Source organism: Pseudomonas sp. GW821-FHT03E01 (genome assembly GCF_059420765.1).
This window is the reverse complement of the sequence record NZ_JBWKUI010000024.1, coordinates 1-57282: the sequence shown is the minus strand read 5'-3', so window position 1 is coordinate 57282 and position 57282 is coordinate 1. Positions and strand designations below refer to the sequence as shown.

General features: G+C 59.4%; 54 protein-coding genes and 1 tRNA gene (1 of these 55 only partly in view). 32 read left to right on the top strand and 23 right to left on the bottom strand.

What is annotated here, in order from left to right; translation table 11 throughout:
- The 6 genes from msrQ to AC07VO_RS28600 form a co-directional block, all read right to left on the bottom strand.
- Positions 1-279 carry the 5' end (the start) of a protein-methionine-sulfoxide reductase heme-binding subunit MsrQ gene (msrQ, locus tag AC07VO_RS28625; RefSeq protein ID WP_086945885.1) on the bottom strand. It extends 342 nt beyond the left edge of the window, so 279 of the gene's 621 nt are visible here — the first part of the coding sequence; the start codon lies at positions 277-279; its stop codon lies off the left edge, out of view.
- Positions 279-1292: a protein-methionine-sulfoxide reductase catalytic subunit MsrP gene (gene msrP / locus AC07VO_RS28620; RefSeq protein ID WP_018930219.1), complete on the bottom strand. Its 1014-nt coding sequence runs from the start codon at positions 1290-1292 to the stop codon at positions 279-281. The genes msrQ and msrP overlap by 1 nt, the downstream gene beginning before the upstream one ends.
- Positions 1293-1355: 63 nt before the next feature.
- The gene (gene pssA / locus AC07VO_RS28615) at positions 1356-2213 is read right to left on the bottom strand and encodes a CDP-diacylglycerol--serine O-phosphatidyltransferase (protein ID WP_008006914.1); all 858 of its coding nucleotides are present in this window, start codon (positions 2211-2213) and stop codon (positions 1356-1358) included.
- A 145-nt stretch (positions 2214-2358) separates the two neighbouring features.
- Complete coding sequence (gene ilvC / locus AC07VO_RS28610; RefSeq protein WP_003228216.1) at positions 2359-3375, bottom strand: ketol-acid reductoisomerase; 1017 nt, start codon at positions 3373-3375, stop codon at positions 2359-2361.
- 46 nt (positions 3376-3421) lie between these two features.
- The gene (gene ilvN / locus AC07VO_RS28605) at positions 3422-3913 is read right to left on the bottom strand and encodes an acetolactate synthase small subunit (protein ID WP_003205610.1); all 492 of its coding nucleotides are present in this window, start codon (positions 3911-3913) and stop codon (positions 3422-3424) included.
- 2 nt (positions 3914-3915) lie between these two features.
- Positions 3916-5640: an acetolactate synthase 3 large subunit gene (locus tag AC07VO_RS28600; RefSeq protein WP_026286735.1), complete on the bottom strand. Its 1725-nt coding sequence runs from the start codon at positions 5638-5640 to the stop codon at positions 3916-3918.
- Between the two features lie 399 nt (positions 5641-6039).
- On the opposite strand from AC07VO_RS28600, the gene AC07VO_RS28595 reads away from it, so the two are divergent.
- The gene (locus tag AC07VO_RS28595) at positions 6040-6462 is read left to right on the top strand and encodes a DUF4124 domain-containing protein (protein WP_064620345.1); all 423 of its coding nucleotides are present in this window, start codon (positions 6040-6042) and stop codon (positions 6460-6462) included.
- Between the two features lie 18 nt (positions 6463-6480).
- Here AC07VO_RS28595 and AC07VO_RS28590 read toward each other — a convergent pair whose 3' ends face one another.
- The 3 genes from AC07VO_RS28590 to mrcB are packed head-to-tail and all read right to left on the bottom strand — an operon-like array spanning position 6481 to position 9885.
- Positions 6481-6816 carry a YqcC family protein gene (locus AC07VO_RS28590; protein ID WP_018930215.1) on the bottom strand — a complete coding sequence of 112 codons (336 nt, stop codon included), beginning with the start codon at positions 6814-6816 and terminating at the stop codon, positions 6481-6483.
- Positions 6816-7550 (bottom strand): tetratricopeptide repeat protein, encoded by a 735-nt coding sequence (locus tag AC07VO_RS28585; RefSeq protein WP_018930214.1) that lies wholly within the window; start codon positions 7548-7550, stop codon positions 6816-6818. Before AC07VO_RS28585 ends, AC07VO_RS28590 begins: the two co-directional genes overlap by 1 nt.
- A 16-nt stretch (positions 7551-7566) precedes the next feature.
- Positions 7567-9885, bottom strand: a complete 2319-nt coding sequence (gene mrcB, locus AC07VO_RS28580; RefSeq protein WP_064620347.1) for a penicillin-binding protein 1B — start codon at positions 9883-9885, stop codon at positions 7567-7569.
- A gap of 119 nt (positions 9886-10004) precedes the next feature.
- Between mrcB and AC07VO_RS28575 the strand changes: the two genes are divergently transcribed.
- The 3 genes from AC07VO_RS28575 to AC07VO_RS28565 all read left to right on the top strand — a co-directional run bounded on the left by AC07VO_RS28575 (position 10005) and on the right by AC07VO_RS28565 (position 12511).
- Entirely contained in the window at positions 10005-11561 is a 1557-nt protein-coding gene (locus AC07VO_RS28575; protein ID WP_064620349.1) for a bifunctional aminoglycoside phosphotransferase/ATP-binding protein, read from the top strand.
- Positions 11562-11652: 91 nt separating this feature from the next.
- Positions 11653-11997 (top strand): pentapeptide repeat-containing protein, encoded by a 345-nt coding sequence (locus AC07VO_RS28570; protein WP_018930211.1) that lies wholly within the window; start codon positions 11653-11655, stop codon positions 11995-11997.
- 241 nt (positions 11998-12238) lie between these two features.
- A complete protein-coding gene (locus AC07VO_RS28565) occupies positions 12239-12511 on the top strand; it encodes a TfoX/Sxy family protein (protein ID WP_009050884.1) in 273 nt (90 codons plus the stop codon).
- A gap of 268 nt (positions 12512-12779) precedes the next feature.
- Here the strand turns inward: AC07VO_RS28565 and AC07VO_RS28560 are convergent, their stop codons facing one another.
- From AC07VO_RS28560 to AC07VO_RS28550, 3 genes are read right to left on the bottom strand one after another with little or no spacing between them, the layout of a single operon-like run.
- A complete protein-coding gene (locus tag AC07VO_RS28560) occupies positions 12780-13646 on the bottom strand; it encodes a ChaN family lipoprotein (RefSeq protein WP_086945886.1) in 867 nt (288 codons plus the stop codon).
- Between the two features lie 12 nt (positions 13647-13658).
- Positions 13659-14426: a heme ABC transporter ATP-binding protein gene (locus AC07VO_RS28555; RefSeq protein ID WP_086945887.1), complete on the bottom strand. Its 768-nt coding sequence runs from the start codon at positions 14424-14426 to the stop codon at positions 13659-13661.
- The gene (locus AC07VO_RS28550) at positions 14426-15409 is read right to left on the bottom strand and encodes a FecCD family ABC transporter permease (RefSeq protein ID WP_167331204.1); all 984 of its coding nucleotides are present in this window, start codon (positions 15407-15409) and stop codon (positions 14426-14428) included. The genes AC07VO_RS28555 and AC07VO_RS28550 overlap by 1 nt, the downstream gene beginning before the upstream one ends.
- A 248-nt stretch (positions 15410-15657) precedes the next feature.
- Between AC07VO_RS28550 and AC07VO_RS28545 the strand changes: the two genes are divergently transcribed.
- Positions 15658-15975 carry a Rieske (2Fe-2S) protein gene (locus AC07VO_RS28545; protein ID WP_064620359.1) on the top strand — a complete coding sequence of 106 codons (318 nt, stop codon included), beginning with the start codon at positions 15658-15660 and terminating at the stop codon, positions 15973-15975.
- Here the strand turns inward: AC07VO_RS28545 and sfsA are convergent.
- The gene (sfsA, locus tag AC07VO_RS28540; protein ID WP_086945888.1) at positions 15972-16685 is read right to left on the bottom strand and encodes a DNA/RNA nuclease SfsA; all 714 of its coding nucleotides are present in this window, start codon (positions 16683-16685) and stop codon (positions 15972-15974) included. The two genes, AC07VO_RS28545 and sfsA, sit on opposite strands and share 4 nt — an antisense overlap.
- Entirely contained in the window at positions 16685-17857 is a 1173-nt protein-coding gene (locus AC07VO_RS28535; RefSeq protein WP_086945889.1) for a pyridoxal phosphate-dependent aminotransferase, read from the bottom strand. The genes sfsA and AC07VO_RS28535 overlap by 1 nt, the downstream gene beginning before the upstream one ends.
- Before the next feature lie 333 nt (positions 17858-18190).
- Between AC07VO_RS28535 and dksA the strand changes: the two genes are divergently transcribed.
- The 15 genes from dksA to AC07VO_RS28460 all read left to right on the top strand — a co-directional run bounded on the left by dksA (position 18191) and on the right by AC07VO_RS28460 (position 38275).
- A complete protein-coding gene (gene dksA, locus AC07VO_RS28530; protein ID WP_007902025.1) occupies positions 18191-18631 on the top strand; it encodes an RNA polymerase-binding protein DksA in 441 nt (146 codons plus the stop codon).
- Between the two features lie 219 nt (positions 18632-18850).
- Entirely contained in the window at positions 18851-19747 is an 897-nt protein-coding gene (gene gluQRS / locus AC07VO_RS28525; RefSeq protein WP_018930204.1) for a tRNA glutamyl-Q(34) synthetase GluQRS, read from the top strand.
- 77 nt (positions 19748-19824) lie between these two features.
- Positions 19825-20001 carry a hypothetical protein gene (locus tag AC07VO_RS28520; protein ID WP_003176118.1) on the top strand — a complete coding sequence of 59 codons (177 nt, stop codon included), beginning with the start codon at positions 19825-19827 and terminating at the stop codon, positions 19999-20001.
- Positions 19985-22939, top strand: a complete 2955-nt coding sequence (locus AC07VO_RS28515) for a sensor histidine kinase (RefSeq protein ID WP_026286733.1) — start codon at positions 19985-19987, stop codon at positions 22937-22939. The genes AC07VO_RS28520 and AC07VO_RS28515 overlap by 17 nt, the downstream gene beginning before the upstream one ends.
- 22 nt (positions 22940-22961) lie before the next feature.
- Positions 22962-24401 (top strand): sigma-54-dependent transcriptional regulator, encoded by a 1440-nt coding sequence (locus tag AC07VO_RS28510; RefSeq protein WP_018930202.1) that lies wholly within the window; start codon positions 22962-22964, stop codon positions 24399-24401.
- 866 nt (positions 24402-25267) lie between these two features.
- Positions 25268-26668, top strand: a complete 1401-nt coding sequence (locus AC07VO_RS28505; protein ID WP_018930200.1) for a polynucleotide adenylyltransferase PcnB — start codon at positions 25268-25270, stop codon at positions 26666-26668.
- Positions 26669-26671: 3 nt separating this feature from the next.
- Positions 26672-27157 carry a 2-amino-4-hydroxy-6-hydroxymethyldihydropteridine diphosphokinase gene (gene folK / locus AC07VO_RS28500; RefSeq protein WP_019650997.1) on the top strand — a complete coding sequence of 162 codons (486 nt, stop codon included), beginning with the start codon at positions 26672-26674 and terminating at the stop codon, positions 27155-27157.
- A gap of 272 nt (positions 27158-27429) precedes the next feature.
- Positions 27430-28230, top strand: coding sequence for a 3-methyl-2-oxobutanoate hydroxymethyltransferase (panB, locus tag AC07VO_RS28495; RefSeq protein WP_018930198.1), 801 nt, complete (start codon positions 27430-27432; stop codon positions 28228-28230).
- Complete coding sequence (gene panC / locus AC07VO_RS28490) at positions 28227-29087, top strand: pantoate--beta-alanine ligase (protein WP_007938070.1); 861 nt, start codon at positions 28227-28229, stop codon at positions 29085-29087. The genes panB and panC overlap by 4 nt, the downstream gene beginning before the upstream one ends.
- A gap of 171 nt (positions 29088-29258) precedes the next feature.
- On the top strand, positions 29259-29639 hold the full coding sequence (gene panD / locus AC07VO_RS28485; protein WP_008153310.1) for an aspartate 1-decarboxylase: 381 nt from the start codon (positions 29259-29261) through the stop codon (positions 29637-29639).
- Positions 29640-29866: 227 nt separating this feature from the next.
- Positions 29867-31531 (top strand): glucose-6-phosphate isomerase, encoded by a 1665-nt coding sequence (gene pgi, locus AC07VO_RS28480; RefSeq protein WP_064620373.1) that lies wholly within the window; start codon positions 29867-29869, stop codon positions 31529-31531.
- 230 nt (positions 31532-31761) lie between these two features.
- On the top strand, positions 31762-33699 hold the full coding sequence (acs, locus tag AC07VO_RS28475) for an acetate--CoA ligase (RefSeq protein WP_086945890.1): 1938 nt from the start codon (positions 31762-31764) through the stop codon (positions 33697-33699).
- A gap of 196 nt (positions 33700-33895) precedes the next feature.
- Complete coding sequence (locus AC07VO_RS28470) at positions 33896-34912, top strand: class I SAM-dependent rRNA methyltransferase (protein WP_064620380.1); 1017 nt, start codon at positions 33896-33898, stop codon at positions 34910-34912.
- 61 nt (positions 34913-34973) lie between these two features.
- Positions 34974-37979 carry a DUF748 domain-containing protein gene (locus AC07VO_RS28465; RefSeq protein WP_173861186.1) on the top strand — a complete coding sequence of 1002 codons (3006 nt, stop codon included), beginning with the start codon at positions 34974-34976 and terminating at the stop codon, positions 37977-37979.
- Complete coding sequence (locus AC07VO_RS28460; RefSeq protein WP_064620386.1) at positions 37979-38275, top strand: DUF2845 domain-containing protein; 297 nt, start codon at positions 37979-37981, stop codon at positions 38273-38275. Before AC07VO_RS28465 ends, AC07VO_RS28460 begins: the two co-directional genes overlap by 1 nt.
- A gap of 173 nt (positions 38276-38448) precedes the next feature.
- Here AC07VO_RS28460 and AC07VO_RS28455 read toward each other — a convergent pair whose 3' ends face one another.
- A complete protein-coding gene (locus AC07VO_RS28455) occupies positions 38449-38805 on the bottom strand; it encodes a BON domain-containing protein (RefSeq protein ID WP_064620389.1) in 357 nt (118 codons plus the stop codon).
- A 326-nt stretch (positions 38806-39131) separates the two neighbouring features.
- The gene (locus AC07VO_RS28450; protein WP_019650990.1) at positions 39132-39542 is read right to left on the bottom strand and encodes a pilin; all 411 of its coding nucleotides are present in this window, start codon (positions 39540-39542) and stop codon (positions 39132-39134) included.
- Positions 39543-39768: 226 nt separating this feature from the next.
- On the opposite strand from AC07VO_RS28450, the gene pilB reads away from it, so the two are divergent.
- The 5 genes from pilB to yacG are packed head-to-tail and all read left to right on the top strand — an operon-like array spanning position 39769 to position 44380.
- On the top strand, positions 39769-41469 hold the full coding sequence (pilB, locus tag AC07VO_RS28445; RefSeq protein WP_064620392.1) for a type IV-A pilus assembly ATPase PilB: 1701 nt from the start codon (positions 39769-39771) through the stop codon (positions 41467-41469).
- Between the two features lie 2 nt (positions 41470-41471).
- Entirely contained in the window at positions 41472-42689 is a 1218-nt protein-coding gene (locus AC07VO_RS28440) for a type II secretion system F family protein (protein ID WP_495007725.1), read from the top strand.
- Position 42690: 1 nt separating this feature from the next.
- Positions 42691-43563 (top strand): prepilin peptidase, encoded by an 873-nt coding sequence (locus AC07VO_RS28435; RefSeq protein ID WP_064620394.1) that lies wholly within the window; start codon positions 42691-42693, stop codon positions 43561-43563.
- Entirely contained in the window at positions 43560-44183 is a 624-nt protein-coding gene (gene coaE, locus AC07VO_RS28430) for a dephospho-CoA kinase (RefSeq protein WP_026286732.1), read from the top strand. Before AC07VO_RS28435 ends, coaE begins: the two co-directional genes overlap by 4 nt.
- Positions 44180-44380, top strand: coding sequence for a DNA gyrase inhibitor YacG (gene yacG / locus AC07VO_RS28425; protein ID WP_018930185.1), 201 nt, complete (start codon positions 44180-44182; stop codon positions 44378-44380). Before coaE ends, yacG begins: the two co-directional genes overlap by 4 nt.
- 9 nt (positions 44381-44389) lie before the next feature.
- Here yacG and AC07VO_RS28420 read toward each other — a convergent pair whose 3' ends face one another.
- A complete protein-coding gene (locus AC07VO_RS28420; protein WP_086945893.1) occupies positions 44390-44605 on the bottom strand; it encodes a hypothetical protein in 216 nt (71 codons plus the stop codon).
- Positions 44606-44668: 63 nt separating this feature from the next.
- The gene (locus tag AC07VO_RS28415; RefSeq protein ID WP_018930184.1) at positions 44669-45358 is read right to left on the bottom strand and encodes an energy-coupling factor ABC transporter permease; all 690 of its coding nucleotides are present in this window, start codon (positions 45356-45358) and stop codon (positions 44669-44671) included.
- A gap of 888 nt (positions 45359-46246) precedes the next feature.
- On the opposite strand from AC07VO_RS28415, the gene AC07VO_RS28410 reads away from it, so the two are divergent.
- Positions 46247-46489 carry a DUF2790 domain-containing protein gene (locus AC07VO_RS28410; protein WP_086945894.1) on the top strand — a complete coding sequence of 81 codons (243 nt, stop codon included), beginning with the start codon at positions 46247-46249 and terminating at the stop codon, positions 46487-46489.
- Between the two features lie 9 nt (positions 46490-46498).
- Here the strand turns inward: AC07VO_RS28410 and AC07VO_RS28405 are convergent, their stop codons facing one another.
- From AC07VO_RS28405 to AC07VO_RS28395, 3 genes are read right to left on the bottom strand one after another with little or no spacing between them, the layout of a single operon-like run.
- Positions 46499-47767 carry an OprD family porin gene (locus AC07VO_RS28405; protein ID WP_086945895.1) on the bottom strand — a complete coding sequence of 423 codons (1269 nt, stop codon included), beginning with the start codon at positions 47765-47767 and terminating at the stop codon, positions 46499-46501.
- A gap of 17 nt (positions 47768-47784) precedes the next feature.
- Positions 47785-49005 (bottom strand): benzoate/H(+) symporter BenE family transporter, encoded by a 1221-nt coding sequence (locus AC07VO_RS28400; protein ID WP_028938886.1) that lies wholly within the window; start codon positions 49003-49005, stop codon positions 47785-47787.
- Positions 49002-50369 (bottom strand): aromatic acid/H+ symport family MFS transporter, encoded by a 1368-nt coding sequence (locus AC07VO_RS28395; protein WP_086945896.1) that lies wholly within the window; start codon positions 50367-50369, stop codon positions 49002-49004. The genes AC07VO_RS28400 and AC07VO_RS28395 overlap by 4 nt, the downstream gene beginning before the upstream one ends.
- Before the next feature lie 248 nt (positions 50370-50617).
- Here AC07VO_RS28395 and AC07VO_RS28390 point away from each other — a divergent pair, with 248 nt between their 5' ends.
- The 6 genes from AC07VO_RS28390 (at position 50618) to AC07VO_RS28365 (ending at position 55365) form a co-directional block, all read left to right on the top strand.
- The gene (locus tag AC07VO_RS28390) at positions 50618-51721 is read left to right on the top strand and encodes an AI-2E family transporter (RefSeq protein WP_086945897.1); all 1104 of its coding nucleotides are present in this window, start codon (positions 50618-50620) and stop codon (positions 51719-51721) included.
- A 22-nt stretch (positions 51722-51743) separates the two neighbouring features.
- The gene (locus AC07VO_RS28385) at positions 51744-52193 is read left to right on the top strand and encodes a potassium channel family protein (RefSeq protein ID WP_018930176.1); all 450 of its coding nucleotides are present in this window, start codon (positions 51744-51746) and stop codon (positions 52191-52193) included.
- 110 nt (positions 52194-52303) lie between these two features.
- The gene (locus tag AC07VO_RS28380; protein WP_007938395.1) at positions 52304-52930 is read left to right on the top strand and encodes a DUF1780 domain-containing protein; all 627 of its coding nucleotides are present in this window, start codon (positions 52304-52306) and stop codon (positions 52928-52930) included.
- A gap of 161 nt (positions 52931-53091) precedes the next feature.
- A complete protein-coding gene (locus AC07VO_RS28375; protein ID WP_007938396.1) occupies positions 53092-53265 on the top strand; it encodes a DUF3094 domain-containing protein in 174 nt (57 codons plus the stop codon).
- 60 nt (positions 53266-53325) lie between these two features.
- On the top strand, positions 53326-54624 hold the full coding sequence (locus AC07VO_RS28370) for an NAD(P)/FAD-dependent oxidoreductase (RefSeq protein WP_086945898.1): 1299 nt from the start codon (positions 53326-53328) through the stop codon (positions 54622-54624).
- Between the two features lie 339 nt (positions 54625-54963).
- Entirely contained in the window at positions 54964-55365 is a 402-nt protein-coding gene (locus AC07VO_RS28365) for an HvfA family oxazolone/thioamide-modified RiPP metallophore (RefSeq protein ID WP_086945899.1), read from the top strand.
- 62 nt (positions 55366-55427) lie between these two features.
- On the opposite strand, the gene AC07VO_RS28360 is transcribed toward AC07VO_RS28365, so the two are convergent.
- Complete coding sequence (locus tag AC07VO_RS28360) at positions 55428-57053, bottom strand: methyl-accepting chemotaxis protein (protein WP_086945900.1); 1626 nt, start codon at positions 57051-57053, stop codon at positions 55428-55430.
- A gap of 150 nt (positions 57054-57203) precedes the next feature.
- Positions 57204-57280: transfer RNA gene (locus tag AC07VO_RS28355), tRNA-Pro, on the bottom strand.
- Positions 57281-57282 lie beyond the last annotated feature (2 nt).

The window sequence follows — 57282 nt, the reverse complement described above, 5'->3', positions numbered from 1 at the left end:
GAACGCCGTATAACCGCTCAAATGCAAAACCACATAGGCGAAACACCACAACCCCAACTGCCGTCGGACAGCTATCCACCCCGACCAACCGGTGAGCTTCTGCAATGGCGTCATGCTTAACGTAATGAGCAGCAGGACAAGCGTCCCCAACCCTAGACGATCAACCAGCACCTTTCCTGGATCAGGCCCCAGCACATCCGCCCAGGCTTGATACAACCAAAGCAGCGGCCAAACAGCTGCGGCGATAAAGACACCAATACGCCAGAACAGATATCGCATCAGTAATTCTTCCGCAGATCGAGCCCTGCATATAAAGAAGCGACTTCATCCGAGTAGCCGTTGAACATTTGCGTGTCCCGCACATTGGGCTTGAACAGACCGCTCGGCAAACGCCTTTCCCGTGCCTGCGTCCAACGCGGGTGGTCGACTGTCGGGTTCACGTTCGCATAAAAGCCATACTCATTCGAGGCAATGCTCTGCCAGGTGGTTTTCGGCTGCTCACTGACCAGGCTGATTCGCACGATGGACTTGATGCTCTTGAAGCCGTATTTCCACGGCACCACCAGACGTAGCGGCGCACCGTTCTGATTGGGCAACTCACGTCCATACATGCCTACAGCGAGAATCGCCAACGGATTCATCGCCTCATCCAGACGCAGCCCTTCTACATATGGCCAGTCGATCAAGGCGAAGCCAGAACGTTGTCCAGGCATACTCTTGGGATCTTGCAGGGTTTCAAAGCGAATAAATTTGGCCTTGGACGTCGGTTCTACTTCCTTCAGCAAAGCCGAAATTGGAAAACCTATCCACGGAATGACCATCGACCAGGCCTCCACACAGCGAAGACGATAAATACGCTCTTCCAGCTGATAAGGCTTCATGAAGTCTTCCAGCGCATACCGCCCCGGCTTACCCACCTCCCCGTCTACCACCACGCTCCACGGTTCGGTTTTTAGCGCACCGGCGTTGGCCGCAGGATCGCCTTTGTCGGTACCGAACTCATAGAAGTTGTTGTAGTGGGTCGCATCCTTGAAAGGCGTGATTGCTTCATCCTTGACGTTGACCGCCCCCCATTTAGTGGAAGGCAGTTTTTCGGCAAACCAGGACGGCGCCTTGCCAGGCTCGACATCGGCATAACGCGCAGCATCGTCGGCACTCGCCCAGCGCGGCAGCGTACTCACAGCCAAACCGGCAACGGCCGCGCCTAATACATTGCGACGAGAAAGGTAGAGAGATTCAGGCGTGACGTCTGACTCATGACAGTCAGACGCTTTGGGGACTTTGATCAGCATGGCAACTCCGCAGCATTGGAGGACAGATGCACCCATAGACTGCGGAGTATGAGGGAAATTACATCACTCGGCTTTTTTGTGCCGACGAAGACGCAGCAGGTACTGCACCGGCCCGGAAGCCGCATAGGCAAGGAAAACCAGCAGCAGGATGCGCGGCGGATCACTGAATACAACGGCAAATACCAGCACCACTGCCAGGATCGCGACAAAGGGAACGCGCCCCTTCAAGTCCAGCTCCTTGAAGCTGTTGTACTTGATGTTACTGACCATCAGCATGCCTGCGGCGGCAACCATCAGTGCAACCAGGAACGACATTTTGGAACCCTGAATGCCGTAATCGCTGAACGCCCAGACAATGCCCGCGACCACACCGGCCGCGGCCGGGCTGGCCAGACCGATGAAGTAGCGCTTGTCGGCGGTGCCGACCTGCGTGTTGAAGCGTGCCAGGCGCAACGCCGCACCCGCCACATAGATGAAGGCGACCATCCAGCCGACTTTGCCCATATCGCCCAAGGCCCAGCCGAATGCCAGCAAAGCCGGCGCGACGCCAAAGGCAACCATATCCGACAGCGAGTCGTACTCCGCACCGAAGGCGCTTTGGGTGTTGGTCATGCGAGCGACGCGACCGTCGAGGCCGTCGAGCACCATGGCAACGAAAATCGCGATCGCGGCAAACGCAAAATACTTGCTCGCGCCGATTGCATCACCGGCACTCAAGGCGCTCTGGGCGCTCATCGAGTTGATGATGGAATAGAACCCTGCGAAGAGGTTCGCAGTGGTGAACAGATTCGGCAGAAGATAGATACCACGATGCCGGACTTTACGGCCTTCAGCGTCATGCCCTTCTTCGATGTGCTCATCGATGGGCAGAAGGCTTTCGGCGTCAGAAGCCTGCTTTGGCTCTTCGGGACGTTCGCTCATGGACATTACCTTGCAACGGGGTGGAAAGTTTCGACAGGTGTCTGGGACGACGGTTCGACCGCAAACGATGCAGCTTTATACCAGAACCGGCGGATCCAAACGAAAAAACGCGGCCTAGGCCGCGTTTTCCGTACAAGCTCGTGACTTAGTTCTTGGCTTTGTCGACGATCTTGTTGGCACCGATCCACGGCATCATGGAGCGCAGTTGCTCACCGATGATTTCGATACCGTGAGCGGCGTTGTTACGACGCTTGGCGGTCATCGAAGGATAGCCGGTGGCGCCTTCGCTGATGAACATCTTGGCGTATTCGCCGTCCTGAATACGTTTCAGGGCGTTGCGCATGGCCTGACGGGATTCGGCGTTGATTACTTCCGGACCTGTCACGTACTCGCCGTACTCAGCGTTGTTGGAGATCGAGTAGTTCATGTTGGCGATACCGCCTTCGTACATGAGGTCAACGATCAGCTTCAATTCGTGCAGGCATTCGAAGTAGGCCATTTCCGGCGCGTAGCCAGCTTCAACCAGGGTTTCGAAACCGGCTTTTACCAACTCAACGGTACCGCCGCACAGAACGGCTTGTTCGCCGAACAGGTCGGTTTCGGTCTCGTCCTTGAAGGTGGTTTCGATGATGCCGGTACGACCGCCACCAACGCCGGCAGCGTAGGACAGTGCAACGTTTTTGGCGTTGCCCGAAGCATCCTGGTAGATAGCGATCAGGTCAGGGATACCGCCGCCTTTGACGAACTCGGAACGCACGGTGTGGCCCGGAGCTTTCGGCGCGATCATGATCACGTCGAGGTCAGCGCGCGGAACAACCTGGTTGTAGTGGATCGCGAAACCGTGGGAGAAGGCCAGGGTGGCGCCTTTCTTGATGTTCGGCTCGATTTCGTTCTTGTACAGCGAGGACTGGAACTCGTCCGGGGTCAGGATCATGACCAGGTCGGCAGCTGCTACGGCGGAAGCAACGTCAGTCACTTTCAGGCCGTGGGCTTCAGCTTTGGCAACGGTGGCCGAACCTTTACGCAGGCCAACGGTAACGTCAACGCCGGAGTCTTTCAGGTTGCACGCTTGAGCGTGGCCTTGGGAGCCGTAACCAATGATGGCAACTTTCTTGCCCTGGATGATCGACAGGTCGCAGTCTTTATCGTAGAAAACTTTCATGAATTTCCCCTTTATATCTGGCCCTCAGGCCATTCGCTAATTTGGTTTAGATGCTCAGTACTTTGTCGCCGCGGGCAATCCCGGTGACGCCACTGCGTACGGTTTCCAGAATCGAGGCAGTGCCGATCGATTGAATGAAGCTGTCGAGCTTGTCGCTGGTACCGGTCAATTGAACGGTATACACGCTGGCGCTGACATCAACGATCTGCCCACGATAAATATCGGTGGTGCGCTTGATCTCGGCGCGCTGGGCGCCGGTGGCCTTGACCTTGACCAGCATCAGTTCGCGCTCGATGTGAGCACTCTCCGACAAGTCGACCAGTTTGACCACTTCGATCAGCTTGTTCAGGTTCTTGGTGATCTGCTCGATGATTTCATCATGGCCGACAGTGGTTAGCGTCAGACGCGACAAAGTCGGGTCTTCGGTTGGCGCCACGGTCAGGCTTTCGATGTTGTAGTTGCGCTGCGAAAACAGGCCGACTACACGAGACAGAGCGCCCGGTTCGTTTTCCAGAAGCAGGGAAATAATGTGCCGCATGATTAAGTACGCTCCGTCTTGCTCAACCACATATCACGCATGGAGCCGTCTTTGATCTGCATCGGGTAGACGTGCTCGCTGGTGTCAACCGAGATATCGATAACCACCAGGCGATCTTTCATGGCGAACGCCTCCTCCATCTTCGACTTCAAATCTTTCGAGTCGGTGATGCGCACGCCAACGTGACCATAGGCCTCTGCCAGTTTGACGAAGTCAGGCAGCGATTCCATGTAGGAGTGCGAGTGACGGCTGCCATAACTCATGTCCTGCCACTGGCGAACCATACCCAGCACGCCATTGTTCAGGATGACGATTTTTACCGGCAAACCGTATTGCAGGCAGGTCGACAGTTCCTGAATGTTCATCTGGATGCTGCCCTCGCCTGTTACGCAGGCGACATCGTCATCCGGGAAGCTCAGCTTGATGCCCATGGCCGCCGGAAAACCGAAGCCCATGGTGCCCAGGCCACCGGAGTTGATCCAACGGTTCGGCTTGTTGAACTTGTAGTACTGCGCCGCGAACATCTGATGCTGACCCACGTCGGAGGTCACAAAGGCGTCGCCCTTGGTCACTTCGCACAGGGTTTCGATCACGGTCTGCGGCTTGATCACGCTGCCGTCGCCCTTGTCGTAAGGGAACAGACCGCGGTCACCGCGCCACTCATCAACTTGCTTCCACCAGCTGGCAACGGACTCCTTGTTCGGGGTCTCGCCGATTTCCTTGAGGATCGCGACCATTTCGGTCAGGACGCTCTCGACCGGGCCAACGATAGGCACGTCTGCCTTGATGGTCTTGGAAATCGAAGCCGGGTCGATGTCGATGTGAATGATCTTGGCATTCGGGCAGAACTTGGCCGGGCCGTTGATCACGCGGTCATCGAAACGCGCGCCGACTGCAAGGATCACATCGGCATGGTGCATCGCCAGGTTGGCGGTGTAGCTGCCGTGCATGCCGAGCATGCCGATGAACTGACGGTCGGTGCCAGGGTAGGCACCCAGGCCCATCAGGGTATTGGTCACTGGCAGGTTGAGCATCTTCGCCAGCTCGGTCAGCGGCGCAGAGCCACCACCGAGGATCACGCCGCCGCCCGAATACAACACAGGGCGCTTGGCCGCCAGAAGCATTTCGGCTGCCTTGCGGATTTGCCCGGAGTGACCGCGAACGGCCGGGCTGTAGGAACGCAGTTTGGCTTTTTTCGGGAAGATGTATTCGAACTTTTCGGCCGGGTTGGTCATGTCTTTCGGGATATCGACAACGACCGGACCAGGACGACCGGATTGCGCCAGGTAGAACGCCTTCTTCATGACTTCCGGGATTTCCGAGGCGTGCTTGATCATGAAGCTGTGCTTCACGATCGGCCGGGAGATACCGATCATGTCGGTTTCCTGGAACGCATCGGTGCCTACCATGGTGCTAGGCACCTGGCCGGAAATGACCACCATCGGAATGGAGTCCATGTAGGCCGTGGCAATACCGGTGATGGCGTTGGTTGCGCCCGGGCCGGACGTCACCAGTACCACGCCGGCTTTACCGGTGGCACGGGCATAGCCGTCAGCCATATGGGTCGCAGCCTGCTCGTGACGAACCAGGATGTGGGTCACTTCCGGTTCTTTGAACAGGGCATCATAGACATGAAGAAGAGCACCACCCGGGTACCCGTAGATATATTTGACGCCTTCGTCACGCAAAAAGCGGACGAGCATCTCACCGCCAGATAAAAGCTCCACGTTGTTCACCTCTAAAACGCCAGAATACCGCCCACATACAAGAGGACGGGTCTTAATAGGTTTACTTCTCGGCAGAGCATGAGCGACGGTGGTCGCCGACTACGTCAGCACTGACTGAGCAAGTATTGGGATCGTCCCAAGTGTTGCGGGCCTTTCCCACCCAGCGCGAGGTAACGCGTTGCGGGTGTAACAGGTCGGCGCGGATGTGCGCCTCATGATCTGCCGAGTGGGTCTGCTTCTGGCAGTCCCTCTACAGCGGACTTTGGATTCTTCTGTTTCGCCCATCGCAAGTCAAGCCGTCAATGTGCTTTATTGAACTAAGCGCATGAGAACGCAAGAAAAAACCTTTAAACCGCAACTGTGTTAGCTTCAATTGCGCACCCCCGATAAGGAAATGGCATGCGAACGCTCATCTTCACCGCCAGCTTGCTGATCAGCCTGAGCCCTTTGTGCATGGCGGGTCAGATCTATAAATGGGTCGATGCCCAGGGCGTCACCCATTTCGATGCACAGCCGCCCCAAGGCCGGGAGGCCACCGTCATGGTCACGCCCTCCCCGCCCGTCGGCAAGCCGGGCGCGCTACCGCGCGGCAACGTCATCGGCGATCAAAAGGCCATCGATCACAAAGTGAAAAAGCAGGTCGCCGAGCAGCAGGCCCAGCTAAGAGTGTTCTGTGAACAAGCTCGGACGAACCTGGCTCAACTGCAGAACAATCCGCGATTGCGGGAGGAAGTCGACGGCGAGACGCGCCGCCTGACCGACCAACAACGTCAGGAGCGCCTCACCGAAGCACAGAAACAGATTGCGAAAAACTGCCAGTAAGCACTGGCAGTTTCCGATTCAGCGGGAGACGGTGATCAACGCGTCGAACTCTTTGAGCAAGACCTGAAGCTGCCGATCCTTGCCCTGGACATTGCGGGAGGCGAAGACCATTTCGGCCATCTCCTGAATCCCTGATGCGTTGGGCAATGGCAGATCCTGCTCCAGGATCGACTTCATCCTTGGCAAGAAGACCCATTGCAGCCATTGCTCGAAATCCAGCGTATCCACCGAAAACGGTTCAACGCTGGAGAGCGCCTCAGCAGACGGCGGCACTTCATCCCACCAGCCCTGAACGCGCAGCTCGCGCTCGATCAACAGCAACTGTTCGGCAATCTTCGGAAAGCGCATATCCATCACAGCGAAACCTTGGCCTTCTGACGAGCCAACGCAGCACCGGCCGGGTCACCCTGCTTCTCTCGGGCCTGGGCGATCAATTCCCACAGGCTGGCCTGAAGATCCGGACGCCCATTGGCGAACGTCAGGCCACGGCGGGCAAACTGCTCGGCCTGAGCCGCATCACCTTGAGCCATACGCACCTGGGCCAAGCGATAAAGTACTTGCGGCTCGCGCGGTGCAACACGCTGGGCACGTTCGAGGCTGGAAGATGCACCATTAAGGTCGCCACTGGCCTGTTGCTGCTGGGCGGTGGTCAACAATGCCAGGACCGGACCGTCCAGTTGTTCATCGGCGGACAGTCCGCCGGAGTTCGCCGAAGGAATCCCGCTGGGCGTCGACGGCATGCTGTAGCTACCCTGATTGATCGGCGCCGACTGAACCGGCGAGGTATCAATCGGCCCCGGAGTAATCGGGCCTGGGGTAATCGGCGAAGTGCTGATCGGTGCCGAGGAGACGGCGCCACCACCCGGGACCATCACCACGACCCCGGTGTCACCTTGCGGGATCGCCTGAGTCTGAGCTTGTACAGGACGTTTCACCGTCGACTGACGGAAACCGCCATTCGCCGAAATCCGCTCACTGTTGGAGACGGCAGTGCCGGCATCCTCAACCGGGATCGAACCACGCTGCACAGTGGAGCAGCCGCTGAGCAAAGCCACGGCAGTCACCGCTGGAATCAACCACTTGTTCACTTCAAATCCTCTTTGCTTAATTCATCCAGCCCTTGACCCAATCCATCACCGATTCTGCAGGGCTTTCACCACCGCAAGCAGCACCGGGAGGCGGTTCACTGCCGCGAATATACGGCATCTGCACCGCACCTGGGCAGTTGGCTTCGGAACCTTGACCAGTGCGCGAATCGACCCAGGCCTGAACAATGTTGTCCGGTTGCGGCATGTCCAGCGGCAGCGGATCGGCCTTGCGCATGAAACTGGTCCAGACCTGCAACGCGCCGGTGGCACCGGTGAACGGTGTCTTGCCATTATCATCGCGCCCCAGCCAGACAACGGCCAGCAGATCCTGACTGAAACCGGCGAACCAGCTGTCCCGCGAATCGTTACTGGTACCGGTCTTACCGGCCAGGGTCAGGGTTTTCGGCAACACGTTATAAACCGAACTACCGGTACCTTCGCGCATGACGCGCTGCATGGCGTTCTGGATCAGGTAAATGGACGCCGGATCAAATTGCTGCTGAATCTGGAACGGATAACGCTTGAGCGGCTCGCCCTCGGCAGTCAGTACGCTGCGAATCCCGCGCATCGGCGTATTGAACCCGCCATTGGCCAGCGTCTGGTACATGGTCGCCACTTCGATCGGGGTCATACCGCCGGCACCGAGCAACATCGACGGGAACGCCGGGAATTCGCGGCTTACGCCCAGGCGTGCCAGGGTCTTCAAGACATTCGGCACGCCCACCGCCAACCCGAGACGCGCGGTCGACAGGTTGTAGGAATGCGCCAACCCTTGGTACAGGAACACCGTGCCGTGGGAACGGCGATCATAGTTCTGTGGTTTCCAGATCTGACCGTCCGCGCCTTTGACCGAGAAGTAGTCGTCCGATAGCCAACTGGTGAGCGTGTACTGGCTCGGCTTTTCAAGAGCGGTCAGATAAACCGCCGGCTTGATCAAAGAGCCGATCGGTCGCACCGCGTCCAACGCACGGTTAAAACCGGCAAAACTCGCCTGACGGCTGCCGATCATGGCCTGGACCTCACCGGTTTCCGGGTTGGTCACGACCATCGCGGCTTCCACGTCATCGGAACCCTTGCGCCCGGCCAGGCGCTTGAACGTGTCGTTGACCGAGGCTTCGGCTTTCATCTGCAGGATCGGGTCGAAACTGGTGAAGATTCGCAGCCCTTCTTCGGTCAAGTCTTCGTCGCGGTAGTCTTCGCGCAACTGACGTTTAACCAGATCAAGGAAGCCCGGGAACGAGCTGTCGGCCAACTTGCCGCGAGTGGTCACACCCAGTGGCATTTTCTTCGCCGCCTCAACCTGTTCGGCGCTGGCAACGCCTTGCTCCTTCAGAACATCGAGCACCAGATTGCGCCGCTCCAGAGCCCGCTCAGGGTTGCGGCGCGGGTTGTAATAGGACGGCCCCTTGACCATGCCCACCAACAAAGCGACTTGATGCAGTTTCAGCTCGGACAATGGCTGCCCGAAGAAAAACTGGCTGGCCAGGCCGAAGCCGTGCACCGCGCGCTGACCATCCTGGCCGACGAATACTTCATTGAGGTAAGCCTCAAGAATTTCGCTCTTGTCGTAATGCAGCTCAAGCAACATCGCCATCATGGCTTCGGTGAGCTTACGGGTCAGGCTGCGTTCACTGGTGAGGTAGAAGTTCTTGACCAACTGTTGCGTCAGCGTACTACCGCCCTGGGTCATCTTGCCGCCCGAGGTGTTGACATAGATAGCTCGGGCAATCGACTTCGGCGACACGCCCCAGTGGCTGTAGAAATCCCGGTCTTCTACAGCAACCAGGGTTTCGAGCAGATACGGCGGAACCTGATCGATCTTGATCAGGATGCGGTCTTCAAGGTTTTTCGGGTAAATCCCGCCGATCAGCAGCGGCTCCAGTCGCACCACGGAAAGCTTCGAACCGTTGGTCGCCGAGAGCTCGGCCACGTAATCGCCGGAGAACCGCACGCGCACGGGCTGCGCCTGCTCCATGCCTTCATAGAACTGGAAGCCTCGGGTATTCAAGTCGACGGTATTGCCATTGACCGCTGCCGCGCCGGGGCCGTTGCTGACCGCTTCGCGTCGGTAGCCCAAGGCATCGAGTTCGGTGAGGAAGTCGTCCTTGCTGAGCTTTTGTCCGACGAACAGCTCGAGCGGGCGCGCGTACACCTTGGCCGGGATGGTCCAGCGCTTGCCGGAAAACTTCTCCTGAACCACGGCGTCGAGGTAAACCGCGAACCCGGCCAGCACCACAAGGCCGACCAGGCTGAGTTTAAGGGCCCAGCCCAGCCAGGGGCGCATGCCCTTGGAAGGTGGTTTTTTAGGGGTGCGGGGGGATCGAGATCGAGTCATGGCGGCGGATTATACGCACTTTATTCATCCTCAACAGGAGCCCTCTGAGGTTTGCGTCGGACGGACTTGCAGCCATAATGACGGCCTTGAATTTCCCCCCAGACTCTGAAGGATCGCCTGTGAGCCAGTCCCTGATCGCTGCCCTGCAAAACCCGGCCCTCTACCCGCATCCCGTAGAAGGGTTCCAGGTCATCGAGACCCATATTTCCTGGGTGATACTCACCGGTCCCTATGCTTATAAAGTGAAGAAGCCGGTGAATTTCGGCTTCCTCGATTTCACCAGTCTCGAAGCTCGCAAGCATTTCTGCGGCGAAGAGCTGCGCCTGAACCAGCGCCTGACCCATGACTTGTATCTTGAAGTGCTACCGATCACCGGCAGTGCCGAGGCGCCACAACTGGGCGGCGATGGTCCGGTTGTCGATTACGCCCTGAAAATGCGTCAGTTCCCGCAAAGCCAACTGCTCAGCACCCTGCAAGCCAACGGCGAATTGACCACCACGCACATCGACGCGATGGCCGCGCAGATCGCTCAATTCCACCTCAGTGCGCCGAAAGTGCCTGCCGAACACGAAGCCGGCACGCCGGACAGCGTCATGGCGCCGGTACGGCAGAACTTCGAACAGATCCTTCCGTTCCTCAGCGACAAGGCCGATCTGTTGCAACTCGAGGCACTGCAAGCCTGGGCCGAAAGCAGCTTCGAGCGCCTCAAGCCACTGTTCGCCCAGCGCAAGGCCGACGGCTTCATTCGTGAATGCCATGGTGACATTCACCTGGGCAACGCTACCGTGATCGACGGCAAAGTGGTGATCTTCGACTGCATCGAGTTCAACGAACCGTTCCGCTTCACCGACGTTTACGCCGACACCGGCTTCCTGGCAATGGACCTGGAAGACCGCGGCCTGAAGAGCCTGGCGCGCCGTTTCATCAGCCAATACCTGGAACTGACCGGCGACTACCAGGGTCTTGAGCTGCTGAACTTCTATAAAGCCTACCGCGCCCTGGTTCGCGCCAAGGTCAGCCTGTTCAGCATGCCGGCCGAGGCCGACCCGGTGCAGCGCGCTACCACTCTGCGTCAGTACCGCAACTACGCCAACCTGGCGGAAAGCTACAGCACCATTCCTTCGCGTTTCCTGGCGATCACCCACGGTGTTTCCGCCGTCGGCAAAAGCCATGTGGCCATGCGCCTGGTGGAAGCATTGGGTGCCATTCGCCTGCGTTCGGATGTCGAGCGCAAGCGCATGTTCGGCGAACAGACCGTACCGAACGACCCGCAGGCCGGCATCTATAGCGCCGACGCCAGCGTCGCCACCTATGCCCGCCTGCATGAGGTTGCCAATGTAATTCTGCGTGCCGGCTTCCCGGTGGTGATCGATGCCACTTATCTCAAGCGCGACCAACGCGACAGCGCGGCAAAAATCGCCGAGGCCACCGGCGCGCCGTTCCTGATCCTCGATTGCGACGCGCCACAAGCGGTGATCGAGAGCTGGTTGAAGCAACGCCAGGCGGACAACAACGATCCGTCCGACGCCAACCTGGCTGTTATCGCCGCCCAGCAAGCCAGCCGCGAGGCACTGACGCCAGCAGAAATCCTCTGCAGCAAGCGCGTCCAGACCAATGAAAGTGGCACCCTCGATACGGTCGTTGCGCAGATTCGCCAGCGCCTGCCTGGTCTGTAAGAAACTATTTCAACCGTGAAGCCCTCACCGGCTTCACGGCTGCCAAATAGTGGCACTATACTGGCGTCATAAAACCATCAGGTGATGTGACATGAGCCAGCCAAAACTTCTCGACACCCCGCTTTATGCCTTGCTGCACAAAGACGACATCACAAGCTTCAACAATGAACGCCCGAAAGATGGACCTATCGACATGGTCGGTGGTGACTTCCGCGGGCTCGATCTGCGTGAACTGAACGCCGACGGCATCGACTTCACCGATGCCTACTTTCGCTCTGCCGACTTGCGCGGCGTCGACTTTCGCAACTCATCCCTGGAAGGCGCGAGCCTGGCCCACGCGCAGATCTCCGGCGCCTACTTCCCGCCAGAGCTGAGTGCCGATGAGATCCTGATGTCGATGAATTTCGGTACACGCCTGCGTTATCGCACCCGCTAAAAGCGACGTCTCACCCAGTCCAGCGCCCCCGCCTTGCGCTGGACGTTGTACTTTTTTTGCTCGAAAACTCAATTTCCCACACGCCCTCGGACTACATGCTCCGCCTTTTCACGCCGCTTCTTGAGTTTTCCTCTTAGAAGCTTTTGCGTCGAAACCGACCAAACAATCACGCTTTTCCTACTGATGGCTACACTGCTGAGAGGCTCGCCCACGCACCATTCGGCTGTCGCAAGGAGGCTTGATGAATGATGAACTGCAACACCTGAAGAATCTTGGCAAGACGTCGGCGCAATGGCTGCATGCCGTGGGCATCCACAGTGCCTCGGACTTGCGTCGGCTGGGAGCTGTGGACGCTTATCGGGCCGTGCGCACTCGCGGTTTTCGGGCGTCCAAGGTGTTGTTGTATGCGATTGAAGGCGCGTTGATGGATGTCCACTGGAACGACATTCCCGCCGAGCGCAAGGAAGCCTTGAACAAACAGCTGGATGCTATTTCGTCTCGCCACAAGAATTGAACGGATAATTTCACTCGAACGCACAGCCTGAAACCCAATGATTACGAGGCTTTCCAGCGAAGGAATGACGTAATTCACGGAAACGAGAAATCAGCGATTGACTTGGTAATGAGAATCGCTATGATTATCACAACTGGTCGCGAGACTGGTCGATATTCTGAAAAGCCCTTGGTTCGGACTCTCAGATTATCTCCTCATCAGGCTAATCACGGTTATTTGACCCGGCTCTTGCCGGGTCTTTTTTTGCCTGTGGAAAACTCGCGTGATCTTATTGGCCTGACGGCTTGCCGAACTGCTTGCGCATTTGCGCGCAGTAATCCTGCGGTGGCGTGGTGGGCGTATACCAGACGTAATCGGCCATGGCCGACGTGACCTCAGCGCCCTGCTCCGCCAGCATCAATACCGTTGGTGCCTTGGGCTCCCCCAGGTCCAGCACATGGATCGGCACCCCGACATCCTTGCGGGCGTGGAACGCGCCGGTAAACAACAGTGAAGGCATCGGTGCCGCCCGTAATCGCTCGGCTATCCGCCGGTCACGCTGCTGCTGCACGGCCAGCATCGCGGGCATCTGTGATTCAGGCAGCAAGCCGCAGTGGGAATCGCTGATCTGTGCCAGCAACTCGTTCCTGACCGTCGGAGCGTTGGAACGCGCACCGCTCAATGTTGGCGGTTTGGCATAGACAGTACGGACTTCAGGCGTGTCCAGATTGGCCGCCAGTAACGGGTACGGCTGAGTCAGGGCAAAACGAACGATCGGCCCGTAAAGACTCCAGTCCCATCCCGGCTGCCAGGCCAATGCCCCGGACAAATCGGTCGGCAGCGGTGAGGTATGCCGAACGTCATCGACGCGCTGTTGCTGAGCCGGCGTCAACATTTCCAGCAGCAGACTGCCTTGAGGCCGTCGCTCACCCAGTGCCTGCAATAACCACAATTGCAGTTGATGGTGATCACGATTGTCATGCTGCTCGCCGACGATCAACCGCGAAGGTTCCGCCAACCGTGCAAGCAGTTCTTGCGCGGTCAGGGTCTGACCGCTGCGCAAATCCCGGATTTCGCCGCTGACCGGCGGCACCGCTACATGCTGGCAAGCACTCAGTAACAGCGCGGCCAGAAAAACCATCACGCGTGTTTTCATCCCTAAAACACCTCAGCGGGCGATGATCAGCGGATGCCCACGCTCCGGGTGCGGTTGCACCAATACTTCCAGCCCGAACACTGCCTTGAGCGGTTCCGGGCGCAATACCTGTTCCGGCGTGTCCAGCATCACAGGACACCCACCTTCAAGCAGTAACAAGCGATCACAATAACGCGCCGCCAGGTTCAGATCATGCAGGATCACCAGCACCGCCGCACCGCGATCGGCGAATTCACGCACCGCTTGCAGAGTGGTGTGCTGATGCAGCGGGTCGAGCATCGACGTCGGCTCATCGAGCAACAACGTCTGCCCCGCCTCGCCCGGCCAAAGCTGCGCCAACACCCGCGCCAAATGCACCCGCTGACGTTCGCCACCGGACAACGCCAGATAACTGCGACCGCTCAAGTGCCCCGCATCGGCCGCCTGCAACGCGGCGGCGACAATCTCCTCATCCCGGACCCGACCGCTTTGATAAGGCAGACGGCCCATGCCGACCACTTCTTCGACGCGAAAGGCAAAGTCCAGGGTCGACACTTGCGGCAATACTGCCAAACGCCGGGCTCGCTGCGCTCCGTTCCAATGACTCAACTCACGCTCATCGAGCCAGACGCTGCCATGGTCCGCAGGCAATTCCCCGCACAGGGCGCCGAGCAACGTGCTTTTGCCGGCGCCATTAGGCCCCAACACGCCGAGGACTTCGCCCGGTTTAAGCTCGAGGGTGATGTCCGTCAGGACAATTTTTCGACCGCGGCGGATTTGCAGGTTCTGCGCTCGCAACATCAGGCACGCCCTCTGAGCAATAAATACAGAAAGAACGGCGCGCCGATGAGGGCCGTGACAATCCCGATCGGCAACTCAGCCGGCGCCAGCGCCAGCCGCGCCACCAGATCAGCAAACAACAGGAGACTGGCCCCCGCCAACACCGACGCCGGCAACAACACCCGATGATCGGGGCCGACCAGCAGTCGCACCAGATGCGGCACCACCAGGCCGACAAACCCGATCATCCCCGCCGCAGCTACCGCCGCGCCGACACCCAACGCCGTGCAGAACACCAATTCGCGCTTGAGTCCTTCGACGTCGATACCCAGGTGGCCGGCCTCCGACTCCCCCAGCAATAATGCGTTCAAGGCCTTGGCCCGACGCGGCAACCACAGTGCCACACCGGTACTCACCAGCAATAACGGCCAGAGTCGCGCATAACTGGCGCCGTTAAGGCTGCCCAGGTTCCAGAACGTCAGGGTGCGCAGGGTCGCGTCATCCGCCAGATAGGTGAAGAGCCCGACCGCCGAACCAGCCAGGGCAGTCAATGCAATACCGGCCAGCAGCATGGTCGCGACGTTGGTCTGGCCATTGCGTCGCCCCAGTCGATAGACCAGCGCCGTCACCCCCAACCCGCCGAGAAACGCGCACACCGACAACAGATATGGCCCGAAGGATTCAGGCAGTCCACCGAATACCGAGCCGCCGACAATCGCGATAGCCGCGCCCAATGCCGCGCCGCTCGACACCCCTATCAGGCCCGGATCGGCCAGAGGATTGCGAAACAACCCCTGCATTGCCACACCAGACAGCGCCAGAACCCCGCCCACCGCCAAACCGAGCAAGGTTCGCGGCAGGCGGATTTGCCCGAGGATCAGTTCGGCCTGCTCCAACCCGTCGGCGGCAATCGGCAGGCCGACCAAGCGCAGCGCCGCGCGCAAGGTGTCGAACAACGGCAAACTCACCGGCCCCAACGCCAGCGACAGCCAGATCGCCAGCAAACACAACAGGCTCAAGCCAATGAACAACGCACGAGGTTTAATCAGAAGGGTCATTGGCCAGTCGTACCGGGATCGAACAGGTGCATAAACAGCCTCCTTCAAAGGTTTCCCGGGCATAGTTATGACAGGCCAAGTATTCTCGGCATCCGGTAATCGCCCTGCGGGCGAGCCGTCATTTGATAATTGCTTGCATTTGAACGTCAAGCTCGGACGTACCAGGTCACGAGCCACAGGACTTGAGGATAGACATGAAGCTTCTTTGCACAGGCGCCGAATTGGCTGACGCCAGCAGTCGCGGTTTCGACGTCAACGGCCAGAAGCTCCTGGCCGTACGCCGGGGCGGTCGGGTGTATGTGTATGAAAATCGCTGCCCGCACCGGGGCGTCGGGCTGGAATGGCAGCCCGACCAGTTTCTCGACCCCAGCAACAGCTTGATCCAGTGCGCGACCCACGGCGCACTGTTTCTGATCGAGGACGGTGAATGCGTCGCCGGCCCCTGCGCCGGACAATCCCTGACCAGCATCCCCTGCCACGAAGATGAGCAAGGAATCTGGGTCACGCTCTAACCGTTCAACAGCACATCCAGTCGCCGATCGACCACCATCTCTTCGTGAGTCAAGCGCACGCCATACGCCAGCACTTCGACTCCACACGCCACTGCCTCACGCAACGCAGCTGCGTAGGCCGAATCGATTTCTTCGGCAGGACGCACCGCGTCGATCCCTGTCAGGTTCACGCAATACAACTGCACTGCCCGAATCCCGTCCCTGGCCAAATGCGCCAGTTCGCGCAAATGCTTGGCCCCACGCTGGGTCACCGCGTCAGGAAATGCCGCCACCGCCGAGCCATCAAAGCCCAGGGTGACGCTTTTGACTTCCACATAAGCCGGCCCGCCCGGGTAATCGAGACGAAAATCGATACGGCTGCTTTCCTGACCATAGGCCACTTCGCGCTTCAGTTCGGTAAAGCCGTTCAACTCGGTGATGACGCCAGCCTGCAACGCTTCCTCGATCAAGCCGTTGGCGCGCCCGGTGTTCACACAGAACAGCCGCCCCTGTGGGGTTTCGCCAACTTCCCAAGTGCCGGGCAACTTGCGCTTGGGGTCGGTGGAGCGGCTGAACCAGACTTGCCCGCCCTCGACCTGGCAATTAAGCATCGAGCCAGTGTTCGGGCAGTGAATGGTCAGCAACTCGCCGCCAACGGTTTCGATATCGGCAAGAAAACGCTTGTAACGACGAATCAAGCGCCCCTCTTCAAGGGGAGGATGAAAACGCATCAGCCTTGCCAGCTCTTCAAACCGCGGGCGATCCGCTCGACTGCTTCTTGCAAGCGCGGAAGGCTTTGGGTGTACGCAAACCGCACATGATGCCCGGCCTGATGACGACCGAAGTCCAGGCCCGGAGTAATTGCAACATGCTCGGTTTCGAGGAAGTGTCGGCAGAACGCGAAGGCATCGCCGCCGAACTTGCTGATATCGGCGTACAAATAGAACGCGCCTTCCGGCTCTACGGCGATACCGAAACCCAATTCCCGCAGGGCTGGCAGGAGGAAGTCGCGACGTCGACCGAACTCGGCGCGGCGCTCCTCGATAATGCTGATGGTGGCGGGCTCGAAGCAGGCCAATGCCGCGTGCTGGGCCATGCTCGGTGCGCTGATGTAGAGGTTCTGGGCGAGCTTCTCCAGTTCACCGACCGCTGCTTCAGGTGCGACCAGCCAACCAAGGCGCCAGCCGGTCATGCCGAAATACTTGGAAAAGCTATTGAGGACGAAAGCGCCGTCATCGACTTCCAGCACGCTGGCCGCGTCCGTGCCGTAAGTCAGGCCGTGGTAAATCTCGTCGACCACCAAATGACCGTGGCGGGCCTTGATCGCCGCGGATAGCCCGGCCAGTTCATCACGGGTCAGGATGGTCCCGGTGGGGTTGGCCGGCGATGCGACCAGGGCACCGACGCTGTCGTGATCCCAGTGACGCGCGACCAGGTCCGGGGTCAGTTGATAACGCACGTCCGGGCCGACCGGCACCAGTTGCGCCGCACCTTCCACCAGGCGCAGGAAGTGCCGGTTGCACGGATAACCCGGGTCGGCCAGCAGCCAGTGCTTGCCTGGGTCCACCAGCAAGGCACTGGCCAACAGCAATGCGCCTGAACCGCCAGGCGTGATCAGGATGCGTTGCGGATCGATGTTCAGCCCGTAACGCTGCTGATAAAAACCCGAAATGGCCTCACGCAGCTCAGGAATGCCGCGAGCGGCGGTGTAACGGGTCTTCCCCGCCGTCAGCGCGGCCTGGCCGGCCTGGATGATCGGTTCGGCGGTGGTGAAGTCCGGCTCGCCGATTTCCAGGTGAATCACGTCGTGGCCAGCCGCTTGCAGCTCGTTGGCCCGCGCCAGCAGGGCCATAACGTGGAACGGTTCGATAGCGCGACTACGCGCACTGTAGGACAGAGCCATTAGCCTTCCTTACAACGGGGAAAAGAATTGATTCTACCCAAGCGCAGGAACGAGCGAGAGCCTAAAGCGGTCAGAGCCATATAATGCTGGTCTCAATCGATTCAAGCGTATGTCTCAGGTTTGGCTAAAATCAATAATTGATCAGGTCTCCCTAGCCACCAGACGAAGCTTTGCAATCTTTTGCAAGCACCACGGGCCGCGGGCTCGACATCCGGGAGTAGCGCGGTCCGATTTGATCTGGTAAGTTCGCCCGCTTGCAGCCGCAGGGCCGGCAGGTGTCGGTGATGGAGCAATCCTGCGCAATGGATTACAAGAGTAGAGGCGGTCCATTTCATGCCCACCCAAGCAAAGCAGCAAAATCAGTCGATCAGCGGCTTCGAACCCTACAAAGAAGTGAAGGGCGAAGAGTACATGGGTAAACCCATGCGTGCTCACTTCACCAAGATCCTGAACAAGTGGAAACAGGACTTGATGCAGGAAGTCGACCGTACCGTTGATCACATGAAAGACGAAGCGGCCAACTTCCCTGACCCGGCAGACCGTGCCAGCCAGGAAGAGGAATTCAGCCTCGAATTGCGCGCCCGCGACCGTGAGCGCAAGCTGATCAAGAAAATCGACAAGACCCTGCAACTGATCGAAGACGAAGAATACGGTTGGTGCGAGTCCTGCGGCGTCGAAATCGGCGTCAAGCGACTGGAAGCCCGTCCTACCGCCGACATGTGCGTTGACTGCAAGACCCTGGCGGAAATCAAGGAAAAGCAAGTCGGCAAGTAATCTCGACTTGAACGAAAGACGGAGCGTGCGAACGCTCCGTTTTTGTTTCTGATATTTGCTGATATTTGTTGCGACTTCGAAATCGCCTTCGTCGGATCGCCGCCCGGAACAATCTTCGCTCCTACAAAGGCTGGCGCAATCTCCTGTAGGAGCTGAGCTTGCTCGTGAAGGCGGCTTCAAGCCGTGCTCAATACGATTGGACAGCCTGACATCGCCCTTATGACCGCCATCGCCTCTTCCGCCTACATCGGGCGCTTCGCCCCCACGCCCAGCGGGCATCTGCACTTCGGTTCGCTGGTTGCAGCGCTGGCCTCGTACCTCGACGCCCGTTCGGTCGGCGGGCGCTGGCTGGTGCGAATGGAGGATCTAGATCCGCCACGCGAGGAGCCCGGTGCTCAGGCGGCGATTCTCAAGGCGCTGGAAAGCTATGGTTTCGAATGGGATGGCGAGATGGTCCGACAGAGTGACCGGCACGCGGCCTACGCCGAAGTCCTCAATCGCCTGTTCAGCCAGGGCCTGGCCTACGCATGCACCTGCTCGCGCAAGCAACTGGAGCCGTATCACGGCATCTATCCCGGGTTCTGCCGCAACGCTGGGCACGGCACTGAGAATGCGGCGATCCGCGTGCGTGTACCGGAGCTGGAATACCACTTCATCGACCGGGTGCAGGGCGAATTCCGTCAACACCTGGGCCGCGAGGTGGGTGACTTCGTGATTCGTCGCCGCGACGGGCTCTACGCCTATCAATTGGCGGTGGTGCTAGACGATGCCTGGCAAGGCATCACTGATATCGTGCGCGGCGCCGACCTGCTGGACTCCACGCCACGCCAGCTCTATCTGCAAGAACTGCTCGGCCTGCCGCAACCACGCTACCTGCACATCCCGTTGATTACCCAGCCGGACGGCCACAAACTCGGAAAGTCCTATCGCTCGCCGCCACTCACCGAAGATCAGGCCACGCCGCTGTTGCTGCGCGCATTGCGGGCGCTGGGGCACACTCCCGTTATCGAACTCAATGACGCCACGCCACGGGAAGTGCTGAATTGGGGCATTGCCCACTGGGATGCGTCGCTGATCCCGCGCACACTGACGTTGCCTGAAGCGCAACTGCAGTGATGCCACTTGCAGTGGCGCACCCATCCGTTACCATCGCCGCACGTTTTCGGGCACGCGCATAAAAGAGAGAGGCCGGGATGTACATCTATCGCTTGGTCCTGCTCCTGGTAGTGGGGATTTATCTGTTCTCCCCGGCCATCATGGATTGGTGGATCGACGCCACTGGCGCCTGGTATCGCCCTTATTTGCTCTGGCTGATTCTGATCGTCGTGACCTTCATCCTGCAGAGCCAAAAAGATGCCGATGAGCTTTAGCCTGACCCAGATGATCCTGATCAGCGCCGCGTACCTGGCGGTGCTGTTCGGTGTGGCCTGGATCAGTGAACGGGGCATGATCCCCCGGGCGATCATTCGCCACCCGCTGACCTACACCCTGTCGCTGGGCGTTTATGCCAGTGCCTGGGCGTTTTACGGCACGGTGGGCCTGGCTTATCAGTACGGCTACGGTTTTCTGTCCAGCTACCTCGGGGTTTCCGGGGCGTTTCTGCTGGCGCCGGTGCTTTTGTACCCGATCCTGAAAATCACCCGCACTTACCAACTCTCATCGCTGGCCGACCTGTTCGCGTTCCGTTTCCGCAGCACCTGGGCCGGTGCGCTGACGACGATTTTCATGCTGGTCGGCGTGCTGCCGTTGCTGGCGTTGCAGATTCAGGCGGTGGCCGACTCCATCGGCATCCTCACCCGCGAGCCGGTGCAGCATCGCGTGGCCCTGAGTTTCTGCGCGCTGATTACGCTGTTCACGATTTTCTTCGGCTCGCGCCACATCGCCACCCGTGAGAAACATGAAGGCCTGGTGTTCGCAATCGCCTTCGAGTCAGTGATCAAGCTGATCGCGATTGGTGGCGTCGGCCTGTATGCGCTGTATGGCGTGTTCGACGGCCCGCAACAGCTGGAACTGTGGCTGCTGCAAAACCAGACCGCCCTCGCCGCCCTGCACACGCCTCTGCAGGAAGGCCCATGGCGCACGCTGCTGCTGGTGTTCTTCGCCTCGGCGATCGTCATGCCGCACATGTACCACATGACCTTTACCGAAAACCTCAACCCGCGTTCGCTGGTCAGCGCGAGCTGGGGCTTGCCGCTGTTCCTGCTGCTGATGAGCCTGGCAGTGCCGTTGATTCTCTGGGCCGGGTTGAAACTCGGTGCCACCACCAATCCGGAATATTTCACCCTGGGCATCGGCATCGCCGCCAATAGCAAAGCCCTGGCACTGTTGGCGTATGTCGGTGGATTGTCGGCAGCCAGCGGGCTGATCATCGTTACTACGCTGGCGCTGTCCGGGATGGCACTGAACCACTTGGTGCTGCCGCTCTATCAGCCGCCGGCCGAGGGCAATATCTACCGCTGGCTGAAATGGACCCGCCGGGCGCTGATCGTCGCGATCATCATGGCCGGCTACGGTTTCTACCTGATGCTGGGCGCGGAACAGGACCTGGCCAACCTCGGCATCGTCGCCTTCGTCGCCACCTTGCAGTTCCTGCCGGGCGTGTTGTCGGTGCTGTACTGGCCGACCGCCAACCGTCGAGGCTTCATCGCCGGCCTCCTGGCGGGGATTCTGGTGTGGCTGGTGACCATGCTGTTGCCGCTGGTCGGCAATCTGCAAGGCTTCTACATTCCGTTGCTGAACATGATTTACGTGCTGGACGACACCAGCTGGCACATGGCGGCAATTGCCTCGCTGGCCGCCAACGTGCTGATGTTCACTCTGATCTCACTGTTCACCAACGCCAGCCCCGAAGAGGCCAGCGCCGCCGAAGCCTGCGCGGTGGACAACGTTCGCCGCCCGCAACGCCGCGAACTGCATGCCGCCTCGCCTCAGGAATTCGCCACGCAACTGGCCAAACCGCTGGGTGCCAAGGCCGCGCAGAAAGAAGTCGAACAAGCGCTGCGTGACCTTTATCTGCCGTTCGACGAACGCCGGCCTTACGCCTTGCGTCGTTTGCGTGACCGTATCGAAGCCAACCTCTCCGGCCTGATGGGCCCGAGCGTGGCGCAGGACATGGTCGAAACCTTCCTGCCCTATAAGGCCGGCGGCGAAAACTACGTCACCGAAGACATCCACTTCATCGAAAGTCGCCTCGAGGATTACCACTCGCGCCTCACCGGCCTTGCCGCCGAACTCGATGCCCTGCGTCGCTACCACCGCCAAACCCTGCAGGAATTGCCGATGGGCGTGTGCTCGCTGGCCAAGGATCAGGAAATCCTCATGTGGAACAAAGCCATGGAGGAGCTGACCGGGATTGCCGCGCAGCGTGTGGTCGGTTCGCGCCTGAGCACCATTGCCGATCCATGGAAAGAGCTGCTGCAAGGTTTCATCAATCTGCCGGACGAACACTTGCACAAGCAGCACCTGGCCCTCGATGGCCAGACCCGCTGGCTGAACCTGCACAAAGCGGCGATCGACGAACCGCTGGCACCGGGTAACAGCGGCCTGGTGCTGCTGGTGGAAGACCTGACCGAAACCCAGATGCTCGAAGACAAACTGGTGCACTCCGAGCGCCTGGCCAGCATTGGCCGACTGGCGGCCGGCGTGGCCCATGAAATCGGCAACCCGATCACCGGCATTGCCTGTCTCGCGCAGAACCTGCGCGAAGAACGTGAAGAAGACGCCGAACTCACGGAAATCAGCGGGCAGATCCTCGAGCAGACCAAACGCGTGTCACGCATCGTTCAGTCGCTGATGAGCTTCGCCCACGCGGGCGCTCATCAGCACAGCGACGAGCCCGTTTGTCTGGCGGAAGTGGCCCAGGATGCCATCGGCCTGCTGGCCTTGAACCGGCGCAATTTCGAAGTACAGTTCTACAACCTGTGCGACCCCGATCACTGGGTCGAAGGCGACCCGCAGCGGCTCGCCCAGGTATTGATCAATCTGCTCTCAAACGCCCGTGACGCCTCGCCTCCGGGCAGTGCAGTGCGCGTCAAGAGCGAAGCCGGCGAACACACGGTCGATCTGATCGTCGAAGACGAAGGCAGCGGTATTCCCTCGAGCATCATGGACCGACTGTTCGAACCCTTCTTCACCACCAAGGATCCTGGCGAAGGCACCGGTCTGGGCCTTGCACTGGTCTATTCCATCGTTGAAGAGCATTATGGACAAATCACCATCGACAGCCCGGCTGATGTTCAAAGCCAACGCGGCACCCGTATCCGGGTGACCTTACCGCGTCATGTCGAAGCGACGTCCGCTGTGAACTGAGACCGTCGAGAGTATCGAATCAATGCCGCACATTTTGATCGTCGAAGACGAAACAATTATCCGCTCCGCCTTGCGCCGTCTGCTGGAACGTAACCAGTACCAGGTCAGCGAAGCCGGATCCGTGCAGGAAGCACAAGAGCGTTTCAGCATTCCCACGTTTGACCTGATCGTCAGTGACCTGCGCCTGCCGGGCGCGCCGGGTACCGAGTTGATCAAACTCGGCCTGGGCACTCCGGTGCTGATCATGACCAGTTACGCCAGCCTGCGTTCGGCCGTCGACTCCATGAAAATGGGCGCGGTGGACTACATCGCCAAGCCTTTCGATCACGACGAGATGCTCCAGGCCGTCGCGCGAATCCTGCGTGACCGGCAATCGGCGCAAGCCAGCGGTGAGCCGGTCGTCGGCAAAGCGTCCAATGGCGCCGCAGCAAAAAGTGGTGTCGACAACAGCAACGGCGAAATCGGCATCATCGGCTCTTGCCCGCCGATGCAGGACCTGTACAGCAAAATCCGTAAAGTCGCGCCGACCGATTCCAATGTCCTGATCCAGGGCGAATCCGGTACCGGTAAAGAACTGGTAGCACGTGCCCTGCACAACCTGTCCAAACGCGCCAAGGCGCCGATGATTTCGGTGAACTGCGCAGCCATCCCGGAAAGCCTGATCGAGTCCGAACTGTTCGGCCACGAGAAAGGCGCGTTTACCGGCGCCAGCGCCGGGCGTGCCGGGTTGGTGGAAGCGGCTGACGGCGGCACCTTGTTCCTCGATGAAATCGGTGAACTGCCACTGGAAGCCCAGGCCCGCCTGTTACGCGTATTGCAGGAAGGTGAAATCCGCCGGGTTGGCTCGGTCCAGTCGCAGAAGGTCGATGTACGCCTGATCGCCGCGACCCACCGGGATCTCAAGAGCCTGGCGAAGATCGGCCAGTTCCGTGAAGACTTGTATTACCGCCTCCACGTGATCGCCCTGAAACTGCCGGCCCTGCGCGAGCGCGGTGCGGACGTCAATGAAATTGCCAATGCCTTCCTGGCGCGGCAGAGCGCGCGGGTCAACCGCACCGATCTGAAATTCGCCCTGGATGCCGAGCAAGCAATTCGGCATTACTCCTGGCCGGGTAACGTTCGCGAACTGGAAAACGCGGTCGAGCGCGCGGTGATTCTGTGCGAGAGCCCGGAGATTTCCGCCGAGCTGCTGGGCATCGACATCGAACTCAGCGATCTGGAAGACGACGATTTCATCGGCCTCGCGCCCCAGCAGGGCAACAGCGCCGGTAACACCAGCCACGAACCGACCGAAGATCTGTCCCTGGAAGACTACTTCCAGCACTTCGTGCTCGAGCATCAGGATCACATGACCGAAACCGAACTGGCCCGCAAGCTCGGGGTCAGTCGCAAATGCTTGTGGGAACGCCGTCAGCGCCTGGGCATCCCGCGGCGCAAAACCGGGGTGGCCAGCGAGAGCTGAACCGCGCCTGTCAGATGCGCGGGTAACACGTGACATTGTGGAAAAACTGTTACCTCAGCTTTTTCACGTAACAGAAGCCGGGGCTTACGGTAACGAAGCCCCGGTTTTTTTTGGCCTCGAAAAACCCCATTAGCCCGCCTAACCCCTTGTTTTACTGGGCCTCACAAAAGTTGGCACGCACCCTGCTATATGTTCAGTACAAGAACAATAACAAGTAATGCACAAGACAATAAAAATAAGACGAATCGACTCACGCACAATAAAAACAAGACGGCGAGAGGCGTAGCTAACTGATTCTTTTGGAGAGGCGTTGCATTTGGGGCTTGCCCCGCAACCAGGCCGAGAATAATAAAAAACTGTCCCTAGGCAGTGCCTGAACTGGTTGGATCACACGATCATAGCAACACAGCGACCAAAGCAATCCGTTTGCTCTTGGCTCCCGATTGGGAGGGTCATGAAGGAAAACTTCATGGCGAGGGCGCTCAACAAAAACAAGAAGCCCGAAACCAATAATAAAAATAGAGCAGGCAACTACTTCTGGGGGAGCTTCGGCTCCCCTTGTGGTTTCTGGCGTTTGGCATTCTCTGCCTTGTAGCAGCTGCCGAGCAGTGCGAGGCTGCGTTCGACTGCGCAGCAGTCGCTAATACGGGCAACCGGTTCCTACTGACACACCGCAATTTCTGGTTTTACGACGGCTTCGCCGCCGAACGCAGGCTCGGCAGCTGCTACAAAACCGCCCCTCAAGACATCTCCCTTCAAGCGCTTGCGCAGCTTCCTACACCATCCCCCGACTAAATGCTAGAATCCCGGCCCATCATGCGGTCATTCTTCGTTATGGCCGAACATTCCTTCAAACAGTGCATCCCATGCTGAAGAAGCTGTTCCAGTCATTCCGTTCTCCCCTGCGTCGTACGCAACACATCCGCAGCACGCCTGAAGTGCTCAATAGCGGCCAACATTCGCTGCAAAAGGCGCAATTCAGCCGTTACGCGGTCAACATCGTCGAACGCTTGCAGAACGCCGGTTACCAGGCTTACCTGGTCGGCGGCTGTGTGCGTGACATGCTGCTCGGCATCACGCCGAAAGATTTCGACGTCGCCACCAGTGCCACCCCTGAACAGGTACGGGCCGAATTCCGCAACGCGCGGATCATCGGTCGTCGCTTCAAACTGGTGCATATCCACTTTGGCCGCGAAATCATCGAAGTCGCGACCTTCCGCGCCAATCACCCGCAAAACGACGAGGACGAAGACAGCAACCAGTCTTCCCGCAACGAAAGCGGGCGCATCCTGCGCGATAACGTCTACGGCACCCTGGAAGAAGACGCGCAACGCCGCGACTTCACCATCAACGCCTTGTATTACGATCCGGTCAGCGAGCGCATTCTCGACTACGCCAATGGCGTACACGACATCCGCAATCACTTGATCCGCCTGATCGGCGATCCGAAGCAGCGCTACCAGGAAGACCCGGTGCGGATGCTGCGGGCCGTGCGTTTCGCCGCCAAGCTGAATTTCGGTATCGAGAAGCACAGTGCCCTGCCGATCCGCGATCTGGCACCGATGCTGCGCGAGATTCCATCAGCCCGTCTGTTCGAAGAAGTGCTCAAGCTGTTCCTCTCCGGCCACGCCGCGGACACCTTCGAGATGCTGGTCGACCTGCAGTTGTTCGATCCGCTGTTCCCGGCCAGTGCCGAGGCGCTGGAATACAACCCGACGTACACCCACACGCTGATCAGTGAAGCACTGATCAACACGGACTTGCGGATCAAGCAGAACAAACCGGTCACCCCGGCGTTCCTGTTCGCCGCCCTGCTCTGGCCTGCCCTGCCGGCCCGCGTGCTGCGCTTGCAAGAACGTGGCATGCCGCCGATTCCGGCGATGCAGGAAGCAGCGCACGAGTTGATTGCCGAACAGTGCCAGCGTATTGCGATTCCGAAACGCTTCACCATGCCGATCCGCGAGATCTGGGACATGCAGGAGCGTCTGCCGCGCCGCAGCGGCAAGCGGGCCGACCTGTTGCTGGACAACCCGCGGTTCCGTGCCGGCTACGACTTCCTGCTGCTGCGCGAAAGCGCTGGCGAACAGACTGATGGCCTGGGCGAGTGGTGGACCGACTATCAGGACGCCAACGACAGCGAACGTCGGGACATGATCCGCGAACTCAGCGGCAAGGACGACGGCAGCGGTGCTCCGCGCAAACGTCGCCGCAGTGGCGGCGCCAAACGCAAACGCGCTGCCGGCGCTTCGAGCACGACAGGCGAATAAGCCATGGAACGCATCTACATCGGCATGGGCAGCAATCTGGCTGACCCTGCCGAACAGTTGCGCAGCGCTGTCGAGGCCTTGGCACGCTTGCCGCAGACCGAACTGGTCGGTGTTTCCGGGTTTTATCAAAGCGACTCGCTGCTGCCCGGCCAACCGCGTTATACCAACGCGGTCGCCGCTCTCGACAGCCGCCTCGCGCCGCTGGAGCTGCTCGATGCCCTGCAAGCCATCGAGAACGGACAAGGCCGCCAGCGCCTTGAACGCTGGGGCCCGCGCACGCTGGATCTGGACATCGTGTTGTTCGGCGATCGACTGATCGACGAACCGCGCCTCAAAGTCCCTCACTATCACCTGCAGGAACGAGCCTTTGTGCTCTATCCGTTGGCCGAACTGGCACCGGCGGATTTGCGCCTGGCTGACGGCCGCACCCTCGCAGAATTACTCGCCGCCTGCCCGTTCGTCGGCCTGGAACGCCTCCCGGCAGCCTGAGTTGCCGCTTTTGACGATACAAGCCCATCGCAAATCTGCTGAATCGCATCAGTAACGTCGGTAACACCCCCCACGTAACAATGCGGTAACACATGCAATTGACTTCCCGGGTTCTCCTCACGACTATAGGCGTCCCGCTGCCGCCAACGCGGCGCTAAAGGGCGCAGTCCAGGCCTTACAAGCACCACGAAAGAGGGTGCGCCTGTATAAATGACGAATCACGCGCGTTACTCGCAGTAGTTTTCATAGCGCCTGTAATGAGGATTTTTTTCATGCCAGCCATCACCCTGACCACGCTCCAGAGCCTCAAGCAGACAGGTGAAAAGATCACCATGCTGACCTGCTATGACGCGACCTTCGCCCACGCCTGCAATGAGGCCGGGGTTGAAGTGCTGCTGGTGGGCGACTCCCTCGGCATGGTCTTGCAAGGTCACGACAGCACCCTGCCGGTGACCACTGCTGAAATGGCCTACCACGTGGCAGCCGTCAAACGCGGCAACACCGATGCCCTGATCCTCGCCGACCTGCCCTTCATGGCCTACGCCACCATTGAACAAACCATGACCAACAGCGCCCTGTTGATGCAGGCCGGTGCGCACATGGTCAAGGTTGAAGGGGCATTGTGGCTCGCGGACTCGATCCGTCTGCTGGCCGAACGCGGCATCCCGGTGTGCGCGCACATGGGGCTGACACCGCAATCGGTCAACATCCTCGGCGGCTATAAAGTCCAGGGCCGCAACGAGAACCAGGCGCGGCAGATGCGTGCCGACGCAATTTCCCTGGAACAGGCCGGCGCGGCCATGCTGCTGCTCGAATGCGTGCCGAGCGAATTGGCCGAAGAAATCAGCCAGGCGGTGAAGATCCCGGTGATTGGCATCGGCGCCGGCAGTGGCACCGACGGTCAGGTACTGGTTCTGCACGACATGCTGGGCTTGTCCATGACCGGCCGCGTGCCAAAGTTCGTGAAGAACTTCATGACCGACCAAACCAGCATTCAAGCAGCCTTGAGCGCTTACGTCACTGAAGTCAAAGCGGCGACTTTCCCTGGCATCGAACACGGATTCTCTGCATGAACACCGTAAAAACCGTACGCGAACTGCGGGCCGCGGTGGCCCGCGCCCGTAGCGAAGGCAAGCGCATCGGCTTTGTGCCGACCATGGGCAACCTGCACAGCGGGCATATCGCGCTGATTACCAAAGCCACCCAACGGGTGGATTTCGTGGTCGCGAGCATTTTCGTCAACCCGCTGCAATTCGGCGCCGGCGAAGACCTCGACAAATACCCGCGGACCTTGGCCGCCGATCAGGAGAAACTGCTCCAGGCCGGTTGCCATCTGCTGTTTGCCCCAACCGTCGAAGAAATGTACCCCGACGGCATGGCCGGCCAGACCCGCGTCAGCGTTCCACAACTGTCTGAAGGCCTGTGCGGCGCCAGCCGTCCGGGGCATTTCGAAGGGGTGGCGACGGTAGTCAGCAAACTGTTCAACATGGTCCAGCCGGACCTGGCGATCTTTGGCCAGAAAGACTTCCAGCAACTGGCGGTGATTCGCGCCCTGGTGCACGACCTGAACATGCCGATCCAGATCATCGGCGAACCGACCGTACGGGCCGCCGACGGTCTGGCGTTGTCGTCACGCAATGGTTTCCTCAGCGAAGAACAGCGGGCCATCGCACCAGAGGTCTATCGCACCCTGACCCGGATCAGCGACGCGATCAAACAGGGCGAGCGCGATTACCCGACGCTGATCAACGAGCAGATCAAGCAACTGGAAGCCGCTGGCCTGCGTCCGGATTACCTGGAAATTCGCCATGCGCTGACCTTGCGTCCGGCGACAGCGCAAGATCGGGATCTGGTGATTCTGGTGGCGGCGTTCCTCGGCACGACGCGGTTGATCGACAACCTGCATCTGAACCTCGACGCTACGTCTTAACGGCAAAATCAAAAGATCGCAGCCTGCGGCAGCCCCTACACGGTCTCGCGGAGACCTTTAGGAGACGCCGCAGGCTCGGGCCGTGTTCGGACGATCTTTTGCGTTGTATTGCCGCCCACAAAGCCTTCGGGCAAACTGCCCCCCGTTCGATTCCGACCCGGGGAAACACTCATGCACGCCATCATGCTCAAGGCCAAGCTGCATCGCGCCGAAGTCACCCATGCTGTACTCGATTACGAAGGCTCTTGCGCCATCGACGGCGAATGGCTGGACCTGTCCGGCATCCGTGAGTACGAACAGATCCAGATCTACAACATCGACAACGGCGAACGCTTCACCACCTACGCGATTCGTGGCGAAGAAGGTTCGCGCATGATCTCGGTCAACGGTGCCGCGGCCCACAAGGCCAAGGTCGGCGACCGCGTGATCATCTGCGCTTACGCCCACTACAGCGAAGCCGAACTGCTCAACTTCAAGCCGCGCATGCTCTACATGGCGCCGGGCAACGAACTGAGCCACACCAGCAATGCCATTCCGGTTCAGGTCGCCTGACCGGACCGCCCCCCTGCCAGCTTTCCGTTTGTCGGACCGCTCCTGGTTAAATGTTAAAAAAGTACCGGGAGCAGGTCAGACAAAGTCAAGACAGATTGCAGCGCGAGGTTTACTGTATTCGCCCTGCGCCAGAAATCGTGTCGACGCAGTTGACCGGACGCCCACCCACAGCGCTCCGGGATTTTTAGTGTTCAAAAGGCCGTTCAAGTAAAAGGAAAACCGCAGCGATGGCGTATTACCGCACTCCTCACGACGTTACCGCTCTGCCCGCTTGGCAAGCGCTGAATGACCACCGCCAAGCCATGCAGGATTTCAGCATGCGCGAAGCCTTTAATGCCGATCCGCAGCGTTTTAATCAATTCACCCTCAGCAGCTGCGGCCTGTTTCTCGACTACTCGAAGAACCTGATCAACGCCGAGACCCGCAATCTGCTGGTGGGCCTGGCCAACGAAGTCGACCTCAAGGGCGCGATCAAAGCGCTGTTCTCGGGCGAAATCGTCAACGCCTCCGAAGGACGCCCGGCCCTGCACACCGCACTGCGCCGTCCGGTGGGCGACAAGCTGTCGGTCAACGGCGTCAACGTGATGCCCGACGTGCACAAAGTGCTGAACCAGATCACCGATCTCGTGGGCCGTATCCACGACGGTCTGTGGCGCGGTTACACCGAGAAGCCGATCACCGACGTTGTGAACATTGGCATCGGTGGCTCGTTCCTCGGCCCCGAGCTGGTGTCCGAAGCGCTGCTGTCCTACGCCCAGAAAGGCGTGCGTTGCCATTACCTGGCGAACATCGACGGCAGTGAATTCCACGAACTGACCATGAAGCTGCGCGCCGAGACCACGCTGTTCATCGTCTCGTCGAAATCCTTCAACACCCTCGAAACCCTGAAAAACGCCCAGGCCGCCCGCGCCTGGTACCTGGCTCAGGGCGGTTCGGAAGCCGAGCTGTACCGTCACTTCATCGCCGTCTCCAGCAACAACGCGGCGGCCGTGGCATTCGGTATTCGTGAAGAGAACATCTTCCCGATGTGGGACTGGGTCGGCGGCCGTTACTCGCTGTGGTCGGCCATCGGTTTGCCAATTGCCCTGGCCATCGGCATGTCGAACTTCAAGGAACTGCTGTCCGGTGCATACACCATGGACCAGCATTTCCAGAGCGCGCCATTCGAACAGAACATGCCGGTACTGCTGGCATTGCTCGGCATCTGGTATGGCAACTTCTGGGGGGCGCAGAGCCACGCGATCCTGCCGTACGACCACTACCTGCGCAACATCACCAAGCACTTGCAACAGCTGGACATGGAATCCAACGGCAAGAGCGTGCGCCAGGACGGCACGCCAGTGTCCACCGATACCGGCCCGGTAATCTGGGGCGGCGTTGGCTGCAACGGTCAGCATGCTTACCACCAGTTGCTGCACCAGGGCACCCAACTGATCCCGGCCGACTTCATCGTGCCGATCGTCAGTTTCAACCCGGTGTCCGACCACCACCAGTGGCTGTACGCCAACTGCCTGTCGCAAAGCCAGGCATTGATGCTCGGCAAGACCCGCACCGAGGCTGAAGCCGAGCTGCGTGACAAGGGTATGGCCGAGGATGAAGTGCAAAAACTGGCCGCACACAAGGTGATCCCGGGCAACCGTCCGAGCAACACCCTGGTGCTCGAACGCATCAGCCCGCGTCGTCTAGGCGCACTGGTAGCGCTGTACGAACACAAAGTCTTCGTGCAAAGCGTGGTCTGGGGCATCAATGCCTTCGACCAGTGGGGCGTGGAGTTGGGTAAAGAACTGGGCAAAGGCGTCTACAACCGCCTGGTCGGCAGCGAAGAAACCCCGGCCGACGATGCTTCCACCCAAGGCCTGATCAACTACTTCCGCGGTCGTCACCGCGGGTGATAGGCTGAAGGGGCGGTTTACCCGCCCCTTCAACTTGCAGCACCGACAGTTCCACGGCACCGGGTTTACTGCAAAATCGGTGGCGTGCGCTATCACTGTAGGAGCGGCCGAAGGCTGCGATCTTTTGATCCTGGTTGTAAAAGACAAGATCAAAAGATCGCAGCCTTCGGCAGCTCCTACGAGGGTCGCGCAGCTCCCCTCTTGTCGCAAAACAAGAATAAGGAACCGTCATGTTCGATATCAGCACGTTCCCCAAAGCCGATGCCGTCCGCCGGGCTGCACAGTTGAGTCAGGACGACTACAAGCGCCTGTACCGTGAATCCATTGAACACCCCAGCACCTTCTGGGCCGAACAGGCCACACGGTTCCTCGACTGGAGCACGCGGTGGCAGACCGTTCAGCGGTACGACCTGAAAACCGGTGAAGCGAGCTGGTTCGCCGGCGGAAAGTTAAACGTCAGTTACAACTGCATCGACCGTCATCTGGAACAGCGTGGCGATCAGATTGCAATCATCTGGGAAGGCGATGACCCCGCCGAATCCACCCAAATCACCTACAAAAAACTCCATCACAACGTCTGTCGACTGGCCAACGTGCTCAAAAGCCGTGGCGTAAAGAAAGGCGACCGCGTGTGCATCTACATGCCGATGATCCCCGAAGCCGCCTACGCCATGCTCGCCTGTGCGCGGATCGGCGCGATTCATTCGGTGGTGTTCGGCGGATTCTCCCCGGACTCACTGCGTGACCGGATCCTCGACGCCGACTGCCGCACCGTAATCACCGCCGATGAAGGCGTGCGCGGCGGTAAATTCGTACCGCTCAAACAGAACGTCGACAAGGCCCTGCAAAGTTGCCCGCACGTCAGCAGTGTGATCGTGGTCGAGCACACCCAAAACCAGGTGAATTGGGTTGAAGACCGCGACCTCTGGTATCACCAGGCCCTGCGCGATGTCGGTGACGATTGCCCGCCAGAGCCGATGGACGCCGAAGACCCGCTGTTTATCCTCTACACCTCCGGCAGCACCGGCAAACCCAAAGGCGTGCTGCACACCACCGGCGGCTACCTGCTGCAAGCGGCGATGACCTTCAAATACGTGCTCGACTATCGCGACGGTGAAGTCTTCTGGTGCACCGCCGATGTCGGCTGGGTCACCGGCCACAGCTACATTGTCTACGGGCCGTTGGCCAACGGCGCGACCACGCTGATCTTCGAAGGCGTACCGAGCTACCCCAGCACCTCGCGCTTCTGGCAGGTGATCGACAAGCACCACGTCAACATCTTCTACACCGCCCCGACCGCCCTGCGCGCGTTGATGCGTGAAGGTCCCGGGCCGTTGAAGGAAACATCCCGCGAGAGCCTGCGCTTACTCGGTACTGTCGGTGAGCCGATTAACCCGGAAGCCTGGGAGTGGTACTTCAATACAGTCGGCGAGCAACGCTGCCCGATTGTCGATACCTGGTGGCAGACCGAAACCGGCGGCATCATGCTCAGCCCGCTGGTCAGCACCCAACGGGTCAAACCCGGTTGCGCCACCCAACCGATGTTCGGTGTGCAACCGGTGTTGCTCGATGAGCACGGCAAAGAAATCAAAGGCGCCGGCAGCGGCGTGCTGGCCATCAAGTCCAGCTGGCCGGCGCAGATCCGCAGCGTCTACGGCGATCCGAAACGGATGGTCGAAACCTACTTCAAGCCCTACCCCGGCTACTACTTCACCGGCGATGGCGCACGCCGCGACGAGGACGGCGATTACTGGATCACCGGGCGCATCGACGACGTGATTAACGTCTCCGGGCACCGCATCGGCACCGCCGAAGTGGAGAGCGCGCTGGTGCTGCACGACAGCATTGCCGAGGCCGCCGTGGTCGGTTACCCCCATGACATCAAAGGCCAGGGCATCTACGCCTTCGTCACACCCATGAACGGCGTCGACCCCAACGACGATCTGAAGAAAGAACTGCTGGCCCATGTCAGCCAGGAAATCGGCAGCTTCGCCAAACCGGACTTGATCCAGTGGGCCCCGGCCCTGCCGAAAACCCGTTCGGGCAAGATCATGCGACGGATCCTGCGCAAGATCGCCTGCAACGAACTGGACAGCCTCGGCGACACCTCGACCCTCGCCGACCCAAGCGTGGTGCAAGGGCTGATTGATCAACGCCTGAACCAATAATGTTGCGCGCGGCCACCGGCCGCGCTGTGAGGCTTATTGTGGCGAGGGGGCTTGCCCCCGTTGGGCAGCGAAGCGGCCCAAAAAGCTTGGCGCTCCCTCGAATTTTTGCCAGTGCTGCGCACTGGAACGGGGGCAAGCCCCCTCGCCACAGTGTTAAACTCCCGCGCCCTCAATTCCCTCCAGCAAGGCGCCCAGCATGTCTTCCTTGAATCAGGCGCTGTGCGCCGCCCTTGATCGTCGCCAGGACCTGCTCGCCGAGCTGCATCAGCAAGGCACCGATTGCTATCGCCTGTTCCACGGCAGCCAGGAAGGTGCCGGCGGCTTGACCATCGACCGCTATGGCCCGCAACTGCTGGTGCAAAGCTTTCATCAGTCACTGGAGCGTGACGCCCTGCTGCAATTGCACGAAATCGTCAATCAACAGCTGGGCCTCGATAGCCTGCTGGTCTACAACGACCGCTCCCGCGGCAACTCGCGCATCGACCGCGAAGACACCGTCTACCGCGCCGACGAGGCCGCCCTGCAAGACTTGATCGGCCACGAATGGGGGCTGAACTACCGGGTTCGCGGGCGCCATGCCGGCCAGGATCCGTTGCTGTTTCTCGACCTGCGCAACGCCCGCGGCTGGGTCAAGGCGCACAGCAAAAACAAAAGTGTGCTGAACCTGTTTGCCTACACCTGTGGCGTCGGTCTCTGCGCTGCGGCCGGTGGTGCCAGCGAGGTGTGCAACCTGGACTTTGCCGAAGGCAACCTGGCGGTCGGCCGCGAAAACGGTCTGCTCAACCCGCAATTGCCGACCATGGAGTTCATCCAGTCCGATTACTTCCCGGCGATTCGTCAATTGGCCGGCCTGCCGATCAGCCAGCGTCGCGGGCAAAAACTGCCGAGCTATCAGCGCCTGGAGCCGCGTCAATATGATCTGGTACTGCTCGATCCACCGGCCTGGGCCAAGAGTGCTTTCGGCACGGTCGATCTGTTGCGCGATTACCAGAGCCTGCTCAAACCGGCGCTGCTGACCACTGCCGACAATGGCGTGTTGATCTGCTGCAACAACCTGGCGAAGGTCAGCATGGACGATTGGCGCGAACAGGTGCTGCGCTGCGCAGAGAAGGCCGGACGCCCGGTGCGTGAGTGGACAGCGCTGACACCGGGCAGCGACTTTCCGTCGACGGACCAACAACCGCCGCTGAAAACGCTGATCCTGCAGCTCTGAAAATCCACACCCATTATCAGACAACGCCTATAAAGCGTGATTGCTTCGGAACCGCAAACGCATGCCATACTCCAAGGCACTCCGATTCCGACAGATGAAGCCACACATGCCCAAAGGATTGATCCGCGCTATCGGCGCCTTGTTAACAGCCCTGGCCCTTTACAGCCTGCTGGGGTTTCTGATTTTGCCGGGCATCGCGTTGCGGGTTGCCAACCAGCAATTGGCCAACTACGCCATGACGCCCGCGACAATTTCGCGGATCGAACTCAACCCGTTCAGCCTTGAAGTAACCCTTTGGGGCCTGATCATCGGCGAGCCGGGCAAGGAACAAGTGGGCTTCGAACGCCTGTACGCCAACTTGCAGATCGACAGCCTGTGGACCAAGGCGCTGCACCTGTCCGATATCGAACTGGACAAACCCAAGACCGAAATACGCTTCGGCAAGGACGGCCAGCTCAATCTTCTCGGGCTGTTCAAAATCCCCGCCAGCGAACCGACCCCGGTCGACCCGAACGCCAAACCCTTCCCGCTGCGCGTGGAGCGGATCAAACTGGCCGGCGGCTACGTGCATTTCGAAGATGCCCGGCCCAGCGAGCCCATCGAATTCCTCTACGACAAACTCGATTTCGAGCTGAAGAACCTCAGTACCCTGCCCGACGACAACGCCGACATGACCCTGGTCGCGGTCGGCCCCGCCGGCGGGCAGATCGACTGGACCGGCAATTTCAGCCTGAGCCCGATCGCCTCTGAAGGTAAGCTGAAAATCACCGATGGCAAGATGAAGTCCTTCTGGCCCTATGTGCGCGATGCTGTGCCACTGGTCCTGGAAAACGGCGTCCTGAACCTGAGCACCGACTACAAACTCAATCTGAACAAAGGCACCGAACTGCTGCTGGACAACGTCGTCGTCAGCGTCGCGCCTTTCGCCATCAAGGCGCCGGACGGCCGACCTCTGGTGAAGCTCGAACGACTGGACATCAGCGACACCACCGTGGATCTGGCCAAGCAGCAAGTGGTGGTCGGCAAGATCCGCAGCCAGAAACTGGAAACCTGGGCAGCCCTCGAAGCCGATGGGCAACTCGATTGGCAAAAACTGTTCGCCAGCCAGCCGTCCAAACAGGCGGCCAAAGCCAACGCCGAACCCACCAGCACACCCGCGGCAGCCGATTCACCGAAGCCCGAACCGACCGCGCCGAGCAAACCCTGGCAGGTGCTGCTCAAAGACGTGCAACTGCGTAATTATCAGGTGCACCTGGCCGACCGCAAGGCACAACCCGCCGTAGCGCTGGAGCTCGGCCCGCTGAACCTGGACCTGCAGAATTTCGACAGCCTCAACGGCTCCCCTTTCAACCTCAAGCTCGACACGGGCGTGGGCAAGCAAGGCAAGATCATGGCGGACGGCACGGTCAATCTGGCCCCGATCAGCGCCAAACTGAACGTGCAGACCAGGGATATCGACCTGCGCGTCGCCCAGTCCTACATCAATCCGTTCATTCGCCTCGAACTGCGTAGCGGCATGCTGGGCAGTGATCTGGCGGTCGACTTGAAAAGCACCGAGCCGCTGGCGTTCAGTGTTACAGGTAAAGCCCAGATCGATCAGTTGCATACCCTCGACACTCTGAAAACCCGTGACTTCCTCAAGTGGCAACAGTTGGCGCTCGAAGGCCTGAACTATCAGCACGGCGACAGCCTGTCGATCGACAAGGTCAATCTGTTCCAGCCCTATGCCCGCTTCATGATCAACGATGACCGCACCACCAACATCGATGACCTGCTGATCCCGCAACCGGCCGACTCCGGCGCCACAACGACCACAACGACCACAACTGCCGCAGCCAAACCGGCAGCCGGAAACGAAAAACCACTGGGCATCCACATTGGCAGCATCGCCATCAATGACGGTTCGGCAAACTTCGCCGACTTCAGCCTGACACCGAACTTCGCCACGGCCGTCCAACAACTGAACGGGCAGATCGGCACCATCGACAGCCGCCACGTAAAACCGGCCAACGTCGACGTCAAAGGCAAGGTCGACCGCTATGCACCGGTGACCATCAAGGGCTCGGTCAACCCGTTCGACCCAATGGCCAGTCTGGACATCGCTACCAGTTTCAGACGGGTGGAACTGACGACCCTGACGCCTTATTCCGGCAAGTTCGCCGGTTACCGCATCCGCAAGGGCCGGCTCAATCTGGATCTGCATTACAAGATCACCAACGGTCAGCTCCTGGCCGAAAACAAAGTGGTGGTCGAGCAGCTGCAACTGGGTGAAAAGGTCGACAGTCCGGATGCAGTGAGCCTGCCGCTGAAACTGGCGATTGCCTTGCTCAAGGATGTCGACGGCAAGATTTCCATCGAACTGCCGGTGAGCGGCGACCTGAACAACCCGCAGTTCAGCATCATGCCGATCATCTGGCAGACCCTGCGCAATCTGATCGTGAAGGCGGCCGCGGCGCCGTTCAAAATGATTGGCGGGCTGGTCAGCGGCGGCGGTTCAGAGGAGCTGGGCACCGTGGCGTTTGCACCAGGTTCGAGCGACTTGAGCAAGGAAGCCGAAGCGACACTGATCAAACTGTCCCAGGCGCTCAAGGAGCGTCCGGCCCTGCGCCTGGAAATCGAAGGCACTGCCGCCAAGAGCAGCGACGGCCCACTGCTCGCCGAGCAACGCCTGGAACGGGAATACCAGTACAACTACTACAAAATGCTCCAGCGCCGCGGTGACAAAGTGCCGGCCCAGGCCTCCATGCTGGAAGTGCCGGACAGCGAGAAAGGCCCGCTGCTCGAAGGAATCTACCGCACACGTCTCAAGATCCAGCCGCCCGCGGAATGGAAGGATCTGGGCAAGGAAGAACGCAGCAAAAAAATGCGCGAAAGCGTGATCGGCTTCTGGAGCTCCAGCGAGGTTCTGTTGCGTCAGCTGGGCCAGGAACGGGCCAGCAGCATCAAGGACTACCTGGTGGACAAAGGGCAGTTGGCCGATGACCGCGTGTACTTCATCGACGCCAACCTCGGTGAGGCCGAAAGCGATGGCCGCGTGGTGACGGCCTTGCATCTGGATGCCGAATGATGGGCGCGCAATGGCTTATGAGCCTGGCCCTGGTATTGGCTGCCGGTCAAGCTGCGGCGGCCGATACCCTGCGCTGCGGCAGTCAATTGATCAGCGTCGGGGACAGGTCCAGCGAAGTGCTGCAAAAATGCGGAGAGCCCGTCGCCCGCGACCTGCTTGGCTACAAGCGCAGCGCCAATCGACGGGAAGAGTTTCAGGTCGAGGAATGGACCTACGGGCCCAACGGCGGGATGTACCAGTACCTGCGCTTTGAAGGAAACCGGTTGGTTCAAATCACCAGCAAGCGCGGTAACTGAACTCGCCCCCACAGTTTTTTGCGTTGCTCCCAATAGAACAGGCCCCGACACGAATGTCGGGGCCTGTAACGGCCACGTCCATATGGCCTTTCGCATGAACTCTCAAAAAGCGACAGACGTATGACCTGGCCCGCCTGCCGCATCTTCTCCCGGTCCAGGCGAGAAGCCTTGCCTTACTCGGCTTTCAGGCCGTCAGCGGACACCGCTTTGACGCCTTTGATTTTCTTGGCAATGGCCACGGCGGTGGCTTTCTGAGCTTCAGTCACCGCAACAGTGGACGACAGCGACACGACGCCTTTGTTGGTTTCGACTTTGATGTCGGTGCCAGGGATGCCTTTTTCAGTCACCAGGTCTGCTTTGACTTTGGTCGTGATCCAGGTATCGGAAGTAGCTTCCTTGGCTTTGGTCACTTCACCGGCGGCCAGCGTCATGGGAGCCTGGGTGGTATGGCTGGTCTGGGCGAATGCAGCGTTGGCCATCGTCAGGGTCAGCGCGGTAGCAGTAGCGGCAGCGATAGCGAACTTTTTCATACGAGTAACTCCTGTTCTTCTGGAAAGTCTGCTGCGTGTCGTCTTGTCAGCAGGGTTACCAGAGAGAGTGCGAACGCTGTGCCAACTAGCAACCAAAAAATAAATACCTATAAATCAACAACTTAATAAAAATGACAACTTTCGAAATCATGCAAAATGCATGAGTGCGACATTATCTACATGCAAGTTGCGGGTTTTAACGCAGGCCTAAGGGCATGAATTGTCGGGGGTTTTCGTGATCATCCGAATCGCCCCCCGCCCAAATGACCAACAAAAATGCCCCGCGTCGTGAGAAGCGGGGCATTGTTTATGCCGGGTGATATGGATCAGGTACCGGTGCAGCCTTTAGGTGCGTACTCTTGTAGAGCCGTGGTGGCGCATGTCCAGCCACCGGCGAGGGTACGCGAAAGCGTAATGGTCTTGCTGAGCACAGGCCCTGGAGCATTGAGGATCGTGCAGGCAATAGTGCCCACACCGGTAGCGGTGGTACCCGATGCCGTAATCGTGCAGTTACCTGTAGTCGCCGTACCGCCGATCAAAGCGAGGGTAGGATCTGTACCCTGATTCATAATGTCTTCAAAAGGCACCTTCAGTGCCGAGATTTCTGCAAGCGCAGCGGTAACTTTCGCCCGTGATTGGTACTTCGAATACTGCGGCAACGCAAACGTCGCCAGAATCCCGATGATCGCCACCACGATCAGCAGTTCGATCAGGGTAAAACCATTTTGATTTTTCATAGACAGGCTCCATGCATGAGTCGAAATCTCATGATCTGTAGAGGGTGCAGCACAGGTCATGCCAAGTCGTATGCGCCCCTGCAGACTGGGCTCGGGATCACGACAAAGACCTTTCGTACCCCCAGGATCCGCACTTTCTGACATTTTTTGTCACCTCACCTCGGCTGGTTTGGTTCCACTGTTTGACTAGGCTATAAGTCATTAACCGCCTGCGTCCGGAATCCCAATGAATGACATTGCCCTTAGCGGTCTGGCCAAGCAATTGGTGCTGGCCGAGCTGATCACTGATCAAAGTGCGCAACAGGCGTATCAGCAAGCCCAACGCGATCGAGTCTCACTGGTCAGTTATCTGGTGCAAAACAAACTGCTGAAAAGCTGGCAGGTCGCCGAGGTGGCTTCGGAGCATTTCGGCATGGCCCTGCTGGACCTCAACTGCCTGGAAAAAGACACCCAACCCAAGGGGCTGGTCAGCGAAAAACTGATCCGCCAGCACCACGCCCTACCCCTCTGGCGACGCGGCAACAAACTGTTCGTGGGGGTTTCCGATCCGAGTAATCAACAGGTCATCAACGACATCCAGTTCAGTACCGGGCTGAACACCGAAGCCATCCTGGTCGAAGAGGACAAGCTTAGCGACGCCATCGAAAGATTCTTCGACAGCCACGCCACCGACCTGCAAGAGATGGCCGATGTCGACCTCGACGGTCTGGACATCGAGTCGGTCGACGACCAGAAACAGGACGCCATCGGCGGACAGGACACCGATGACGCGCCCGTGGTGCGCTTCGTCCACAAGATGTTGCTCGATGCGATCAAGAGCGGGTCTTCCGACCTGCATTTCGAACCCTACGAAAAAACCTACCGCGTGCGGATGCGCACCGATGGCATCCTGCATGAAGTTGCCAAGCCACCAACGCAACTGGCCAACCGCATTGCTTCCCGGCTCAAAGTCATGGCCAGTCTCGACATCTCCGAGCGGCGCAAACCCCAGGACGGGCGAATCAAGATGCGCCTGTCCAAGAGCAAGTCCATCGACTTCCGGGTCAACACCCTGCCGACCCTGTGGGGCGAAAAAGTGGTGATCCGGATCCTCGATCCGTCCAGCGCGCAAATGGGCATCGATGCCCTCGGCTATGAGCCGGAGCAGAAAGACCTGTACATGGCCGCCCTCAAGCAACCACAGGGGATGATCCTGGTGACCGGGCCCACCGGTTCAGGCAAGACCGTGTCGCTCTATACCGGGCTGAACATCCTCAACACCGTCAACATCAACATCTCCACTGCCGAAGACCCGGTGGAAATCAACATGGAGGGCGTCAACCAGGTCAACGTCAATCCCAGGCAGGGAATGGATTTCGCCCAGGCGTTGCGCTCGTTTCTGCGCCAGGACCCGGACGTGATCATGGTCGGCGAAATCCGCGACCTCGAAACTGCCGAAATTGCCATCAAGGCCGCCCAGACCGGGCACATGGTGCTTTCCACCCTGCACACCAACAGCGCTGCGCAAACCCTGACCCGCCTGCACAACATGGGGATTCAGGGCTTCAACATTGCGACCTCGGTCAGCCTGATCATTGCCCAGCGCCTGGCGCGCAAGTTGTGCAGCCATTGCAAGAAACCCATCGAGATTCCCCGCGAGACGCTGCTCAAGGAAGGCTTCCCCGAGGAACGCATCGGCTCATTCACGATCTATGAACCGGTCGGTTGCAATCAATGCAATGCTGGCTACAAAGGGCGAGTGGGGATTTATGAAGTGGTGAAGAACACTCCTGACCTGCAACGGCTGATCATGGCCGAAGGCAATTCACTGGAGATCGACCTCCAGATGCGCAAGGACGGCTTCAACGACCTGCGCACGTCGGGCTTGCTCAAGGCCATGCAAGGCATCACCAGCCTTGAAGAAATCAACCGGGTCACGAAGGACTGAATATGGCGGTCAAAGCAGCGAAAATCAGCGTGTATGCCTGGGAAGGCACGGATCGCAAAGGTGCGAAAATGACCGGCGAGTTGACCGGACAAAATCCAGCGCTGATCAAGGCCCAGTTGCGCAAGCAGGGCATCAATCCGGGCAAGGTGCGGAAAAAGTACGCGTCCATTTTCAGTGCCGGCAAGCGCATCAAACCCTTGGACATCGCCCTGTTTACCCGGCAGATGGCGACCATGATGAAAGCCGGCGTACCGCTCCTGCAATCGTTCGAGATCATCGGCGAGGGCTTCGATAACCCGAACATGCGCAAGCTGGTGGACGAGGTGAAACAGGAAGTCGCGGCCGGTAACAGCTTCGCCGCGGCCCTGCGCAAAAAGCCCCAGTATTTCGACGAGCTGTACTGCAACCTGGTGGACGCCGGCGAGCAGGCCGGTGCCCTGGATACCCTGCTGGAACGGGTGGCGACCTACAAGGAAAAGAGCGAAAGCCTCAAGGCCAAGATCAAGAAAGCCATGACCTACCCGCTGGCCGTGGTGTTCGTCGCAATCATTGTGACCGGCATTCTGCTGGTCAAGGTTGTGCCGCAATTCCAGTCGGTATTCTCGGGGTTCGGCGCCGAACTGCCGGCGTTCACCGTGATGGTCATCGGCTTGTCGGAGTTCATGCAGGACTGGTGGTGGATGATACTCGGCGTGTTGGCTGGGGGGATCTTCGGCCTGCGCCATGCCTTCAAGAATTCCCCGGGCTTTCGCGACCGGACGGACACCTGGCTGCTGAAACTGCCGTTGGTTGGCGCGCTCATGTACAAGTCCGCCGTGGCCCGTTACGCCCGCACCCTGTCGACGACGTTTGCCGCCGGCGTGCCACTGGTCGAAGCCCTGGAGTCAGTGGCGGGCGCGACCGGCAACATCGTGTTCAAGCGAGCGGTGTTGCGCATCAAGCAGGACGTTTCGACCGGCATGCAGCTGAATTTTTCCATGCGTACCTCCGGCATCTTTCCGACCATGGCGATCCAGATGACGGCCATTGGCGAAGAGTCCGGCGCGCTGGACGACATGCTCGACAAGGTCGCGGGTTTCTATGAGGCCGAGGTGGACAACATGGTCGATAACCTGACCAGCCTGATGGAGCCGTTCATCATGGTGGTGCTGGGTGTTATCGTCGGCGGGCTGGTGTTTGCAATGTACCTGCCCATCTTCCAACTCGGCTCAGCGGTCTGATATGTCCTTGAACGAATTTCTGAGCCTCAACCCGCTGGCCTTCGTGATGACCGCAGGGCTGATCGGCCTGCTGATCGGCAGTTTTCTCAACGTGGTGGTCTGGCGCCTGCCGAAAATGCTTGAGCGTGAATGGCGCCTGCAGGCCCATGACGTACTGGACTTGCCAGTCGAAGCCCCCGGTCCGACCTACAACCTGATATTGCCCCACTCCGAGTGTCCTCACTGCGGCCATCGGATTCGAGTGTGGGAGAACATTCCAATACTCAGTTATCTGTTTTTACGTGGGCGATGCTCGAGCTGCGCAGCGCCGATCAGTAAACGTTACCCGCTGACCGAACTGGCCTGCGGCCTGCTGTCGGCGTTCGTCGCCTGGCATTTCGGTTTCGGCTGGCAGGCCTGCATGGTGCTGGTCCTGAGTTGGGGCCTGCTGGCGATGAGCCTGATCGATGCCGAACATCAACTGTTGCCGGACGTACTGGTGATGCCATTGATGTGGTTGGGACTGGTCCTCAACAGCTTCGGGCTCTTCGTATCACTGCATGACGCGTTCTGGGGCGCGGTGGCCGGCTACATGGCGCTGTGGACGGTGTTCTGGCTGTTCAAGCTGGTCACCGGCAAGGACGGCATCGGTTACGGTGACTTCAAGCTCCTGGCGATGCTCGGCGCCTGGGGCGGCTGGCAGATCCTGCCCATGACCATTCTGCTGTCATCGCTGGTAGGGGCCATTCTCGGGGTGATTTTGCTGCGCCTGCGGGATGCGAAAACCTCGACGCCGCTACCCTTTGGACCCTATCTGGCCATTGCCGGCTGGATTGCCTTGCTCTGGGGTGGTCAAATAACCGGCTTCTATTGGCAGTTTGTCGGTTTGAAATGAATACCCCTGTGGAAAAACCCTGGATTCTCGGCCTGACCGGCGGCATCGGCAGCGGCAAAAGCGCGGCTGCGCAGCACTTCATCGACCTCGGCGTGCACGTGGTGGACGCCGATCATGCGGCTCGCTGGGTGGTCGAACCCGGTCGCCCGGCACTGGCAAAAATCGCCGAGCACTTTGGCCCCGGCGTGTTGCAAGCCGATGGCCAGCTGGATCGTGCGGCCCTGCGCAAGCTGATCTTCGAGGTGCCGGAAGAACGCCGCTGGCTCGAAGCGCTACTGCATCCGTTGATCGCCGAGGAAATCGCCCATCATCTGGCCAAGGCACAATCGCCTTACGCGATTCTGGTTTCGCCGCTGCTGATCGAGTCCGGGCAGTACGCCATGACCCAACGGGTCCTGGTGATCGATGCCCCGGAACAGTTACAGATCGAACGCACCCTGCAGCGTGACCAGACCAGCGAGCAGCAAGTCCAGGCGATCCTCAAGGCTCAGTCCAGCCGACAGGACCGCTTGAGCCATGCCGACGATGTGGTGGTCAACGACCGCGACCTCGCCTGGCTGCACAGCGAGGTCGAACGCCTGCATCACTTTTACCTTACTTTGCGTGGAGGCCAGTCATGAGCCAAACCCCGACCGTCGAATGCCCAACCTGTGGCGCCCCTGTCGAATGGAGCCCCGAGAGCAAGTTCCGGCCGTTCTGTTCGGACCGTTGCAAACTGATCGACTTGGGCGCCTGGGCGTCGGAAGAACACAAGATCCCGGTGCCCCCTGATGCCGAGGACGAGATGTTCAGCGGCGACTTCGACCCGCGTCACTGATCCCGGCCATCAGGGCCGCATAAAGCCATAGTCCTGGCCCACGTCGAGGTTCTCGGCGAGAAACCGCAACTCATCGGCCAGGTCTTCGATATTGCGCACTGCCTTGCTCTGCTGCACCACCGCACTGAGCAAGGCGCGCAGGCTCAACCCCGGATCAAAGCCCACCTCTTGCGCCACATCCAGACTCTGACGCAACTCCTGCCTGGCCCACTCGTAGACACTCATTTCGATGCTCCTGAAGGTTTTCCGAAGCATGGATTCGTCAACGTTTTTTGGATTTGATGTGGATCAAGATTTGGGATCGTCATCTTTCCAGGGCGCCGATAGATAGCGCGTGCGATTGAACGTCTCCAGCCATTCTGGGCAAAACACCACCAACGCGCTGACCACCATGCCGTTGATGAACGCTTCCGGAAAAATCAGCAACCACAGGTAACCGACAAAGTCTTCCAGCCAGTACGGCATGACGAATCGCTCGTCGTACCACAGCAGCGTGAGCGTCAGGATCAGGCACAACAAGGCCGACAGCGCAGCGGCAAAAAAACCGGAACAGAAGATGTACACGAAGGGATTACGTGGCTGCGCGCGCTCCACCAGGATGGCGCAGCACTCGGTGACCAGCACCGGCAGCAGGATCAGCAGAGCGCCATTGACCCCGACAGCGGCCAGGTCCTGACGCCCGAGCAACACCAAGCCCACCTGCGCGACCAACCCGCCGACAATCGCCAACGGCCAATCCAGTAGTAAGGTCACGGCGGTCATGCCGATGAAGTGATAGGACACACCGGTATCGAAGTCCCGTCGCACCAGCCACAGCATGAACAGCGCAAACACCGTACCGAACAACAGATGCTGGCGGCGGCTGTCGCTGAACAGTTCGACCCATGGCGCTCGCGCAATTGCCCAGATCAGCGCCGGTATATAGATCAGCCAACCCACCGTCAGGGTTTCGGATGACAGTAACTCGGCACCGATCATGGCTGGGCACACTCCTTTGTCTTACCAGAAGAGAACAGGTCATCAGTCTACACCGGCCTTTGATTTTGCTCTGGAGGGGCGTTTTACGATTGGGGGGCATGTTCGTTGCTGCGGTAATGGCGGCTCTTTGGTGGCGTACATATCCATTTTTTTGTAACGGCCACTTATGGTTCCGCCCTTACGGCGGGTCACTTTCGAAAAGCGCGAAAGTAACCAAAGCGCTTTTGCCCCTCCATTCGGTGCCTCGCCTAGGCTCGGCATGCCCTCACTCCGGCATTGCTCCGGGGGCCCGCCGCCATCGGCCATCCATGGCCGGGGGCGGCTACCGCGGCATCCCTGCCGCGGTGCCCCCTGCGCAATACCTGCGTTCGGCCTCTGGGAAAGGGGCGGATAGATCAAGATCAAAAACCAAAGCAACGGCAAGATCAAAAGATCGCAGCCTTCGGCAGCTCCTACAGGGGAATGCGTTCACTTGAAGTCAGGCCGGCCGGTAGGCCGCCTCGCTATTGCTTTGGCGGTGCACGCCCCCTCGAGAGGCCGAGTGGAGGTTCTGCGCAGTGGGCAACCCGGCATGGATGCCGGGTTAGCCGCCCCCGGCCATGGATGGCCGATGGCGGCGGGCCCACGGAGCAGGACCGGAGCGAGGGCACCCTGAGCCTAGGCGAAGGGCCGAACGAAAGGGGCAAGAGCCTTTGGTTACTTTGGGCTTTTCAAAGTGACTCGCTGTAAGAGCGAAACCGCCAGCCGGCACTACCGCAGAAACGGATATGCACACAATCAACAGCGATTGTTACATTTCCCGCAAGACTGAATCAGACCCAGCCCCCTTTATCCCCCACAGGCAAAGACTAAAATTCAGACACTGGAACCCACACAGAGCACAGAAAAATGAAAACCCTGACCAGCCTGCTCCTGACCCTCGCCGCCACCTCGGCCCTGGCCGCCAACGAGCCAGCCGCTGCCACCCCGTACAACCCGGCACAACCACTGGACATCGCCAAGGTCGTTTCAGTGACAGACACCGCAACCGCCTGCGGAGTCGTGCCAGCGACCATGGAATATGTCGACCATCAGGGCCAGACCCATCGCGTGACGTACGAAGTCATGGGCAACTGCACCACCGATCTGTGATCGCTCCGGTCATAACAACTTCCATGTGTAGCTGAGAATCAGGCGGTTCTCGTCGATATCACTGCGGTAGTTGGAGCGCGCCATGGCGTTGCGCACGCGGATCCCGAGGCCTTTGAGGCTGCCGCTTTGCAACACATAGCCGATGTCCAGATCGCGCTCGCGGTCCTTGCCTTCAAACCCCTTGCCGGTGTCGACGTTATTGCCGGTGATGTAACGCACGGTGCTGGTCAGCCCCGGCACGCCGAGGGCGGCGAAGTCGTAGTCGTAACGCGCCTGCCAGGAACGCTCGTCGGCGTAGGCAAACTCGTAGGTCGGCACCTCGTTGCCCAACGGAGTGATGTTGGCAAACACTCGCGGGAAGGCGCTGTCGCCGAACATACCCTGATAGCCGACATAAAACGTGTGACCGCCGCGCTTGGCCGACAGCAAAGAGAAGAACGCCTGGTTGTCGATGTTGCCCAGTAATTTTTTGCCGTCCTCGCGCGAATCGTAATAGCCAAGGTTGGCGCCCAGGGTCCAGTCCCCCAACGGCTCGCTGTGCTTGAAGCCGAGAAAGCGCTGGTTGTAGATATCCTCCAATTGCCCGAACCAGGCGCTGACCGAGCTGCGTTTATCATTGAACGCGTAGTCGGCGCCGGCAAAGTTGAAACCATCGCTGCTGACCTGACGCTGGGGTACATGACCGAGCATGGCTTGCATCTTTTCATCGCCAGCCTCGTTGCGCAGGCTGGTCGAACTCAAATGACCGCCCTGTAAGGTCAGGCCATCGATCTCATTGGAGCTGATGCTTGCGCCCTGATAACTGGGCGGCAGCAGACGGATATCGCTGAAGGCCAGTACCGGCAGGTTGGGTTGCAGCTCCCCCACCTTCAATTCGGTCTTGGAGTAACGCACCTTCAGCGCGCCCCCCAGACGACTGTATTCAGTAGCCGCGTGTCCATCATTGCGCACCGGCAGCAAACCGGTATTGACCCGGTCCGGGCTGCTGTCGAGTTTGAGGCCGAGCAGGCCAATGACATCCACACCAAAACCGACAGGCCCCTGGGTATAACCGGATTTGACGTTGAGAATGAAGCCCTGTGCCCACTCTTCGGCCTTCGACTGTGTATTGGCCCCGACGATGTCGGAGAAGTCCCGGCTGAAGTAGTAATTGCGCGCTTGCAAGGTGGCGGTGCTGTCTTCGATGAAGCCGCCCTCGGCGGCCACCGCACCGGTGGAGAAACTCGAGACGACAGCGATGGACAACACTGACCCGGTTGTTGGAAAAATCTGTTTCATCGTTTTTTCTCTTATTTTTATTGATCGACAGGTTGAAGTGCTTCAGTCGCAGCATTTGCGCTGCGAGCGATGGGACGCCGGGCGTTTAACAACCAGTGGGTGACCATGCCGAAAATCAGTCCCCAGAAAGCGGCAGACAACCCAAACAGCGACATGCCCGAGGCGGTGGTGAGAAAGGTCACCAGCGCGGCTTCACGATCACTCGGCACCGCCATTGCGCCAGCCAGTGCCCCGGCGATCGCGGAGAACAGCGCCAGCCCGGCCAGGGCCGCGATCAACTCCTTGGGAAACGCCGAAAACAACGAAACCAGCGTGGCGCCGAAGATCCCCAGCACCAAATAACAGAGACCGCCCACCACCCCGGCCACATAGCGTTTGCCCGGGTTTTCATGGGCCTCGCGACCGGTACAGATGGCGGCGGTAATCGCCGCCAGATTCAGCCCGTGACAACCGAACGGCGCCAACAGCGCAGTGCCCAACGCACTGCTGGCGATGATCGGGCCGGCGGGCGTTGCGTAGCCGCTGGCGCGCAGCACCGCCATGCCGGGGACAAACTGGCCGGTCAGCGCCACCATCACCAGCGGCAAGGCGATATTCAGCGTCGCGCTCAAACTGAACGCAGGCGTGATCCACACTGGCGTGGCCAAACCGATCACCAGCGCTTCGCGGTGCAAATCACCGGCGAGAAACGCGATGGAACAGCCCACCAGCAGCACCATCAACACCGCATAACGCGGCATCACCCGTTTGCAAATCAGGTACGTGGCAAACATCGCCAGCACCAGCTGCGGCTTGCCTTGCAACGAGACGAACAACCCGGTGCCGAAACTGAACAGAATCCCCGCCAGCATCGCCGCCGCAATCGCCGCGGGCAGTTTGCCGATGATCCGGTCAAATGCCCCCGACACCCCGACCAGAAAGATAATCAGGCTGCTGACCAGGTACGCGCCCACCGCTTCGGGCATGGAGATTCCCGGCAACAGCGCCACCAGCAACGCCGAGCCCGGCGCCGACCACGCAATGATCACCGGCACCCGGTAACGCAAGCTCAAACCGATACCGAGCACGGCGCTGCCGATGGAAATCGCCCAGACCCACGACGACAGCACTTCTCGCGAGAGGTGCGCGGTTTCGGCGGCTTGAAAGATGATCACCAAGGGGCCCGCGTAGGAGATCACCGTCGCGATAAATCCGGCGACGGCAGCCGACAAGGAAAAATCCCGGAATAACGCTTTCATGAAACGTCGCCGACAGACCCGTCACGCGAACCATGGCGCAGGCCCGACAGCGCTTGTTTGACACTGCGCTGACTGCTGATCGCGAACACGGTCATGGCAATGGCGGCCACCGCACCGGGCAAGGCAAACGCCATGAAGTTCAGTTGTAGCGGCAGGCTGATCCCCAGCAAGGCACCGCCCAGCAGCGGGCCGACGATGGCGCCGTTGCGGCCGATGCCCGACGCCCAGCCCAAACCGGTGGAGCGAATGGCCATGGAGTAGAACTGCGCGGCGCAGGCGTACAGCAGTATCTGCGAGCCGATGGTGGTGGCGCCAGCGATGGCGATCAGCAGGTACAACACCGGCATCGGGCTGTTGAAGCCAAGCAAGGTGATCGATACGGCTGCACCGGCGAAGAACACCGCCAACACGCGTGGCAGGTTGAGTTTGTCACCCAGCACACCGCCGCCGACCGCGCCAAAAATGGCGCCGAAGTTGAGTACCAGCAGGAACGACAGGCTCGAGCCCAGGCTGTAACCGGCGCTTGCCATCAGTTTCGGCAGCCAGGAACTCAAGGCGTAGACCATCAACAAGCAGCAGAAAAACGCCAGCCACAGCATCAGCGTGCGCAGCGCCCGCCCCTCACGAAACAACTGCAACACCGGGGTGCCGCTGCCCTTCACTTCGCTTATGTGCAGCTGATCGCCGGTTTGCGCGATGTACGCCGGATCGACTCGCTGGAGAATGTTGCGCGCCTCTTCATTGCGCCCCTGACGCAGCATGAAGCCCACCGATTCAGGCAGGAAGTACATGATCAACGGCAACAGCAGCAACGGCAGCACCGCCACGTAAAACACCGACTGCCAGCCGAAACTTGGGATCAGCACGATGCCGAGCCCCGCCGAGAGCATGCCGCCCACCGAGTAGCCGCTGAACATGATCGCCACCAGCGTGCTGCGGATTTTCTTCGGCGCGTATTCGTTCATCAGCGCCACGACGTTGGGCATCACCCCGCCAATGCCCAGCCCGGCAATGAACCGACAGAGGCCAAACTCGGTGGGGTTACTGGCAAAACCGTTGAGCACGGTAAAACCGCTGAACAGCATCACGCACAGGGTGATGGCTTTTTTACGACCGATCTTGTCTGACAGCGGGCCGAAAAACAGCGCGCCGAACATCATTCCAAACAGTGCATAACTTCCCAGTGCGCCGGCTTGCAGAGGACTGAGCCCCCACTCTTTCATCAGCATCGGCAACACCACGCCGTAGATCACCAAATCGTAACCGTCGAAAATGATGATCAGGGCGCACCAGAACAGCACCATCCAGTGAAAGCGGTTGAATCGTGCCTTGTCGATAACCTCATGTACGTCAATCTTGCGCATGGCATCTATCTCTTGTTGTTGTTTTTTTAAGAGTCGGTAACGCGGCTAACGTCCGTACAGCCGAGGGTAAAGTCGCCAGGCACGGGGCAATATCCGCTTTGCGCAGATCGCTATCCGTTTTGTGCACCGCCCGGAACCGGGCGTTGGGCGGGGAAAGAGGGTCTTGAATCAGAGAAACCTGTGGCGAGGAGCACGTCTATGCTGGATTTACCCGGCTCATGCCTTTGCTCCTATAGGAGGAAAAATCGATGGTTCCCACGCCCATTTCCGAAAAGGCTTTTTCCCGAGGTCTGCTCGATGTACTGATTCGTGCCGGGTTGATCGCCGTTCTGGTGGTTTTCTGCTTCCAGATATTCAGTCCATTCCTCGATCTGATGCTGTGGTCGATAATCCTGGCAATCACCCTCTACCCGTCACAAGTCAGGTTCAAAGGCGCGCTGGGAAACAAGGATGGGCTCAGCGCGACGCTGATTGTGCTGATCGCCATCTGCATCCTTATGGTGCCTGCCTATTTGTTGGGAACCTCGATTGCAGACTCCGTGGAACGGGCGATAAGCATGGTCAAAAGTGACAGTTTCCATATCCCCCCTCCGTCCGACGCGGTGGCCGGCTGGCCACTTGTGGGCAAACCCCTTCATGGCTTATGGACACAAGCTGTCACCAACCTGCCCGACCTGCTACAGAAGTTCATACCGCAAATCAAAGGTGTCAGCCTCTCCCTGCTGAGCAAGCTGGCGGGGGCCGGCATGGGGCTCCTTTTATTTATCTTTGCCCTGATTATTGCCGGTATTTTTTTAGCCTATGGTGAAAGTGGCCACCGCAGCGCAGTGCAAATCGCTTCGCGCTTCTGCGGCCCGGTCAAGGGACCGAAAATCACCGAGCTGTGCACCGCGACCATCCGGGCAGTGGCGTTGGGCGTGGTCGGCATCGCCTTCATCCAGATGCTGTTGATCGGCATCGGCTTTGTGTCCATGGGCATCCCCGGCGCAGGTCTTCTCGCCTTGGCGGTGCTGCTTATTGGCATCATGCAATTACCGGCCACCCTGATTACCCTTCCGGTCATCGTCTACGTCTTCGCGAACGAAGGTGCCAGCACGGCGACCATTGTGTTTGCCATCTATGTCTTCGTTGCGGGCCTGGTCGATAACGTCCTCAAGCCGTTGCTGCTAGGTCGAGGCGTCGATGTGCCAATGCCGGTGGTGCTGATCGGTGCCTTGGGCGGCATGGTCACGAGCGGTATCCTCGGCCTGTTTATCGGCCCTGTGATATTGGCGGTCGGTTATCGGCTGTTCTGGCAATGGGTAGACGATCAAGCGCAAGAACCCGGGACAGACCGCCAGGGACCGACCTGACACGTCTGCCGAGGATATCGCCATGCTGTTGAATCTACTCGCCGGTCTCCCTGTGATGCTGTTCTGCCTGCTGATGCAAGCCGTTTTCATAACTATCTGTTTGCGCCATTACGTGCATTTCAGGCATACCCATCCAAATCGTGAATCGCAATGGCTGAATATCCTGTTGCTGTCGATGGTCATGGTGCTGATGTTGCTCGGCAATTTCGTGCAGATCGCCATCTGGGCCACCCTGTTCATGTTGCTCGACGAATTCGACGAATTCGCCACTGCGCTCTATCACTCGGCAGTCAACTTCGCCACGCTGGGCTATGGCGATATCATCATGTCCCCACGCTGGCGTCTGCTTGGCCCACTGGAAGCAGCCAACGGCATCCTGATGTTTGGTGTCTCTACCTCAGTCATGACCGCTGCGGTGATGGATGTCATCAAACACAGCATGGAAAGGCTACAACAGCGCGAACACCTATAGGTACGTCAGAAAAAGCAGGTAAGGTTCTATCTGAAGAAATCGCGACAGCCTTTTTTCTTTTGCGACAGACTTTATTATTCAGATCACATTTGAACGCTAAGCTTGGGCCTATGGATGACTCAGATTATTTACGCCTGCTGACCATTGCGGCCGAGCAAGCCAACACGTTCCTTTCCAATGCCCGCAAATGGGAGCGTGAGCGTTGGGTTTGCCAGCGCCTGCTGCAAGGTCTGAACATTCCCTATCGCGCCGACGAGTTTGCCCCCGCCGGAGAGCCGCCGGACGTGCTGTTTCGCGACGCGAATTTCGAGGTGTTCTTCGTGCTCGACGAGGGCCGGCGCCTCAATGATGAATGGCGTGATGAGCTGCAACGTCGGCGCAGCGCGTTCTCCCTGAGCCAACTGGTGCGCCGCGAGGCCAAGCCCCGGCGCATCCCGGCTAATGAATTTCTGCTGAGACTGGCGCCAACCTTGCGCAAAAAAGCCCACAACTACAAAGAGCGCGGCATGGACCTGGGGGATCTGGACATCATCGCCTTCGCCAGCCTCAAGCGCGAAGTGCTGGACCTCAACAGCCACTTCCCGCCGCCCACCGAATACCTGCGCCAGGGCTGGCGCTCGTTGTCGCTGGTCGGCCCGACCTTCGCCCGCGTACTCTTCGCCCACCCGGATGCCCCGGATTTCCTGCGCAGCAACCTGGGGCGCAGCATCGTCTTCGATGTCGGGATCAGCTTGTGAGTCCCGCCACATATAGCGGCAACCCTGCACAGGATGGCGCAATCACTGGCCGAATGTTACAAAGCGCAATCGTTCACCCGAACCACATGCACCGTTCAACGCTTGCAGACAATCTGCTGTAACGTCTGCACATTCAGCAACGTCTACCCGACGAGGCCTTTATGACCAGCCGCCTGAACCCCGACGACCAGAAGCATGTCGAAGAGTACCTGCACCTGTCCCAGCACCAAGTCGAGCGCCGGCCTTTCCGGCCGTGGATGCTCCTGGTGGTGGTGTTGGCAGTGACCATTGGCCTGGGCCTGTTGAGCCGCTTGATCAGTTACCTGACGCTATGAGCTGCCTGGCGCTCGCTCGGGTAATTGCACCGATTTCTTTTAGCCTTGCGAGATATCCCCATGACTCATCGTATTGTCATCGTTGGCGGCGGCGCCGGCGGTCTGGAGTTGGCTACCCGTCTGGGTAAGACTCTGGGCAAGCGCGGCACGGCCAGTGTGATGCTGGTCGACGCGAACCTGACCCACATCTGGAAACCGCTGTTGCACGAAGTGGCCGCTGGATCGCTCAACTCTTCCGAAGACGAACTCAACTATGTTGCCCAGGCAAAATGGAACCATTTCGAGTTCCAGCTGGGGCGCATGAGCGGGCTCGATCGCACACAGAAGAAAATCCAGCTGGCCGCCACCTACGACGACGCTGGCCTTGAACTGGTACCCGCGCGCGAAGTGCCTTACGACTCGCTGGTGATCGCGGTCGGCAGTACCACCAACGACTTCGGCACTCAAGGCGCGGCGCAACACTGCCTGTTCCTCGACACCCGCAAACAGGCCGAGCGCTTCCATCAGCAACTGCTCAATCACTACCTGCGCGCGCACGCCGGACAGACCGACACCGTGCAACAGATCAGCGTGGCCATCGTCGGCGCCGGTGCCACCGGGGTCGAACTGGCAGCGGAACTGCACAACGCCGCCCATGAACTGGCGGCTTATGGCCTGGACCGGATCAAGCCGGAAAACATGCACATCACCCTGATCGAAGCCGGGCCACGGGTTCTCCCGGCGCTGCCGGAGCGGATCGGCGGACCTGTGCATAAAACCCTGGAGAAACTCGGGGTCAACGTCATGACCAATGCCGCGGTCAGCGAAGTGACCGCCGACAGCCTGATTACCGCCGACGGCCAGGTAATCAACGCCAGCCTCAAAGTCTGGGCCGCCGGGATTCGTGCGCCGGGTTTCCTCAAGGACATCGATGGCCTGGAAACCAACCGCATCAACCAGCTGCAAGTGCTGCCGACCCTGCAAACCAGCCGCGACGAGAACATCTTCGCCTTCGGTGACTGCGCGGCCTGCCCGCAACCGGGCAGCGACCGCAATGTGCCGCCGCGCGCCCAGGCGGCCCACCAACAGGCTTCGTTGCTGGCCAAATCGCTGAAACTGCGGATCGAAGGCAAGGCCCTGCCGGAATACAAATACACCGACTACGGCTCGCTGATTTCGCTGTCGCGTTTTTCGGCTGTGGGTAACTTGATGGGCAACCTGACCGGCAGCGTGATGCTCGAGGGCTGGCTGGCACGGATGTTTTACGTGTCGCTGTACCGCATGCACCAGATGGCGCTGTATGGCGCGTTCCGTACGGCGATGTTGATGCTGGGTAGCAAGATTGGGCGTGGGACCGAGCCGCGGCTCAAGTTGCACTAAATTTTCGGCGTCTGTCAGGGCCTCATCGCGGGCAAGCCACGCTCCCACAGGATCTGCGTCGTACGCAAATATGCGGCCAACAAAGATTAACTGTGGGAGCGTGGCTTGCCCGCGATGCAGGCGCCTCGGTCTACCCCGTGAACACTTCTGTGTCTCACTGTATCTCCCCCACGATTTCACCCCTTCGCTTACAAACTCCCTCCTTGCACGACACAGTAGCGATACACCGCGCCCGCTAAATGGCCACACCCGAGCAAGGCACCGCCTGCTTCGGTCATCGCCGCACTTGCGTGGCGTCCTTTATCGAACGGTTGTGTCGTGCAACCCAGGAGATTTGTAATGTCCCGTACCACTACTCTCAGCAAAAACACCGTTGGCCTGCTCGGTGCCGTCCTGGCCGGTGGCCTGATGTTGTCCGGTTCCGTATTCGCCGCGCAGCCACTGACCCAGGGCTACATGGTCGCCTCCGCCGAAACTTCGGTAAAAACCCCAGAAGGCAAATGTGGCGAAGGCAAGTGCGGCGATGCCTCGATGGCCAAGACCGACACCGATGGCGATGGTCAGGTGTCCCGTGCGGAGTTCCTGAAAGTGGCGCCCAAGGGCGACTTCGACAAGATCGACACTAACCACGATGGTCAAATCTCGGAACAAGAGGCTTTCGACAATGTGAAAGCCAGCTACGAAGCCAATGGCAAAAAAATGCCAAAAGGCTTGTTCGAGCACCTGAAAGACAACAGCTAAGCCAATGAAGACCAGGCCCTGCTTCTCCATCGAGGAGCGGGGCTTTTTTTCGTCCGGCGGATTTACAACTGAAACCGCTGCACCATGGTCCGTAACGAATTGGCCAACTGCGACAGCTCATGGCTGGAGGCGCTAGTCTGATCGGCGCCAGCAGCGGAGCGTACCGACAAATCGCGAATGTTCACCAGGTTGCGATCAACTTCACGCGCCACTTGCGCCTGCTCCTCGGCGGCGCTGGCGATCACCAGGTTGCGTTCGTGGATCTGGTGAACCGAAGCGGTGATGGTCTGCAGCGCTTCGCCCGCATGCTCCGCCAACGCCAGGGTGCTGGCGGCCCGCGAGGAGCTGGCTTGCATGGAGTCCAGCGCCTGGGTTGAGCCAGTACGCATGCCCTGAACCATTTGTTCGATTTCCTGAGTCGACTGTTGCGTGCGGTACGCCAGGGCACGCACTTCGTCGGCAACCACCGCGAAACCTCGACCACTTTCGCCCGCACGCGCCGCTTCGATGGCCGCGTTGAGGGCGAGCAAATTGGTCTGTTCGGCAATGGCACGAATCACATCCAGCACCTTGCCGATGTCCTGAGACTGGTTGGCCAGCGACTGCACCAAGCCGCCCGTCGTCTGCACGTCGCTGGCAAGGGCGCTGATGGCACTCACGGTTTCGCTCACTCGCTGATGGCCAACGTGTGCCGACTCACTGGATTGGCGCGTGGCGTCAGAGGTAGAAACCGCGTTGCGTGCGACCTCCTCCACCGCGGCGGTCATTTCGGTGACGGCTGTCGCCGCTTGTTCAATCTCGTTGTTCTGCTGTTGCAGATTCTGGGTGCTGTCGAGGGTGACCGCGTTCAATTCATCGGCTGCCGTCGCCAATTGCGCCGCCGAACCGCTGATGCCCTGCAAGGTGTCACGCAGGTTGTGTTGCATGGTCGCCAGCGCCTTGAGCAAGCGGCTCACTTCGTCGTTGCCATGGGTCTCGATGGGGCGGGTCAGATCGCCTCGTGCCACGTTTTCCGCAGCGTTCAACGCCTCTGCCAAGGGTTTGACGATGCTACGGGTCAACAGCATCGCAAGGCCGACCGTGGCCAGCGCCGCGAGGGCAATAAACAGGCTGACGATCATCCGGGAGGTGGCATAGTGCTCTTGGGATTTCCGGCTCTCGGCGGCCACTAGCCGGGTGAACAGTTCCGCCAGATCGTTGAGCTGTTTGCCCGAACCGTCGACAACAGTCTTCATGTCGACCAGAAGTAGTTTGGTCAGCTCGTCACGCCTCCCTTGCTCAGCGAGGGTGAAGGATTGGGCGATGCCGCTGCCGTAGGCGGCGAAGGTTTTTTTGAACTGGTCATACAACTCCTGGCCCTCAGGGGTGGTGACCAATTTGTCATAAGCGGCAATTTTCTCGCTCAATTCCTTGTCGCGCGTGTCCATTTGGCTGCGGTAAGTGGCGATGTTCTTCGGATCTTGATCCAAGGCCATGCGCAGGGAAATGGTACGGATGCGCAACATGAGCTCGCGGATCTCGTCACCGCCGCGAATGCTCGGCAACCATTGGGCCTCCACCGCCACCTCGCTGTCGCGAATGCTCGACATCTGCCCCAGTGCAAATACCCCGAGCAATGCCACCAGTACCGCGATCAAGGCAAAACCCAGCGCGGCGCGAGGGGCAATATTCAGCTGACGAAGAAACATAACGAGCGCCTTTGTTTTTATTGGCTGGAGTCGAGGCCCTGTCCGTGCCCCGTTAGCTCGTTATCGGCAAGTTGTACGATGACTTGAAGCGATCTGCTTTTTCGCAGACAAAAAAAATCCCCGTATCTTTCGATACGAGGATTTTTAATATGGTCGGGGTAAGGGGATTCGAACTCCTGACATCCTGCTCCCAAAGCAGGCGCGCTACCGGACTGCGCTATACCCCGGT

Coding starts and splice junctions, on each gene's coding strand:
- dksA (WP_007902025.1), top strand. CDS start 18,191: ATGCCCACCCAAGCAAAGCAGCAAAATCAGTCGATCAGCGGCTTCGAA.
- AC07VO_RS28435 (WP_064620394.1), top strand. CDS start 42,691: ATGTCCTTGAACGAATTTCTGAGCCTCAACCCGCTGGCCTTCGTGATG.
- AC07VO_RS28440 (WP_495007725.1), top strand. CDS start 41,472: ATGGCGGTCAAAGCAGCGAAAATCAGCGTGTATGCCTGGGAAGGCACG.
- pssA (WP_008006914.1), bottom strand. CDS start 2,213: ATGAGCGAACGTCCCGAAGAGCCAAAGCAGGCTTCTGACGCCGAAAGC.
- AC07VO_RS28555 (WP_086945887.1), bottom strand. CDS start 14,426: ATGTTGCGAGCGCAGAACCTGCAAATCCGCCGCGGTCGAAAAATTGTC.
- AC07VO_RS28505 (WP_018930200.1), top strand. CDS start 25,268: ATGCTGAAGAAGCTGTTCCAGTCATTCCGTTCTCCCCTGCGTCGTACG.
- sfsA (WP_086945888.1), bottom strand. CDS start 16,685: ATGCGTTTTCATCCTCCCCTTGAAGAGGGGCGCTTGATTCGTCGTTAC.
- AC07VO_RS28455 (WP_064620389.1), bottom strand. CDS start 38,805: ATGAAAAAGTTCGCTATCGCTGCCGCTACTGCTACCGCGCTGACCCTG.
- panC (WP_007938070.1), top strand. CDS start 28,227: ATGAACACCGTAAAAACCGTACGCGAACTGCGGGCCGCGGTGGCCCGC.
- AC07VO_RS28420 (WP_086945893.1), bottom strand. CDS start 44,605: ATGAGTGTCTACGAGTGGGCCAGGCAGGAGTTGCGTCAGAGTCTGGAT.
- acs (WP_086945890.1), top strand. CDS start 31,762: ATGTTCGATATCAGCACGTTCCCCAAAGCCGATGCCGTCCGCCGGGCT.
- AC07VO_RS28405 (WP_086945895.1), bottom strand. CDS start 47,767: ATGAAACAGATTTTTCCAACAACCGGGTCAGTGTTGTCCATCGCTGTC.
- AC07VO_RS28470 (WP_064620380.1), top strand. CDS start 33,896: ATGTCTTCCTTGAATCAGGCGCTGTGCGCCGCCCTTGATCGTCGCCAG.
- AC07VO_RS28410 (WP_086945894.1), top strand. CDS start 46,247: ATGAAAACCCTGACCAGCCTGCTCCTGACCCTCGCCGCCACCTCGGCC.
- AC07VO_RS28375 (WP_007938396.1), top strand. CDS start 53,092: ATGACCAGCCGCCTGAACCCCGACGACCAGAAGCATGTCGAAGAGTAC.
- AC07VO_RS28400 (WP_028938886.1), bottom strand. CDS start 49,005: ATGAAAGCGTTATTCCGGGATTTTTCCTTGTCGGCTGCCGTCGCCGGA.
- AC07VO_RS28515 (WP_026286733.1), top strand. CDS start 19,985: ATGCCGATGAGCTTTAGCCTGACCCAGATGATCCTGATCAGCGCCGCG.
- AC07VO_RS28465 (WP_173861186.1), top strand. CDS start 34,974: ATGCCATACTCCAAGGCACTCCGATTCCGACAGATGAAGCCACACATG.
- AC07VO_RS28385 (WP_018930176.1), top strand. CDS start 51,744: ATGCTGTTGAATCTACTCGCCGGTCTCCCTGTGATGCTGTTCTGCCTG.
- AC07VO_RS28535 (WP_086945889.1), bottom strand. CDS start 17,857: ATGGCTCTGTCCTACAGTGCGCGTAGTCGCGCTATCGAACCGTTCCAC.
- AC07VO_RS28565 (WP_009050884.1), top strand. CDS start 12,239: ATGAATGATGAACTGCAACACCTGAAGAATCTTGGCAAGACGTCGGCG.
- AC07VO_RS28450 (WP_019650990.1), bottom strand. CDS start 39,542: ATGAAAAATCAAAATGGTTTTACCCTGATCGAACTGCTGATCGTGGTG.
- pilB (WP_064620392.1), top strand. CDS start 39,769: ATGAATGACATTGCCCTTAGCGGTCTGGCCAAGCAATTGGTGCTGGCC.
- AC07VO_RS28570 (WP_018930211.1), top strand. CDS start 11,653: ATGAGCCAGCCAAAACTTCTCGACACCCCGCTTTATGCCTTGCTGCAC.
- AC07VO_RS28380 (WP_007938395.1), top strand. CDS start 52,304: ATGGATGACTCAGATTATTTACGCCTGCTGACCATTGCGGCCGAGCAA.
- AC07VO_RS28595 (WP_064620345.1), top strand. CDS start 6,040: ATGCGAACGCTCATCTTCACCGCCAGCTTGCTGATCAGCCTGAGCCCT.
- gluQRS (WP_018930204.1), top strand. CDS start 18,851: ATGACCGCCATCGCCTCTTCCGCCTACATCGGGCGCTTCGCCCCCACG.
- AC07VO_RS28520 (WP_003176118.1), top strand. CDS start 19,825: ATGTACATCTATCGCTTGGTCCTGCTCCTGGTAGTGGGGATTTATCTG.
- AC07VO_RS28365 (WP_086945899.1), top strand. CDS start 54,964: ATGTCCCGTACCACTACTCTCAGCAAAAACACCGTTGGCCTGCTCGGT.
- AC07VO_RS28390 (WP_086945897.1), top strand. CDS start 50,618: ATGGTTCCCACGCCCATTTCCGAAAAGGCTTTTTCCCGAGGTCTGCTC.
- coaE (WP_026286732.1), top strand. CDS start 43,560: ATGAATACCCCTGTGGAAAAACCCTGGATTCTCGGCCTGACCGGCGGC.
- yacG (WP_018930185.1), top strand. CDS start 44,180: ATGAGCCAAACCCCGACCGTCGAATGCCCAACCTGTGGCGCCCCTGTC.
- AC07VO_RS28510 (WP_018930202.1), top strand. CDS start 22,962: ATGCCGCACATTTTGATCGTCGAAGACGAAACAATTATCCGCTCCGCC.
- panB (WP_018930198.1), top strand. CDS start 27,430: ATGCCAGCCATCACCCTGACCACGCTCCAGAGCCTCAAGCAGACAGGT.
- ilvC (WP_003228216.1), bottom strand. CDS start 3,375: ATGAAAGTTTTCTACGATAAAGACTGCGACCTGTCGATCATCCAGGGC.
- AC07VO_RS28360 (WP_086945900.1), bottom strand. CDS start 57,053: ATGTTTCTTCGTCAGCTGAATATTGCCCCTCGCGCCGCGCTGGGTTTT.
- AC07VO_RS28395 (WP_086945896.1), bottom strand. CDS start 50,369: ATGCGCAAGATTGACGTACATGAGGTTATCGACAAGGCACGATTCAAC.
- panD (WP_008153310.1), top strand. CDS start 29,259: ATGCACGCCATCATGCTCAAGGCCAAGCTGCATCGCGCCGAAGTCACC.
- AC07VO_RS28460 (WP_064620386.1), top strand. CDS start 37,979: ATGGGCGCGCAATGGCTTATGAGCCTGGCCCTGGTATTGGCTGCCGGT.
- AC07VO_RS28370 (WP_086945898.1), top strand. CDS start 53,326: ATGACTCATCGTATTGTCATCGTTGGCGGCGGCGCCGGCGGTCTGGAG.
- AC07VO_RS28590 (WP_018930215.1), bottom strand. CDS start 6,816: ATGGATATGCGCTTTCCGAAGATTGCCGAACAGTTGCTGTTGATCGAG.
- AC07VO_RS28560 (WP_086945886.1), bottom strand. CDS start 13,646: ATGAAAACACGCGTGATGGTTTTTCTGGCCGCGCTGTTACTGAGTGCT.
- folK (WP_019650997.1), top strand. CDS start 26,672: ATGGAACGCATCTACATCGGCATGGGCAGCAATCTGGCTGACCCTGCC.
- AC07VO_RS28545 (WP_064620359.1), top strand. CDS start 15,658: ATGAAGCTTCTTTGCACAGGCGCCGAATTGGCTGACGCCAGCAGTCGC.
- ilvN (WP_003205610.1), bottom strand. CDS start 3,913: ATGCGGCACATTATTTCCCTGCTTCTGGAAAACGAACCGGGCGCTCTG.
- pgi (WP_064620373.1), top strand. CDS start 29,867: ATGGCGTATTACCGCACTCCTCACGACGTTACCGCTCTGCCCGCTTGG.
- AC07VO_RS28415 (WP_018930184.1), bottom strand. CDS start 45,358: ATGATCGGTGCCGAGTTACTGTCATCCGAAACCCTGACGGTGGGTTGG.
- mrcB (WP_064620347.1), bottom strand. CDS start 9,885: ATGACTCGATCTCGATCCCCCCGCACCCCTAAAAAACCACCTTCCAAG.
- msrP (WP_018930219.1), bottom strand. CDS start 1,292: ATGCTGATCAAAGTCCCCAAAGCGTCTGACTGTCATGAGTCAGACGTC.